The sequence below is a fragment of the Streptomyces sp. NPDC001339 genome, from assembly GCF_042895955.1.
Taxonomy (GTDB): domain Bacteria; phylum Actinomycetota; class Actinomycetes; order Streptomycetales; family Streptomycetaceae; genus Streptomyces.
Genome location: NZ_JBIAWT010000001.1, coordinates 1 through 57,671 on the forward strand (window position 1 = coordinate 1; position 57,671 = coordinate 57,671).

The following is a 57,671-nucleotide window of genomic DNA, read 5'->3' on the forward strand; positions in this document are numbered from 1 at the left end:
TAATCCACCACCGAAGCGGCTTCATCGTTCGACTTGCATGTGTTAAGCACGCCGCCAGCGTTCGTCCTGAGCCAGGATCAAACTCTCCGTGAATGTTTACCCGTAATCGGGTGACACTCGCGTTGAGCGGAACGACCAGGAGGAATAGTCCCGGTCGTTCACAGCGTCCTCGCTGTGTATTGCCTACCGGCACATCGTGTCGGCAGGACTTTCAAAGGAACCTCATCTCCCGGAAGTTTCCGGTCGACGGGGTATCAACATATCTGGCGTTGACTTTTGGCACGCTGTTGAGTTCTCAAGGAACGGACGCTTCCTTCGGCCACCCTCTCGGGCTTCCTCCGGGCGCTTCCCTTCGGTCTTGCGTTTCCGACTCTATCAGACCCTCGCGGCTCCGATTTTCGCCGGTGCGATTCGGCCTTCCGGCCTCTTCGCGATTCCGACTTTAGCAGATCCGGATCCTCTTCGGATCCGGCTCCGATTTCCGTCGGAGGGGGTTTGCCTTTCGGCTGATCCGACTTTATCAGATTTCTCTGGGTCAGAATTCCGCCCGCTGGCGGGAGGGGCTTCGGGCACACAGGCGTCCGGTGCTTCCCGTTCAGGCGGAGCCGTAAACGTACTGGAGCGGGGCGCCCGGATGCAAATCCAGGCGCCCCGCTCCGACTTGAGTACGGTCGTATGACCCTGTGCGTCAGACCTCGACGACCACGGGGAGGATCATCGGCCGACGCCGGTAGTTGTCCGACACCCACCGGCCGACCGAGCGGCGGATCAGCTGCTGGAGCTGATGCGGTTCGGTGATGCCGTCCTGGGCCGACTTGCTCAGGGCTTCTTCGATCTTGGGGACGACGGCGGAGAAGGCTGCGTCGTCGATGCCGGAGCCACGGGCGTGGATGTCCGGGCCACCGACGATCTTGCCGGTGCCGCTGTCCACGACCACGTAGATCGAGATGATGCCCTCCTCGCCGAGGATGCGGCGGTCCTTGAGGTGCGTCTCGGTGACATCGCCGACCGAGAGGCCGTCGACATAGACGTAGCCGGCCTGGATCTTGCCGGTGATCTTGGCGATGCCGTCGACCATGTCGACCACCACGCCGTCCTCGGCGATGACGATCCGGTCCTTGGGCACGCCGGTCAGGGCGCCCAGTTCCGCGTTGGCGCGCAGATGGCGCCATTCGCCGTGCACCGGCATCAGGTTCTTCGGCTTGCAGATGTTGTAGAAGTACAGCAGCTCGCCGGCCGAGGCGTGGCCCGAGACATGGACCCTGGCATTGCCCTTGTGGACGACGTTGGCGCCCCAACGGGTGAGGCCGTTGATCACGCGGTAGACCGCGTTCTCGTTGCCCGGGATGAGGGACGACGCCAGGATCACCGTGTCGCCCTGGACGATGCGGATCTGGTGGTCGCGATTGGCCATCCGGGAGAGGGCGGCCATCGGCTCCCCCTGGGAGCCCGTGCAGACCAGTACGACCTCGTCGTCGGGGAGGTCGTCGAGGGTCTTGACGTCGACGACCAGACCGGGCGGGACGGTCAGATAGCCCAGCTCACGGGCGATGCCCATGTTGCGGACCATCGAGCGGCCGACGAAGGCGACCCGGCGGCCGTACTCGTGGGCCGCATCGAGGATCTGCTGGATCCGGTGCACATGGCTGGCGAAGCTGGCGACGATGATCCGCTTCTGGGCATTCGCGAAGACCTGGCGGAGGACATTGGAGATGTCGCGCTCCGGCGGGACGAAGCCCGGGACCTCGGCGTTCGTGGAGTCGCTGAGGAGGAGGTCGATGCCTTCCTCGCCGAGCTTCGCGAAGGCCGGGAGGTCGGTGAGGCGGCGGTCCAGCGGGAGCTGGTCCATCTTGAAGTCGCCGGTGTGCACGACCATGCCCGCGGGAGTGCGGATGGCGACGGCCAGGGCGTCCGGGATGGAGTGGTTGACCGCGATGAACTCGCAGTCGAAGGGGCCGAGGCGCTCGCGCTCGCCCTCGGCGACCTCCAGCGTGTACGGCCGGATGCGGTGCTCCTGGAGCTTGGCCTCGATCAGGGCGAGGGTCAGCTTGGAGCCGATGAGGGGGATGTCCGGCTTCTCACGCAGGAGGTAGGGGACGCCGCCGATGTGGTCCTCGTGGCCGTGCGTGAGCACGATGCCGTCGATGTCGTCGAGGCGGTCCCTGATGGACGAGAAGTCCGGCAGGATCAGGTCGATTCCGGGCTGCTCCTCTTCGGGGAAGAGCACTCCGCAGTCGACGATCAGCAGCCGGCCGCCGTACTCGAAGACCGTCATGTTGCGGCCGATCTCGCCGAGGCCGCCGAGCGGGGTGACGCGCAGGCCGCCCTTGGGAAGCTTCGGCGGGGCACCGAGCTCAGGATGCGGATGACTCAAAAGACTCTCCTCACCACACGCGCCACGCTGCCGTCGGGGCACGTGGCGCGCATGACATTCGTGCACTTGCTATATGGCGGTTGTTGGTCCGTATTCAGTTGTGAAGTCTGTGTTCAGAGCTGTACCCCGCCGGCGGCGAGATCGCGCTTGAGCTGCTCGGTCTCCTCGGCCGAGAGCTCGACGAGCGGCAGCCGCAGCGGACCGGCGGGCCGGCCCTGGAGGGCGAGGGCGGCCTTGGTGGTGATCACGCCCTGGGTGCGGAACATACCGGTGAAGACGGGCAGCAGCTTCTGGTGGATCTCGGTGGCCTTGGTGACGTCGCCGTTGAGGTGGGCGTCCAGGAGCGCGCGCAGCTCGGGGGCCACGACATGGCCGACGACGGAGACGAAGCCCACCGCGCCGACCGAGAGCAGCGGGAGGTTGAGCATGTCATCGCCGCTGTACCAGGCCAGGCCGGAGCGGGCGATGGCCCAGCTGGCGCGGCCGAGGTCGCCCTTGGCGTCCTTGTTGGCGACGATCCGGGGGTGTTCGGCCAGGCGGACGAGGGTCTCGGTGTTGATCGGGACGCCGCTGCGGCCGGGGATGTCGTAGAGCATGACCGGCAGGTCGGTGGCGTCCGCGATGGCCGTGAAGTGGCGGAACAGGCCCTCCTGCGGGGGCTTGCTGTAGTACGGCGTCACCGCGAGCAGGCCGTGGGCGCCGGCGTCCTGGGCGGCGCGGGCCAGCTCAAGGCTGTGCCGGGTGTCATTGGTGCTGGCTCCGGCCAGGATGAAGGCACGGTCGCCGACCGCATCGACCACGGCGCGGACCAGCTGTGCTTTCTCCGCGTCGGTGGTGGTCGGGGACTCTCCGGTGGTGCCGTTGAGGACGAGGCCGTCGTTGCCGGCGTCAACCAGTTGGGTGGCGAGCCGCTGCGCGCCGTCCAGATCGAGGGCGCCGTCCGCCGTGAAGGGCGTAACCATGGCGGTGAGCACCCGCCCGAAGGGGGTCTGCGGTGTGGAAGTCGGAGCCATGGGTCCCACGCTACTCGTAGCTCACCACGGGATGCGCCTCCGGGGAGCAGGGATGTGGACTCCGGCACTGCCTGCTCGGGGGTTCAAGCAGTGCCGGGTCCGTTTGTTCAGCCTAGATGAACTTCTTAAAGTGCCGCAATCCGGACACTTCTCACGGTCATCCCGCGCGCGGCGCAGCTGGAGGACGGCCCGGTCCTTACGGAGCGATCCGGCCGTTCGCGTTGAATGCGCCGTACGTGAGCGGCATGAGCGTGGCCCAGTGGGCCTCCATCTGCTCGCCGACCATTTCGATCTCGCGCTGCGGGAACGACGGCACCTTCGCCTGCTCGTGCTGCGTCCGCAGGCCGAGGAAGTGCATCAGCGAGCGGGCGTTGCAGGTCGCGTACATGGAGGAGTAGAGACCGACGGGGAGCACCGCGCGGGCGACCTCGCGGGCGACGCCGGCGGTCAGCATCTCCTGGTACGCGTCGTACGCCTGGCGGTAGGAATCCTGCATCGCACGGCCGGTCAGCTCATGCTGCGCCTGGGTGCCCTCGACGAACTCGTACTTGCCGGGGCGGCCCTGCTGGACGAGCTTGCGGGACTCCCCGGGGACGTAGAAGACCGGCTCCAGCTGGCGGTAGCGGCCGGACTCCTCGTTGTACGACCAGCCGACGCGGTGCCGCATGAACTCGCGGAAGACGAAGATCGGCGCGCTGATGAAGAAGGTCATGGAGTTGTGCTCGAACGGGCTGCCGTGCCGGTCCCGCATCAGGTAGTTGATCAGGCCCTTGGAGCGCTCCGGATCCTTCTGGAGCTCCTCCAGGGACTGTTCGCCGGCCGTGGAGACCCGGGCCGCCCACAGCACGTCGCTGTCCGCGGCGCTGTGTTTGACCAGCTCGACCGTCACCTCGCTCCGGAAGCGGACGGTTGTGTCCTCGGCGGACTCAGCGCTCTCGGGGCTGTCGGCGGGGGTAGGGGACACCGGCGGTTCCTTCCGTTCGATCCTCGTGCGCGACCAGCCTACGGCCCGCCACTGACAGTCCAGTAAATGCGGCGTAATGCCACGTTGACCGCATATCGGGCGCTCCACGGCAGGGCTGCGGAGCGGGAGTTGACATTTTTCACAGAGGTCTCGGAAAACGGGCACCAATCGGGCGCCACAGACGTCTATCCCTGTGACAGTGCCCACTTCGAGGTTCCTAGGAGAGCCCCTCATGTTCCGCCGGCGAGAACCCGTCCCGTTCGCCTTCCTTGCCGAGGCAGACCGGTTCCGCAGCAATATCACTCCCCCGCCGCGCCAGCGCATGTCCCGCGTGCAGCTCGTCGGCCAGTCACTGATCACCCTGACCGTCGTGGGCGGCCTCGCCGGCGCCCTGCTGTTCGGCGTTCCCGCGCTGCAGCAGGACAGCTCCACGTCGAATCGGGTGCATCACTCCGAGGCCGCCCGTCGCTGAGCGGCCGGGGCACGCGGGGCGGTGCGAGCGGAGTGGTTCCGTCTCTCCCGTACCGATAACCTCACCGGTCACAGCTTCCGTCAGCACCTCCCCCTGTGTGCTGCGCAGCCCCGAGTGAGGATCAGCCGTGCCCCTGCCCTTTCTGACGGCCGACCGCGAGCTCGCCGACCGTGCCGCGGAATCGGCCGCGCTACCGCACGACGAGCCCGACCACTGGCGCCGTCCCTACCGCCCCGGACCATGGCGTGTAGGGACGGCGGCAATGTTTCTGCTGCTCGCGTCGTTCGTCCTGCTCTCCGCGATGATCATCGCGATGGCCGGTTCGCTGCCCGGAGCGCTGGCCGCCGCCGCGGGGGGAGCCCTGGCGATCGCCTTCGCACTGCGCCTGCTGCGGGTGGGCGTCTGGGTCAGCGCGCAGGGCCTGCGGCAGGTGAACCTGCTGCGGACGACGACCGAGCCCTGGCACGCCCTCGCATCGGTGCGGACGCGCCAGCAGCCGGTGCGCTGGCTGGGGCTGCCGCGGACCGTACAGGGTCAGGCACTGATCGTCGAGCGCCGGCACGGCGCCCCACTGCGGGCCCTGGTGACCGACCACAGCGCCGACTTCCTCGCCCGCCCGGCGGCATTCGAACAGGCGGCGGACGTTCTGGAGGCCTGGGCAGCGGAGTATCGCCCCTAGGGGACGGTCGAACAGATCCCCTAAGGGTTCGGAGCCCCCCTGCGAGGCCACAACCGGGCGGGGGCGGGAGGTATTCCCGGGAAACCCCACGGGAGGTGTTCCGGGTGGACGGGGAGGCCCGGTCGGGCGGGAATCCCCGTGGTCAGGGGGCCCGGTGAGGGGGGAATCCTCGTGGCTCGGATGGCAATCCCGTGACCAGACGAGAATCCCCGTGGTCGGGCCGAAATCTCCGTGGTCGGACGGGAATCCCCGTGGTCAGGGACCCGGTCCCCGTGATCAAGGGCCCGGTGAGGGGGCGGGAATCCCGGTGGCTACCGGGCTCCGGTGTCGTGGAGGGTGATGGCTCGTTGCATGGCCTTGCGGGCGCGGGGGGTGTCGCGGGCGTCGTGGTAGGCGACGGCGAGGCGGAACCAGGTGCGCCAGTCGGCCGGGGACGCTTCGGTTTCGGCCTGGCGCCGGGCGAAGACCTCGTCGGCGGCGTCCCGGTCGATGCGGCCGCCGGGCGTCCGCGTCAGGTCGTCGGCCGGCAGGCCGCCCTCGGCCTCCAGCTCGTGTGCCAGCCGGTGGGCGTCCCGCGCGAAGCGGGTGTTGCGCCACAGGAACCACGCCCCGATGAAGGGCAGGACGAAGGCCACCGCGCCCATGCCCATGGCGGCCGGCTCGCCGGTGAGGAGCAGCAGTACGCCCTCCAGCGCCACCACGCCGAAGACGATCACCAGCACGGTGGCGAGGAAGAAGTACGTGATCTTTCCGCCCATGACTGCCGTCGGCCTCAGTCCAGATCGAGGAAGTTTTCCAGGCCCACGGTCAGGCCCGGAGCGGTCACCACACGGCGCACACCGAGCAGGATGCCCGGCATGAAGCTGCTGTGGTGGAGGGAGTCGTGGCGGAGGGTGAGGGTCTCGCCCTCGCCGCCGAGCAGGACCTCCTGGTGGGCGAGGAGGCCGCGGAGGCGTACGGAGTGGACCGGGACGCCGTCCACGTCCGCGCCGCGCGCGCCGTCCAGGGCCGTCACCGTGGCATCCGGCTGCGGGGCGCAGCCGGCGTCCTGACGGGCCTTGGCGATCAGCTGGGCGGTGCGGGCGGCGGTGCCGGACGGGGCGTCCGCCTTCTTCGGGTGGTGCAGCTCGATGACCTCGACCGACTCGAAGAAGCGCGCCGCCTGCTGGGCGAACCGCATGGTGAGGACCGCGCCGATGGAGAAGTTCGGGGCGATCAGCACGCCGGTCTCCGGTGCGGCGGCGAGCGAGGTGCGCAGCTGCGCGAGGCGTTCGTCGGTCCAGCCGGTGGTGCCGACCACCGCGTGGATGCCGTGGCGCACGCAGAAGTCGAGGTTGCCCATGACCGAGGCGGGGGTGGTCAGCTCGACGGCGACCTGGGCGCCGGCCTCGACCAGCGTCTCCAGCTTGTCGCCGCGGCCGAGGGCTGCCACCAGCTCCATGTCCTCGGCGGCCTCGACGGCCCGTACGGCCTCGGAGCCGATGCGCCCCTGGGCTCCGAGTACGGCCACGCGCAGCTTGCTCATCGTTTCCAGTCCTTCGTTCGGTGGTACGGACGGGGGCGGGGTGGAACGGCCCTGGAGAGCCTCGGCTAGGCGACGATGTCGTCCAGGCGGGCCGTCTGCCGGTCCTTGAGGGGGCCGATGACGGAGAGCGAGGGGCGACGGCCCAGGATGTCGCGGGCCACCTCACGCACCTCGTCGGGGGTGACGGCCGCTATCCGGGTGAGCATCTCGTCGACCGACATCTGCTCGCCCCAGCACAGTTCGCTCTTGCCGATGCGGTGCATCAGCGCGCCGGTGTCCTCCAGGCCGAGAACGGTGGATCCGCGCAGCTGGCCGATCGCCCGGTGGATCTCGTCGTCGCTGAGGCCGTGCGCCGCCACGTGGTCCAGTTCGTCCCGGCAGATCTTGAGGACGTCGGACACCTGGCTGGGGCGGCAGCCCGCGTAGACGCCGAAGAGCCCGCAGTCGGCGAAGCCGGAGGTGTACGAGTACACGCTGTAGGCCAGGCCGCGCTTCTCGCGGACCTCCTGGAAGAGGCGGGAGGACATGCCCCCGCCCAGGGCGGTGTTCAGGACGCCCATGGCCCAGCGGCGGTCGTCGGTACGCGCGATACCGGGCATGCCGAGGATGACGTGGGCCTGCTCGGTCCGGCGGTTGAGCAGCCCGACCCGGCCGGCGGTGCGGAGGGCGCGGGTGCCCGAGCGCGGGGCGATCGGGGTGGCGTCCGTCCGGTGCAGGGCCCCGGCCTGCTCGAAGGCGCGGCGGACCTGGCGGACGACCTTGGCGTGGTCGACGTTGCCGGCGGCCGTGACGACGAGGTGGGTGGGGTCGTAGTGCCTCTTGTAGAAGCGCCGGATGCGTTCGGGCGTGAGGGCGTTGACGGTGTCGACGGTGCCCAGTACGGGGCGGCCGAGCGGGGTGTCGCCGAGCATGGTGTGCGCGAAGAGATCGTGCACGCAGTCGCCCGGGTCGTCCTCGGTCATCGCGATCTCTTCGAGGATGACGCCGCGCTCGGCGTCCACGTCCTCGGCCTCGATCAGCGAGCCGGTGAGCATGTCGCAGACGACGTCGATGGCGAGCGGGAGGTCGGTGTCGAGTACCCGTGCGTAGTAGCAGGTGTACTCCTTGGCCGTGAAGGCGTTCATCTCGCCGCCGACCGCGTCGATGGCGGCGGAGATGTCCAGCGCGCTGCGCCGCTCGGTGCCCTTGAAGAGCAGGTGCTCCAGGTAGTGCGTGGCACCGTTGAGCGACGGGGTCTCGTCGCGGGAGCCGACGTGCGCCCAGATCCCGAAGGTGACCGAGCGGACCGACGGCAGGGTCTCGGTGACGACGCGCAGACCGCCGGGGAGGGTGGTGCGGCGGACCGTGCCGGCACCGGCGGTGCCCTTGAGAAGCGTTTGGGTACGGGCGACGGCCCGCCCCTCCTGGGAGGGGCGGGCCGTCGTCCTGTGCGTACGGGACGTCACTTGTCGGCGTCGTCCTTCTTGTCGTCCTTGCTGTCCGCGGCGTCCTCGCCCTCGATCACGGGGATCAGGGAGAGCTTGCCGCGCTGGTCGATCTCGGCGATCTCGACCTGGACCTTGGCGCCCACCGCGAGCACGTCCTCGACGTTCTCCACGCGCTTGCCGCCGGCCAGCTTGCGGATCTGCGAGATGTGCAGCAGGCCGTCCTTGCCCGGAAGCAGGGAGACGAATGCACCGAAGGTGGTGGTCTTGACGACCGTGCCCAGGTAGCGCTCGCCGACCTCGGGCATGGTCGGGTTGGCGATGCCGTTGATCGTGGCGCGGGCGGCCTCGGCGGCCGGGCCGTCGGCGGCACCGATGTAGATGGTGCCGTCGTCCTCGATCGTGATGTCGGCGCCGGTGTCCTCCTGGATCTGGTTGATCATCTTGCCCTTGGGGCCGATGACCTCGCCGATCTTGTCCACCGGGATCTTGACGGTGATGATCCGCGGCGCGTTCGGGGACATCTCGTCCGGAACGTCGATCGCCTCGTTCATCACGTCCAGGATGTGCAGGCGGGCGTCGCGGGCCTGCTTCAGGGCGGCGGCCAGGACGGAGGCCGGGATGCCGTCCAGCTTGGTGTCGAGCTGCAGCGCGGTGACGAACTGCTTGGTACCGGCGACCTTGAAGTCCATGTCACCGAAGGCGTCCTCCGCACCGAGGATGTCGGTGAGGGTGACGTAGTGGGTCTCGCCGTCGATCTCCTGGGAGATCAGGCCCATGGCGATACCGGCGACGGCGGCCTTGAGCGGCACACCGGCGTTCAGCATCGACATGGTGGAGGCGCAGACCGAGCCCATGGACGTCGAGCCGTTGGACCCGAGGGCCTCGGAGACCTGACGGATCGCGTAGGGGAACTCCTCGCGGGTGGGCAGCACCGGCGTCAGCGCGCGCTCGGCGAGGGCACCGTGGCCGATCTCGCGCCGCTTGGGGGAGCCGACGCGGCCGGTCTCGCCGGTGGAGTAGGGCGGGAAGTTGTAGTTGTGCATGTAGCGCTTGCGGGTCACCGGGGAGAGGGTGTCCAGCTGCTGCTCCATGCGGAGCATGTTGAGGGTGGTGACGCCCAGGATCTGGGTCTCGCCACGCTCGAACAGGGCGGAGCCGTGCACCCGCGGGATCGCCTCGACCTCGGCGGCGAGCGTACGGATGTCCGTCACGCCACGGCCGTCGATGCGCTTCTTCTCCTTGATGACGCGCTCGCGGACCAGGGTCTTGGTCAGGGAGCGGTACGCGGCGGAGATCTCCTTCTCGCGGCCCTCGAACTCCGGCAGCAGCTTCTCGGCGGCCAGGCCCTTGACGCGGTCCAGCTCGGTCTCGCGCTCCTGCTTGCCGGCGATGGTCAGCGCCTGGGCGAGCTCGTCCTTGACGGCCTTGGTGAGGGCCTCCAGGACGTCGTCCTGGTAGTCGAGGAAGATCGGGAACTCGCCGACCGGCTTGGCGGCCTTGGCGGCGAGGTCCGACTGCGCCTTGCAGAGGACCTTGATGAACGGCTTCGCGGCCTCGAGACCGGCGGCGACGACCTCCTCGGTGGGGGCCTCGGCGCCGTCCTTGACGAGCTGGATGGTCTTCTCGGTGGCCTCGGCCTCGACCATCATGATCGCGACGTCGCCGTCCGGCAGGACACGGCCGGCCACGACCATGTCGAAGACGGCGTCCTCCAGCTCGGTGTGGGTCGGGAAGGCGACCCACTGGCCCTTGATCAGGGCGACGCGGGTGCCGCCGATCGGGCCGGAGAAGGGCAGGCCGGCCAGCTGCGTGGAGCAGGAGGCGGCGTTGATGGCGACCACGTCGTAGAGGTGGTCGGGGTTGAGCGCCATGATCGTCTCGACGATCTGGATCTCGTTGCGCAGGCCCTTCTTGAAGGACGGGCGCAGCGGTCGGTCGATCAGGCGGCAGGTGAGGATGGCGTCCTCGGAGGGGCGGCCCTCACGACGGAAGAAGGAGCCGGGGATCTTCCCGGCTGCGTACATCCGCTCCTCGACGTCGACGGTCAGCGGGAAGAAGTCCAGCTGGTCCTTCGGGTTCTTGGAGGCGGTGGTGGCCGACAGCACCATGGTGTCGTCGTCCAGGTACGCGACGGCGGAACCCGCGGCCTGCTTGGCCAGGCGGCCCGTCTCGAAGCGGATGGTGCGGGTGCCGAAAGCGCCGTTGTCGATCACGGCTTCGGCGTAGTGGGTCTCGTTCTCCACCAGGAATATCTCCTCGTCTGCGTCCGCTGCCCGTATGGCGGCGGACCGTCTTCGGTGGAGCGCCGGTGCGGGCCGGTCTTCGATCGAAGCACCCGGAGTGATGACGCCTGGGTCACAGGGATCGTCCGGGGGCCACTACCGAGGACCGGCGGCCAGGAGGCGCTCCTACCGCGTTCACTTTTGCGATATGGCACCAGACTACAAAGCTTCCGTCCACCGTGAGAGGGCGAAGGAGTCCAGTGCGTACGGCAAAGGGAGCGGCCCCCGGTGGGAACCGCTCCCTCTGCGGCGCTTTTTACGGGTTACTTGGCGCCCGCCGCGCCGCGGCGGATGCCCAGGCGCTCGACCAGCGCACGGAAGCGCGTGATGTCCTTCTTCGCCAGGTACTGCAGCAGGCGGCGGCGCTGGCCGACGAGCAGCAGCAGACCACGGCGGGAGTGGTGGTCGTGCTTGTGGGTCTTGAGGTGCTCGGTCAGGTCCGAGATGCGGCGGGAGAGCAGCGCGACCTGCACCTCGGGGGAGCCGGTGTCACCCTCCTTGGTGGCGAACTCGGCCATGATCTGCTTCTTGGTAGCGGCGTCGAGCGACACGCGGTACTCCTCGGGGTTACGGACCGTCGAGCGCCCCTGGTCTGCTTCACAGGGAGTTCTTGGATGACTCGGCCGGGCCGTCACACAGCGTACCAGCTGGAAACGGCCCCCCGACCAGGTGGTCGGAGGGCCGCAGAGCGTAAGGGGCGGAGCTCTAGGCGGTGAGGCCGCGCACCGTGGCGTAGACGTCCAGGACTGCCAGGCAGAGCGGCACCAGGGACAGCAGGACCACACCGTCGAAGAGGTCGAAGATCCGGCCCCAGAAGGGGGTGACGCCCTTGCGCGGGACGATCAGGCCGACGCCGACCAGGAGGGCGGCGCCCAGGGCGATGCTGCTGGAGAACCAGACGGTGCGGATGTTCAGCGGGCCGGCGTCCTGGTACTGGAGCAGCTGGACGAAGATGTCCTGCGGCGGGTGCAGGGTGATGCCCAGGATCAGCAGGACGATGGTGAGGATGCCGGCGATGGTCAGGCAGGCGACCTGCGCGGTGTAGTCGAAGAGCCGGGCGCGCAGCATGATCGTGATGCCGGCGGCCATCGCCAGCAGCTGGGCCCACATGTTGTCGGAGAAGCCGAGGACGACACCGGCGGAGCCCACGACCAGGGCGGAGCAGCCCGCGACGAGGCCGAGGAGCAGCTCGTGGCCGCGCTTGGCCTGGTTGCCGATCTTGATGAAGTCGACGGACTCGGTCTCGCCGCCGCTCTCCAGGGAGCCCTTGGCGATCTGGTCGGGCGACCGGTAGCCGATGGGCAGCCGGGCGAAGCGGGCGGAGAGGCCGGGCAGCCAGGCGACCAGGGCGATGGAGACGACGGCGGTGACGGCGGCGACCTCGCGGGGCTCGGCCTCGGTGAGGATCGCGGCGAAGACCGCGAGGGTGCCGATGGCGGAGAGGAACGCGGCGGCGACGAAGGGGGCGTCCCCGCGCGGCAGCAGGACGACCAGGAGGACCGAGGCGATCAGTACGGTCACACAGCCGACCAGGAGGTGCAGCCGGCCGGGGCCGGAGCCGGCCTCGACGGGGAAGATGCCGGAGCCGGCGATCAGCAGGTGCGGCAGTGCGGACAGGCCGAGTGCGATGGACGAGCCGTGGTCGTCGTAGACCCGGGCGCGGATGCCGGCCAGCGCGACCAGGACGATGCCGACGACGCCGGCGATGATGCCGGGCAGGCGGTGCATATCGCGGTCGACCGGATTCGAGAACCACAGTGCGAACGCCATCATGACGAGCAGCAGCACACCGGCGGTGAGGCCGACGAGGTGCATGAGGTCGTCGCTCCAGCGGCTGCGGTTGCGCTTGACCGCGGAGGCGACGGCGTCGGAGACGTCGTCGAAGACCGGGAGCGGCAGCGACTCGGCGAAGGGCTTCAGCAGCAGCAGGTCTCCGTCGAGGATCTGCTGCTGGGCGAGTGACTGCCCGGCGTCGAGGACCGTGCCGTCGCGGCGTACGAGGTGGTAGCCGGTGGGTGCGCCTTCCGCCTGGGACTGCCCGGAAAGCCGCAGGATCTCCGGATAAATGTCGACGAGTGCGACATCCTCCGGCAGAGCCACGTCGATCCGTGCGTCGGGCGCGGCGACTGTGACCCGGCAAAAGCCGGTGCCCGTGCTCGTGCTCACCTGGCGGTTCCCCCTATCCGTTGGGCGTTTTGTCGCTTCGCGCGCCGTATATATAGAGCCGTCACTTCAGGACTGCGGCACGCTTGCGAGGCGTCAGCGTACCGTCCAATTAGGCGACCGCCCCACCCACCCCGAGACTTGACGGTTGACAGTAGGATCAACGCCTGGTTCGGGCCAAGTACTTGGCCCGGGGGGACCGTCGAATCCAACGGGGGCGGTCCGAGACTGCGAGATGCATGAAGGACTGATGCCTCGGTGAGCGTTGTCATCGTCAAGCGCCCGCCCCGCGCGCTGCCACCCGAAGTCCCCTCGGAGGAGGTGACACTTGAGGCGCCGCCCGAGCTGCCCCGTGAGGGCGAGCCGGACAACCTCTTCATGACCTTTATGCCCATGATGGGTATGGCCGGTTCCGCCGGTTTCCTCTTCATGGGCAACCAGCCGTTCATGAAAATCATGGGCGGCTTTATGGTGGCGTCCACTCTGGCAATGGCGATCTTGCAGATCGTCAAGGCGCGGCAAGGTCCTTCCGGACAAATGCTTCAGGAGCGCCAGGATTACCTCAAGTACCTTGCGCAGAAGCGAAAGGAAGTCCGGCGCACCGCCCGTAAACAGCGGGACGCGCAGCTTTTCACCCATCCCGATCCGAGCCAGCTGTGGTCCGTCGTCGCCGAGCGCAAGCGGGTGTGGGAGCGCCGGGCGAGCGACCCCGACTTCGGGCAGGTACGCCTCGGGCTCGGGCCGCAGCAGCTGGCCACCCCGCTGCGGGCTCCGGAGACCGCCCCGGTCGACGAGCTGGAACCGCTCACCGCGCATGCGATGAAGGAGTTCCTCGACAAGCACGGGCACCTGGACGACCTGCCGCTCGCCATCTCGCTGCGCGCCTTCTACCACCTCACCGTCTCCGGTGACGCGGACACGGTCTACGGCACGTCCCGGGCCGTCATCGCCCAGCTGTGCACGCTGCACTCCCCCGAGGACCTGGTCGTGGCGGTCGTCACGGCGCCCGGCGCGGCGGCGGAGTGGGAGTGGACGAAGTGGCTGCCGCACGTACAGGACAAGACCACGGACGGCGCGGGCAGCCGCCGGCTGGTCGTCGGCGACCTCGGTGAGATCGAGGAGCTGCTGGCGGACGAGCTGGACGGCCGCGGGCGGTTCAACCCGCAGGGCACGCCGGTCAGCGACACCCCGCATGTGGTGATCGTGCTCGACGGCGGCGAGGTGCCGATGGACTCGGTGATCGCCGGGGCCGAGGGCCTGCAGGGCGTCACCATCCTGGAGGTCGTACCGGGCGATCTGGACGAGATCCGCGGCGGTCTCGCGATCCAGGTGTCGCCGGGCAAGCTGGTGCTGGAGTCGGCCGGCGGCGCGGTCTACCACGGTGTCTGCGACACCCTGTCGATCGCCGAGTCGGAGGCGCTGGCGCGTCAGCTGGCCCCGCTGCGGGCGGGTGCGGGCGCGGACGGCGAGGAGCCGCTGCTCTCCGCCCTGGACTTCACCGACCTGCTCAACATCGGCGACGCCGGCGCTCTGGACGTGTCGCGCACCTGGCGTCCCCGGACGCTGGCCGAGCGGCTGCGCGTCCCCATCGGTGTCGACCGCGACGGCCAGCCGGTCATGCTGGACATCAAGGAAGCCTCGCAGCAGGGCATGGGCCCGCACGGCCTGTGTGTCGGTGCGACCGGTTCCGGTAAGTCCGAGGTGCTGCGCACCCTGGTGCTCGCGCTCGCGGTGACGCACTCCTCGGAGACGCTGAACTTCATCCTCGCGGACTTCAAGGGCGGCGCCACCTTCACCGGTATGTCGGAGATGCCGCACGTCGCGGCGGTCATCACCAACCTCGGCGAGGACGTCACGCTGATCGACCGCATGCGCGACTCGATCACCGGTGAGCTCCAGCGCCGTCAGGAGCTGCTGCGCTCCGCGGGCAACTACGCCAACATCACCGACTACGAGAAGGCGCGTGCGGCGGGTGCCCCGCTGGACCCGCTGCCGTCGCTGGTGATGATCATCGACGAGTTCTCCGAGCTGCTCGCCGCCAAGCCCGACTTCATTGAGATGTTCATCCAGATCGGCCGGATCGGCCGTTCGATGGGTGTGCACATGCTGCTCGCCTCGCAGCGCCTGGAGGAGGGCAAGCTGCGCGGTCTGGACACGTTCCTCTCGTACCGGCTGGGGCTGCGGACCTTCTCCGCGGCCGAGTCCCGTACCGCGATCGGTGTCCCGGACGCCTACCACCTGCCGAACGTCCCCGGCTCCGGCATCCTGAAGTACGACACCGAGACGATGGTCCAGTTCAAGGCCGCGTACGTCTCCGGTACCTATCGCGGTCCGGGTGGCGGCAACGGCCGTGGCGGCAACGGCGGCCGGTCGATGCGGATGCCGGTGCCGTTCACCGCGGCCCCGGTCGTCGAGCAGATCATCGAGGAGCCGGTCGTCGAGGCGGCCGAGCCCGAGATCGACGACGCGCTCGCCGACACCGTGCTGGACGTCATGGTCCAGCGGATGCAGGGCCAGGGCCCGCCGGCGCACCAGGTGTGGCTGCCGCCGCTGGACGAGTCGCCGACCGTCAACCAGCTGCTGCCGGCCCTCGCGGTCACGCCCGAGCGGGGTGTGCACGCGCCGGAGTACACCGCGCTCGGCAAGCTCGTGGTGCCGGTCGCGCTGGTGGACAAGCCGTTCGAGCAGCGGCGCGACGTGATGTACCTGGACTTCTCCGCCGGTGCCGGTCACGGCCTGGTCGTGGGTGGTCCGCAGTCCGGCAAGTCGACCCTGATCCGGTCCGCCATCGCGGCGTTCGCGCTCACCCACACCCCGTCCGAAGTGCAGTTCTACTGCCTCGACTTCGGCGGCGGCGGCATGCTGACGATGGAGGACCTGCCGCACGTCGGCGGTGTCGCCTCGCGTCTGGACGCGGAGAAGGTCCGCCGTACGGTCGCCGAGGTCGTCGGCATCCTCAACCAGCGCGAGGAGTTCTTCCGGGCCAACAACATCGATTCGATCTCGACGTACCGCCAGCGGCGGGCCGCGGGCGCCTTCCCCGACGAGAAGTGGGGCGACGTCTTCCTGATCATCGATGGCTGGGCGACGTTCAAGACCGACTACGAGCAGCTGGATCCGGTGATCCTGGACATCGCCGCCCGCGGTCTCGGTTTCGGTGTCCACCTCATCCTCGGTGCCTCCCGCTACACCGAGGTTCGGCCGGCGCTGCGCGACCAGCTCCTCAACCGTGTGGAGCTGCGCCTGGGCGACCCGATGGAGTCGGAGTTCGACCGCAAGCGCGCGGAGAACGTCCCGATGGGCCGGCCCGGCCGCGGTCTGTCCCCGGAGAAGCTCGACTTCCTCTCGGCGCTGCCGCGCCTGGACGGGATGAGCGACCCGGAGACGATCAGCGACGGCATCGCGAACCTGGTGGCGACGGTCAACGAGCACTGGCAGGGCGAGCCCGCCCCCAAGGTGCGGATGCTGCCGACGCTGCTGCACGTCAACGAGCTGCCCAAGGGCAGCGACTACCCGGAGCACGGCATCGCGATCGGTGTCGACGAGACCACGCTGTCGCCGGCGTTCATCGACTTCGAGACCGACCCGCTGCTGGTCATCTACGGCGAGAGCGAGTCCGGGAAGTCGTCCCTGCTGCGTCTGCTGGCCCGGCAGATCGCCGACCGGTACGCGTCCGACAAGGCGCTCATGGTGGTCGGCGACTACCGCCGCGCCATGCTCGGCGAGCTCCCCGACAGCCATGTGTACAAGTACTGCGCCGCGGGCCCGCAGCTCCAGGAGGTCATCAGCGGCCTGGCCGGTTCGCTCGGCCGCCGGATGCCCGGGCCGGACGTCACGCCGGAGCAGCTGCGCAACCGCAGCTGGTACGACCTGCCGGACGCGTTCGTCATCGTCGACGACTACGACCTGGTGGCGACCAGCAGCGGCAACCCGCTCCAGCCGCTGGTCGAGTACCTGCCGTTCGCACGTGACGTGGGTCTGCGCCTGATCATCGCGCGCAGCTCCTCGGGCGCCGGACGGTCCTCGTTCGAGCCGGTGATGCAGCGCACCAAGGAGCTCGGCGCGCAGGGCCTGATCCTCTCCGCCGACCCGGCCGAGGGCCCGCTGATGGGCAACATCAAGGGCCAGTCACTGACGCCGGGACGGGCCACGTTCATCACGCGCAAGCGGGGTGCACAGCTGGTCCAGACGGGGTGGCTGCCGGGGCAGGGGCAGTAGTCGGTAACCGGTACAGCCAGAACCGGTACAGCCAGTGCGGCTGAGGGCCGCATGTACGACGGCGGTGGGGCGCTCCTCTCGGGAGGGGCGCCCCACCGCCGTCTTTTCGCGGTCCGCGCATCGCCGGCCGCGGGACTCCGGTCAGCCGAAGGCGCCGTGACGGGTGGTGTCGGGGGCGGCGGGGGCCGCGGGGGTGTCGGGGGCGGCGGGGTCTGCGTCCTTCTCCGACTTCTCTGGATTCCCAGGCGTCTCGGGAGCCTCGGGAGTAGCCGGCTTCCCGGAGCCCTCCGGCTTGCCGGGCGTCTCCGGTGTGGCCGGCCGGTCCTTCGGGGCCGCCCCGTCGCCCACCGCGGCCGGCTCCGGGCCGGCCGGCTGGGTCCGTACGCCCTTGGCAATACCCTCACCGCCGCGCGTCCGGGCCTCGCCGGCCTGGACCGGTCCGAAGGGGTCGGGCCCCTGCGCGGCCGTCGAGGTGTCCCAGCGGTGCCGTACGAGCGGAGCCTGGCTCTGGCCGCCGCCCTTGCCGCCGCCGTTCCGGCCCAGTGCGGCGCCCAGACCGTTGGCGAGCTGGCCGAGCGCCATGAAGCCGTAGGCGGCGCTGCCGCCGGACGACGAGGCACCGCCGGAGTCCCGCACCGGCGGCGCACCCTGGCCCTGGCCGCTGTCCTGGCCGGCCTGGCCGTCGTGACCGTCCTTGCCGCCGTCCGGCTGTGCGGCGGCGGTCTCCAGGTCCGCCGCGGCCAGCTCGAAGACCGGCAGCGACTCGTCCACGGCCCCCTTGAGGCGGTGCCACTCCGCGGCGAACGCCTCGCCCGCCGGACCGTGCCAGTCGGCCGCCGCGGCGGTGCCGACATGCCGGTCCAGGTCGCGGATCATGCCGTCGAGGTGCTTGCCCATCTCCCGCCAGCCGGCCGCCGCTTCGTGCAGCGCCTCGGGGTTGCGTCGCTCGCTCACTTGACGCTCCGCATGATCTCGACCAGCTCGTCCTCTGCCGCCTGCGCGTTGGCGACCGTCTCCCTGATGTCGCTGCCGACGTCGGCGAGCCGCCGCTGCAGCTGGACGAGGGCCTGCTCGGCCTGCTCGTACAGCTCACGGAACGGCCGGGCCGCCTCCTCGCTGCCGAACCCGTCCCGCAGCGCCTCGGCATCCGCCCGTCGTCTGAATGCGGCCAGCTGCCGGCTCAGTTCTTCCGCACGTACCCCGAAGGTCGCACCGAGTGTGTGCAACTCATCCGTACTGAGCCGGACTTCGTCGGACATCATTTCTCCCCGAATTGAATGACAGCTACCTGCCAACACGCCTCAGGTCTAGCACACCCGCAATAACCCGGAAGCCCACCGCCGATCGGACCGCGGCCGGACCACGAAATACATAAGGAGGAATACCCGGCTATGGCGCAATACCCGGCAATACCGACAACCCCGCCTTGACGACCCGTTCACACCCGTCATTACACTCAGGACGCCGGTACGGCACACGCGGTTGCCGCGCACGACGCCCTAGGGGGACCGAGATGAGTAACGAGCGAGAGATCCGGGACGAGGACCTGATGGACGTCGCCCAGGATCCGGAGCAGGCACACCGGCTGCACAAGGCCCTGAAGGTCCTGGCGGACAACCCCAAGGTGGGCGGCAAGCTGCAGGAGATGGCCCAGGAGGTGCTCGCCGGCCGTATCGGCATGAAGGACGCCATCGAGACACCCGGCTACATGGACGCCATCGGGGACCGGCTCGGCGAGATGCGACGGGCCGCGGAGAACCAGACGATGGCCGAGCGCGAGGAGTCGCGGACGAAGTTCGCCACCTGGCAGCAGGAACAGGAGACGAAGGAGGCCGAGGAGCGCGCCGAGCGCGACGGCCCTTCGCTCAACATCGTCACCGGCGCGCGGCGCGGCGGCCGCAGCCACCGGGGCTGAGCACCGCAACAAAATCACCTGGGCAAAGATCACCTGAGCGCACCCAGGCGGCGAATTCACCTGTTGACGTGGAGAATTCGAGCAGGTTTGCGCCCTTTCCGGGCACACCAATCCCGAATTCTCCACAACCGCCGCAACGGACAACAGGGACAACACACACCGCATTCTCCCCACGCGGCGGATCGGCATTCGCCCCACGCGGCGGATCGATGGGGATCGTTGGGGATCGATGGGGGACGAGGAAGCCGTGAGCACCTCAGGCGAAAGAAGCGTCGCCGCACCGGCCGGGTACGCATCACACCCGTACGGCAGGCCGCACCGCCGCACTCCGCGCGCTCGCGGCCTGGCGTACGCGCCGGCCCGGCGCACCGCGCGTCATCGTCCTCACCGGAAACCCGGGCAGCGGACGTTCACGCCTGCTCAACGGCTTCCTGATGCTGTGCGATCCCGAGTACCGCAAGCAGCTGCCGCTGGACGACCTGGACCCGGCCACCGTGCCCCCGGACCTCCCGGCACCCGCCGTACCGAACCCCGCGGGGCGCACCGCGGCACACGTGCGCCGGCTCCTCGCCGAACACTTCGGCCTGAGCACGGACCGCAGTGCGGGCCACGCTGAAGGCGACAGTGAAGACATCTTCACCGAATTCACCGAACTCGCCACTCGTGCGGAGCCGGTGAGCATCGTGGTCCCTGACGTCGATCAGGCCGGTCCGGTACGCGCCGCGAACGAACCGGCCCGCCTGGTACGGGACGTGCTCACGCCACTCGCCGCCACCGAAACGGTTCAGCTGCTCGCCGATGTACCCCGCGAACTCGCCGCGGAGCTGGCCGGGGCGCTGCCGCACGGGCAAGTGCAGCTCATCGATCTGGACGCGCCCGAGTGGGCCGACCCCGAGGGCCTGGTACTGCACGCCGAGACCGCACTCGACCGCGCAAGCGGCGCGCCGGAACGCTCCCGCGCACTCCCCCACGCCACCACCGACCCGGTGGCCCGCCGGGCGCTCGCCGAGGCGCTGGCCGAGCGAGCGGCCGGCAATCGGCTGACCCTCCAGCTGGCCGTGCGGTCACTCCTCATGCCGCCCCATGGCTTCGGTCCGCCGGAACCGACGGACGCCGCCGCCCTGCTGCCGGGCAGCATCGGCGAGGCACTCGACCTGCACGCCCGCCGCCTCGGCGCCGATCCGCAGACCCTGCGGCTGGTGCTCGCGCCGCTCGCCTTCGCGGAGGGCGAAGGGCTGCCGGTCCAGCTGCTGGCGCCGCTCGCGACCGCCGTCGCGGGCCGCGACATGAGCCAGGACGTCGCCGACGGCATGCCGCTGGCGGCGCCGTTCATCCAGACGGTCGAGGCGCCCCAGGACGCGGACGGGACGCCGGATGAGGCACCGAGCGTGGGCGGTCGTCGCCCCCTGCTGCGCCTGATGCACCCCGGCATCGCCGAGGAGATCCGCTCCGGCCTGCCGGACGTCCGGGACGCCCAGACCAAGATCGCGACGGCGTTGCTGGAGGCGGTACCCCAGCAGGACTGGTCCCGCGCCGACCCGTACATCCGCGACCACCTCGCGGCACACACCCTCGAAGCCGGCCTGCTCCCCCAACTCCTCACCGATCCGGGCCTGTTCGCCCATGCCAACCCCGTGACGCTGCGGGCGGCCATCGAGGCCGTACCCCTGGAACAGCTGGGCGCTCCGGCCCGTACGTATCTGCGCACTGCTCCGCTGCTCACTCGTACGCAGGCCCCGGCCGGTATGCGGGCCGCGTTCCTGGAATCCGCCTTCGTCGAGGACGGGCTGGCGCCCTACGCGGAGGCGCTGCACAAGCTGGGCTTCGACCTGCCGTGGCGCACACTGTGGAGCGCGCCCCTGACCGGCGTACGCGCGGTGACGATCGGCGTCCTGCGTCAGGACTCACCACCCCAGGCAGCGGAGGCCGGCGCCGAGGCGCCCGCACCGGCCTCGACAGGCTCCGTACACCACCCCGTCGCCGCCTTCCTCGTCCCCGAGGGCACCCCGGGCGCCCGTACGCTGCCCAGCGGCACGGACGGCACCCCGGAGAGCCGCAGCGACCGCGCGAATAGCACCGACCTCACCGCATCCGGGGAAGTCGGCCTGGCACTCCTCCACCACAACCTGCTCACCCCGGAGTACCTCGACGCCGACCCGTCACAGGTCGTACAGCCCTCGGAGAAAGCCCGGGCCGCGGCACCCTACGGCCTCAGTCGTGATGCCGACTCTCTGCGGGTCCGGGTCCGGTCCCGCGCAACCGAGCAGGTGGTGACCACCCTGGTCTCCGACACTCCGATCACCGGCGCCGCCCTCTCGCCGGACGGTGTACTCGTCATCGCCACCGAACGCGGCGTGACCGCCCGCCAGATCCTCACGCCCGTCATCACGCCTGCCCCCGCAGCCGCTACCTGAGCCGTACCGTCGCCCGTCGCCCGTCGCCCGTCGCCTGAGGGACCATGCCCATCGCCCTGAGGGACGATCACATCTCCTCAAGGCGAGACGCTGATCGCCACTTCAGGGCAACAGGAGCCAGTCCGCAGCCAGGGCGGCCACCAGCCCGATGCCCAACAGCCACGTGCCCAGCCGGGTACGTCCGTGCCGACTGAGCTCGATCACCACACCACAGAGCACCAGCGCGGCCCCGTACACCCCCACGACCAGTACCGACGTACGCGACGCCAGGCGCAGCACGAGCACCACCGCCATCGCGGCCATCAGCACCGAGGCCAGGACGATACGTATGCGGCGCGCCTGACGGGGCGTCAGCCCCACCCGTTGCCCAGAGACGGGCCCTTCAAGGCTCTCTTCGACCTCTTGGTCCCCTTGGGACTCTCGGGCCCCTTGGAACTCTTGGGACTCTCGGGTCGATTGGGACCCTCGGATCTCCCGGAGCTCTCGCGTCTCTTGATGCCCTTGCGACTCTTGACGCCCTTGCGGCTCTTGAGGCTCTTCGCCACCGGGTTCACCCATGACACGTCATTCCCCTCGGTTCCAGGCGGCGACGAATGCCTCCATGTGCCGACGTACCGCGCTGCCCAGGGCGATCCAAGAACCGTCGACGAAGGCGACATCGAACCGCCCCCGGCCGGTCAGGGCCTTGGGATGTGGGTCAATCCGCGCGATGTTCGGTCGAGGCGCCGCCGCCCCCACCTCGAACCCCTGATTGAGGCCCCGCCGGCTAGTGCCGTGGTCCACGAGCACGATCAACCGCCGGTCGGTCAGTGCCTGACGTCGCGGAGTGCCACCGGCGTTCGTGAGATTGACGAGGAAACGCCCGGCCATGCTGTGCCAGCCGCCGTCCATCACATTACCCCAGAGCACCTTCTCGACGGCACGGTCGGCGGCATGGTCCAAGGCATCCGTGGTGCGCTCGATCCGGTCGCCGACGCGCCCCGCGGCCCGGGTGAACGGGTTGTTGACCAAGCGGCTGCCGGTCACCGCCTCCACCGGACGCGCCACCGCGCCGAGCGCGCTGCCCAGCACGCCGCGCACCCGCTCCTCGAGCTGCGACGGAGGAGCCGGGGTACGCGGAGTGCGCAGCTCGGCCGGGACAGCCGGCAGCGCCGAATTACCCCAGTAGTCACAGGCGATGACCAGCCTTTCCCCTGGATGGAGAAACGGCAGGAAACAGTCTCGGTACTCCGGCTTCATGCGGCGCGACTCCCCTCCCTCATTTTGTTGTGAGCATGCAGGTAAAAGTCGATCTTAGCCAACAGCTCGGACACCGGATACGGGACGCAGCACACCGAGCACCAGCAGGAACCCCGAACACAATCGCGAGAGCACACCACCCCTGCACCACTTAATGATCATTACGAATCAGCTCGCGCGTCCCCACCCCCCCACCCAATGCCCCAATTATTCAACAAAGTCCACAATGCCCCGCCGGATCAACTCCACGTTTTCCCCATACCACTACACGCCCTCTGCACCTTCTCCAGCCCCACACCCTCGCCTTGACACTGCCGCGCGCAGAGCGCCTAAACTAAGGGGGGTAGACGTGACAAATGCGCTACATGACAGGCAGAAATATCGGGGGTCTTGATGCCAGGCAAGGCATTTGATGTCGATCCAGATGTGCTGCGGACGCAAGGCAATGCGTTCGTCCACATCGGCAACGATTTCTCCAAGGCCTCGAAGAAACTGCAGGACGACCTCAAGTCCCTCGGGGACCCCTGGAACGACTGCGACTTCGGCACGATCTTCGACACGATCTACACGCCCATCCGGGACGGTATGTTCACGTCGATGGACTCCCTGGGGGAGCGCATCGAAGAGATCGGCGACAAGCTCCAGCACATGAGCCGGAAGTACGCCGACTCCGACGAACAGGGCATCCACACCATCAGCGCCGTAGGCCGCCCAGCCATCTGAGGCACCGCCTCCCCCACGAGCCGAGCCCCACTCCGCTCCACTCACTCACTCACCACCATCCCGCCACAACCGCACGGGGGACGACCACTGTGTCACTGATGCTGCCAGGCGAGCTCGTCTGGGTGCTGGATCTCCTCGGATACAACTGGCCGAACGCCGACGAGGAAAAGCTCCACGAATGCGCCCAGGCCTGGCGCAACTTCGCCGAGTCCGTCAACCAGGCGGCATCGTCCGGCACTTCGGCGTCCAATGAAGTCGTCGCCGTCAACACCGGCGAAGCGATCGAGGGTTTCAGCAAGGAGTGGGGCACCTTCACCGGCGGCGGTGACGGCGGCGACAACTACCTCCGTGACGCGGCCATGGCCGCCGAGGCCATCGCCCTCGCCTTCGACGCGGCCGCCATCGCCGTACTGGCCGGCAAGGTCGCGGTCATCACCCAACTCGTCATCCTGGCAGCCGAGCTCATCGCGGCCCAGGCCGCCGCGCCCTTCACCCTGGGCCTGTCGGAACTCGGCGCGGCCGGCGCCACCCAGGCAACCCGCGTGCTGATCCGCGAGATCCTCGAAAAGATCAAGCGCGAGGTCATGGAGGCGGCCACAAAGGCGATGGAGCACGCCACCAAGGACGCCATCAAGAACCTCGCCAAGAAAGCGGTGTCCAAGGAAGCCCGGAAGGTCGTCGCGGACTACGCCAAGAAGACGGTCAAGGACACGGTCAAGGAGACCGCCAAGAGCGCGATCGTCGACGGAGCCAAGGAGAAGGCCACCGAAGCCGCCACGGAAATGAGCCAGAACGTCGCGCAGCAAGGCATCGAAAGCCACTTCGGCGCACGCGACGGCATCGACTGGGGCGAAACCGCTGACATCGGCAAGAAGAAGGCCGGCGAATACGTCGACGGCGTCAAGGAAGGCGCCCAAAGTCTCACCGACCCCAAAACCTACGTCGATCACGCCAGGGACGACCTCACCAAGCGCGGCCTGGACCACGCCCAGAAACAGGTCGACCAGCGCACCGGCGGCGCCGCCTCCCGCCACCAGAACGTCACAGACAGCGCCCGCTCCGCCGCCGAAGAACAGGTCCGCTCGGTCTTCGGCTGAGCCAACAGGGCAACGGCGGGGTCGGTGGCAGCGCCAGGAGGTGTCCGGGCGGGCGTAATCAACTGCGCCGCCATCATCCAGCCACCCCTGACCAGCGACATGGCCGGATATCGCCCCACACCAACTCGCTCACGGTTCACTTACTAAAATACGGTCCCCGAAGGAACGTTCGTCGATCACTGAACGGGGACGCGCTGTGGGCGGAAAGTTACAAGTAGAGACACACGAACTAGACCAGCTCCTCCGCAAGTTGAGTGATGGCCGGGAGTCCATGGAGAAGGCGTTGAACGCTCTCCACGACGTCGGCCCGAAAAGCACGGGCAGCGTGGCCCTCGACCACGCCTGCGACGAGTTTCACGACAGCTGGGACGATGCGATCAAGAAGATCGCCAAGGGCACGGAGCAAATAGAGAAGAAGCTCAAGGCCACCAAGAACAACTACGAGGAAACCGAAAAAGCCATCCGCGACGCCATGTCCAAGGGTGGCGCCCGCCCCGGCACCAACCCCATGGGTCCGTACGCTCCCCCGCAGGCTACGAGGGCGGGTTCCCGGTGAGTAACGACTACCCCAGCCTGGGCTTCGACCCCGCCCCGGGAAAGCTGACGAGCGTCGACGACCTCACCCGCAAGATTGGCCACGCGGCCGGCGGCCTGGAAAGCGCGCACCGCACGCTCATGGACATCACCAAGGGCGGCAAGACCTGGCAAGGCGAGGCCGCAAACGCCTTTACCCAAAACGTCGGAGATCTCCCCCGCTCTCTCTCCGACAGCGTCGACGCCCTCAAACAGGCGTCCACCCAGCTCGGCGGCTGGCGCTCCAAACTCGCCGACTATCAGCACAAGGCCCGCCAGTACGAAGCCGACGCCAAGGCCGCCAAGACCCATATCCAGCAACAGGAAGCCGCTCAGGACCGCGCGACCCACGCCTATAACCAGGCGGCAGCCGACCCGGCCTTCCGCCTCGCCGGCCAGACCTTCACCGACCAGACGGCGCTGAACAACGCTCAGAGCAAGCTCGACGCGGCCCAGTCCCGCCTGAAGACTGCTGGCCACGAACTTGACGCCGTCGGCAAGCGCCTCGATCACGCCAAGGATGAGCTCGACGGGATCATCAAAAGGGCCAAGGAACTCCTGGAACACCACCAGTCCGATGCCCGCACCATCGCCGACAAACTCCGCAAGGCCAACAAAAACGCCCCGGACACCAGCCTGCTCGAAATGCTCGGCGATGCCTTGCAGCGCGTCGGCCATAGCATCAAGGAGTGGTGTGTCAAGCATGCCGACCTGCTGAAGCAGATAGGCGACATTCTCAGCACAGTGTCAGCAGCACTCGGCGTTCTCTCACTGTTGACCATGTGGTGCCCACCGCTCTCTGGCGCGCTGGCTCTCGCTGGCGGCGTCACTTCCCTCGGCGCCATGGCAACACATGGCATGGCGAAACTCGGCGGAGCAGACGTCAGCGCCGCCACCTTGATCGGCGACGGACTCGGAGTACTGCCATTCGGCAAGTTCGCCACAGGCGCGTTCAAGGGCGCCAAGGTCGGGCTCAAACTCGGTGAGCACGGCGATCTGATGCTCAAAGGCGCGAACACCTTCAACAAGGTGAGCGAAGCTGCGGGTGGGCTCAAGCCGACTTTGCAAGCAGGGAAGCTCAGCAAACTCGGCCTCTCAGACGACATCGCCCACTTCAACCCCGAGGGGCTCGGCAACAAGGCAAAGTTGGCATGGACCAAGCACGTGGCCGAGACGGGCGAGACCAGCCTCAAGGGAAGCCTGTACGGAATGACCATAACGAAAACGCCGCTGCGTAACCTGCCTGGCGCTCAGGCCGCAATGAGGGTCGACGGCACACTCGATCCCCTCTCCTGGTGGTCCCGAGGACCACAACTCATCGGCGATTCCGTCGGGTTGGGGATGAAGGCCAACCGCGCAGCGAACCAGCCAGCCCCTGCAGCGGGAACCATGTGACCGCCAGCCTGTTGGACACCCCCTCTACCCGAGAGGTACGGCCAGTGGCCCCCACATACTTTCGCCTCGCTCTCCTCAACAACGACGAGTCCACCAAAGAGCTGCCGTACAGCGTCTGGCAAGGTGTGTTTCATGGGCAGGGAGGTAAATCCGACGAACTCGCCGCATGGGTAACCCACGGCGATCCGCTCACGGCCGCACAGATCGAGCAGCTCTCCCAGCGCAGAACCTCTACCGGCGCAGACGCAGAGAACCCCCCTCACTCGCTCCTCGCCCAGGTAGCAAGGGCCCATCGCGACCGCATTGACGGCAAACGGCCGACCTTCACCGTCTACGCCGTCGATAATCCTCTGCATCCTTTGCTGGTCATCCGCCCCGGCAATCAGAACAAGCAGGCACCGGAGGAATACTCGGTACGGGACGCTGAAGGCGAAGTCCTGTGCAGTATCTCCAAAGGCAGGTCACCACTGGTCCTGCGCCGGGCTTGGAAAATCACCCTGCCAGTTACACAGGAACGCTTCGTAGGCTATCGAGGCACCATCCCCGGCTGGCTCATCTTCGCTGTCTTCCTTCCCCTGTGGATTCCACTGACCCTGGTGAGCCTGGTCGTCGGAATCTTTGAATCAGGCACCTGGGACGAACTGACCTGGGACTTTCCTCAGCGCACTATGTGGCGCGGGCCAGGCACTCCCTTCGCCTCCCCTGCACTGGACTGCCGACGCGGAAAATACTGCGCAGACACCGCACTCATCGACCATCGGATCGCCTACGCGCAGGCCATCCTGAACGCAACTCGCTGATCGCAAGAATGGACCAGACCGTGCCCGAAGAGCACACGGCACACGCCAAAGGAAACTCCCCCGGCGTCTCGGACGGTGAAATGCTGGCGTCGCTCTCCGACTGGATCACGCCAGATGCGCCCGAGATCCACTGGGAAGTACCAGAAGAGTTCCACTCGCTCGGCCTTGAGTACGTCGACGAACAGCACGAGAAGTATCTCGAATTGCTCGCCGCTCGAGTATGGCCTGGAGGATCCGATCAACAACGCGACCTCATCACCATGTGGTACAGCGAAGTGGCCGCAACGGCCACACAGGCCGGCGCTGCCTATGCAGGGTTCTGCATTCTCGCAACCGACGACGACAGGGTCAGTACCGCATCGCTGACCATACGCTGCGAACCACTCGACTCCACTGCCGCGAGCCAAACAGCAGATGCCCTCCTCGAAGCCCTGTCCAGCGATGCATCACTGGAAGTACACCGAGTCGAGACAAACTGTGGCCCGGCAGTCATCTCCATCTCCGGCACACAAGTCATCTTCAGAGCATCAGGATCAGCAAATCTCCCCGCGGAACAGGAGCCGTCCGCACCAGCCCCTCCGATATCTCTCGCCCAGATAGACGCCTACTGTCCGCTCCCCGAGGTCGAACGCCTACTGGTCTTCAGCCTCAGCACCCCCTCTTTCGCCGAACTCCCCTGGTATATCGCCAAACTCTCGGAGCTCGTAGATACGGTGGAACTCAGCTCTCCTGAGAGGCACCAGGAACCCGTCACAGGTCTGCAACATGGCAAGACTCCGGCCGACCACCATCAGACACTCCCCGTCCAAGATGTCTTCGGTTGAGCCCAGCTGTCCGATGCCAACCTCCCGTTCCGCGGCCGACCGTTCGACTGGCCCAGACGCTGTATCGGGTCCCCTGGCGAGTAGGTACCGAGCGGCAGGGGCGATTGCTGAGCATAGGGCGCGAATTCCTGGGGACCGCTGCCCCCGAAGCCGCCTGGAGGCGGAGGCGGCGGCAGCCCATTGCAGCCCCTCGTTCGTATTACAGCGACGACGATGACCACGATTGCGAGGTCCGAGAACAGCCCCTCGCTGCCCACGCCTATACAGTTCCTCGACGCTGAGCGTGTAACCCAGCTCGACCTCCGCTTCCGCAACGGGTTGCGCCTGTCGAAACTGCCGCACCACAAGACACTGGACGAGTACGACTTCTCCTTCCACCCCGACCTCGATCCGCGCAAGGTCGAGGACCTGGCCACCTGCCGTGCGTGGAGGCCAAAGCCAACGCGGCTCTGCTCGGGCCGCCCGGGGTGGGCAAGACGCATATCGCCGTCGCTCTGGCGGTCGCGGCCTGCCGGGCCGGCTACTCGATCTACTTCACCAGCCTCGACGACATGGTCCGCAACCTCAAAGCCGCCGAGACCGCAGGCCGCCTGACGACCAAGCTCACCACCTACCTGTGGCCCAGCGTCCTCGTCGTTGATGAGGTCGGATACCAGCCCCTGGAACGAGCCGAGGCGAACCTGGCCCTCCAGGTGATCTCGAAGCGTTACGAGAAGGGCTCAATCATCCTGACCTCGAACAAAGCTTTCAGCGAGTGGGGACAGGTGTTCGGTGACGAGGTTCTCGCCACCGCCATCCTCGACCGCCTCCTGCATCACTGCGAGGTGATCGCCATCAACGACCCCAGCTACCGGCCGAAGAACCGCCTCAAGGCCATCGAGCGAGAGACCGAAGTCGCCTAGCTCGTACTTGAGATATGGCTGTGAGGGACATGGTTGACCACCACTGAAGCGAAGTACCGTGATCGCATGGAACAACGCATCACTCTGGTCACTCTAGGGGTCTCCGATCTCGCTCGCGCCAAGGGTTTCTACGAGGCCCTGGGCTGGCATGGGCAAGAAGTCGAGGAGACCGTCTTCTTCCAGGCCGGCGGCCTGGGACTCGTCCTATGGGATCGCGACAAACTTGCCAAGGACTGCGGCCTGGAGCCTGGGCCAGCGGTCGGTTTCGGCGGGATCGCCCTGGCACACAACGTCCGGTCTGCGGCGGAGGTTGATGCTCTGCTCGCGGCAGTGGAGCGGGCCGGCGGAACCATCACCAAGCCCGCGGCCATCAACGCCATTGGGTTCTACTACAGTGCCTTCGTCGATCCGGACGGCCACGCCTGGGAGATCGCGCACAACCCCGGAATCCCCCTCGCCGAGGACGGCTCGATTACCCTTCCCGATTTCGGCACCCTCTAGGACTGCACGTTCAAACGTACGCAGCTCTGCACTTCAGCTCGTACGCCGACACCGGGATAGCTACAGGGCCTCCGGAGGTAAGCCGTAGGCCCCTGATGGCTGCACTCTTGGTGCCCTTGGTGGCTGTTCTCGCAAGCCGAAGTCCACGGAGCTACGACCACACGATGGGATCCAGCGCGCCACCAGCACATACGGGACACGCAACGCGGCACATCCCCTGGCAGGTGTAGCACCCCCCTCGAAGCCGCAGCAGACCGGGCACCAGATCTGGCGGTGACCGACGCAGCAGCCGCGGTAGGTCACGCCAGGGATGCTTCTCGTGCCCCCCCGGCGCTTCTGCCGGCGTTGCGCTGCGGTCGTCACCCGAAGGGCCACGCTGGTAGCCGCGGGCCCTCACCCTCGTCCGCCACCGACATCTCATCGTCGGCGGACGAAGCGTGTGCACCCCGGCTCCGGGCGATCCGCAGAGCGTCGTCCAGGGACTCCGTCGCCCGCTGCAAGGCGAAACGGATCAGCCGGGCTTCCGCGTCCGGGGCGGCCAGTTTTGCGACGACGGACAGCCGGCCGAGACTGCGGATATCGTGCTCCCCGCCGCCTTCTGCGAAATCGTCTACGAAGTACCGGTCAACCAGAGGTAGCGTCTGCCACCCGACCTGCGGTAGGCCAATCGCTCACAACATCAAGCAATTTGACGTCGGGGAGCAAGCTGCCAGGTCCTGCCATCGCACGAGCTCCATACGGTCATCACGCTCGCCGGTCTCGGCCCGGACGCCTGGGCGAGTCACTTGCGGTAGGCAAACTGATCTGCGAGGAAAACCAACCAGGCCCCTTGGCGTTCAGCGCCAGCAGTAGTCTCATGTCCTCCGAAAACAGCATAGGCCGTCCACCCGTCGAGGGCAGGGCCTGACGACTTGGGGCCCACAGCAAAACGCAACGGACCCCAAGTCGTCTTTCTGAGCTCTTGCCTCATGGCCACGTCGGACGCGAGCCGCGCCGCACTCTCACTGCCCCGACGGCTGGGCGGCCAGATGAGCACCAACCTTGCATACGCCCCAGGGCGCGACGCGAAAGCTCCCGGTACCTGGACGAACAGTGCCGGGAAATCAAAACAGACCGCGAGGCGGCTGGTCACGCCAGTGCGGCATGGACGCAGCGGCGACCGACGCGGTCTCCCACTGCTGCCACAACCAGGTGCACGGTCCTGGTCACAGCACCATCTACACCGCCTGGAGTTGGCGGAACTCGTGGGTGGCGAGAGGGAAGCGGGAGGAGAGGATGGTGGAACGCAGGTCCCCTGTGAGGATGGCGGCGAGGAACTGCGTGCACGTGTGCGGGAAATGCTCCCAGCGGTCGCCGCGTGCCTCGTTGACCATGACGGTCCACCCACCTGGTTGCTGGCCGGGGCGGATGAGCCAGTAGAGGCACTCTCCGTTGTCGGTGGTGGCCCAAGGGATGACCCTGGCTCCCTCTTCTTCGAGTTCGGTCGGCTTCTTCTCGAACTCCCAAAGTCCGTCCAGTGCCTCTGTCTGCTGGTCTTCCCATTCGATGAGGTCGTAGTTGTCATTGGGGCAGCCAGGTTCCAGAACGTAGAGGTAGTCGTCCCAGTTACTACCTCCGTAGACGTGGATAAGTTCCTTGTAGTCGACAGGAAGCTGAACGCCGAGCACTTGCTCTGCGCTACTCCAGTCCCTTTCTCGAGGTTCCGAGGGTGGCGGGATGATGTGCATAAGCTGATCAAGAGCAGTCATTAGATTTCCTCACGTGCGCTAGGTTCTTTGCGAAACTCTATCGGGAGCTGCTGCGCATCACTCAACCCCCTCTCTTCTTGTTAGGTATGAATGCGACGTTATGTTGGCCGCTGATTCCGGCGCTCTTATGCTGCGTGAATGAGAAGCCGTTTGAGCCATGCGCCTCGATGGTTACACCCTTGGGTATTTTCTCACTTCCCTCGTATACAGGTGTGACGCTGTATTGGATTGTTTCGCCTGCCTCAACCGCTTTTCTGACTTGATTCTCGATGTGCCGCATGACGGGCGAGTTGGCGTATGCGTGCATTGTCACGAAATTTCGCGAGTCTCTGTTGGAGCCACCTAGCTGCGCTCCGAGCAGGTGGGCGCGATTGTATCCCTTGTCCTTTTCCCAGCCAGGAGGGTCACCGTGCGGGTCGGTGGGGTTGGCTCCCATCATGTCGCGGCCCAGCGTTGCGTGCATGGCTGTGGGGCGGCCGTGCTCGTCAGGCTCTCCGTAGCGGACTCGTCCACCCCAGGTGGGATCTGCGGGTTCGTTACAGGGGGCAAGACCGAGGGGGTCGAACCAGGTGAGGGGGTTGGGTACGTAGGTGGCGGGATTGGGAGCTGGAGCGAGGCCGAGGGGATCGAGGGTGAGATAGCGGCCGGATTCCGGGTCGTAGGTGCGGAAGTAGTTGAAGTGAAGTTGTGTCTCGGGGTCGAAGTATTGGCCTGGGAAGCGCAGTGGGGTGTATGCGGTTGCCGAGTGGTTCCAGCTTGTGGTGCCCCACAGGGTGGATCTGGCCTGCCAGGCGACGTTTCCGCTTTCATCGACGAGTTCGGTGGGGGTTCCGATGAGGTCGGTGACGACGGCGAAGAAGCGTTCGTCGATGAGGTGCTGCGGTGTGTTGAGGCGGGTTTTGCGTTCGGTCTGGGCGATGGGGGTGATGCCGTCGTGGTCCCAGGTGAGGGTGAGTTCCTCGGAGTTCCGGGTACGAGTGCTCTGTTCGGTGAGGGTGCTGCCGTCCCAGGCGAATCGGGTTTCTTCGAGGACCGTTTCCTGGTCCGTGGCGAGGCGTTGCTTGGCTATGCGTCGGCCGAGCGGGTCGTAGAGGTAACGCCACTGTGTTCCGTCGGGTGTAATGACAGTGGTGAGGTGATCCTCCGCATCCCAGGTGTAACGCCAGGTGTCCGGCTTACGGGAGAGGCGGATCTTTTGGCGCAGGATGACGCGGCCTTGCGCGTCGTATTCGTAGCGGATGTTGCCCGCTCGGGTGATGCGGGTGCCGGTATAGGTGCGTTCGCCGCGCGCTTCGGCGTTGGGGTGCCGGTCGGGCCAGGTGGCGTGGGTCTGGTTTCCGGATTCGTCGTAGGCGTAGGCCTCTGTCCAGTTCTCGGCGCGGACTGCTGTGACGTGCCCCTCGGTGTCGAGGTCGAAGTGACGGTTTCCGAGGTGCAGGTCGTTGATGCCAGTGAGGTGGCCGTCCGGGCGGTAGCTGTAGGTGCGCTGGAGGAGGGAGTCGCCGCCGATGTGAGGCGTGGCGAGGGTCTGTTGGGTCCGGCGGCCCATCGCGTCCACGGTGTGGTGGAGGGCAAAGGCGTTGTTCAGGCGGCGTGTGGTTTCGCTGCCGAGGAGGTCGTAGTCGGAAGTGAGGGTGCGGCCGGAGGCGGTGAGGGTGGTGCGGTTGCCGGCGGCGTCATAGGTGTAGGTGGTGGTGGCGCCGACGGGTGTGGTGCGGTGGGTGCGCCGTCCGAGTGCGTCGCAGGCGGTGGCGACAGTCTGGCCGTTGACGGTCTCTGCGATGACGCGGCCGAGCGGGTCGTAGGTGTAGCTGAGGACTGCGTCAGAGTTGGTGGCACACTGCAGCCTGCCGACAGGGTCGTATGCGTAGACGGTGGTGCGGTCGTCGGCGGTCTTTTCGGTGAGATTGCCGAGGGCGTCGTGGGTGTAGGTGGTGGTCTGCCCGAGGGCGTTGATGCGGGTGGCCAGTTGGCCGGCGGCGTCGTAGGTGTAGGTGAGGGTGTGGCCGTCGAAGTCAGTTTCGGAGACCAGTTGTCCGGCGGCATCGTAGCTATAGTTCCAGGTCAGCCCTTGTGGGTTGGTCACCTGGGTGAGGCGTAGTTCGGTGTCGTGGGTGAAGGTGTGGCGTGTGCCGTCGGCTGTGATGCGTTGTGCGAACTGGTCGAAGTGTGTGTACGTGTAGCGGGTGGTTTTGCCGAGCGCGTCGGTGTGAGTGGTGCAGTTTCCTTCGCCGTCGTAGGCCCAGCGTTCGGTTGTCCCGTCCGGGTTGCTACGGGCTGCGAGTCGGCCTTCGAGGGTCCAGGTGAGTTGGGTGGTGTCACCGAGGGGATTGGTGATGGCGGTCAGGCGGCCGAGGGCGTCGTAGCGGTATTGGGTGACTGCGCCGAGGGGGTTGGTGAAGGTGAGGGGGAGCCCGGCGTCGTTGGTGGTGATGGTGGTGGTGTTGCCGAGTGCGTCGGTGGTGGAGGTGAGGTGGCCTCGTTGGTCGTAGGTGTAGGTGGTAGTAGCGCCGACCGGGTCGGTGAGGGCGGTGCGGTTCCCCTGGCTGTCGTAGGTGTGCTGCCAGCGGCCGCCGTCAGGGCCGGTGAGGTCGGTGAGCTGGTCGCGGTCGTTGTAGCTGAGGGTGGACTGGGAGTTGTCCGGTCGGGTGATGCTGGTCAGGCGGCCTGAGGCGTCGTAAGTGAAGCGTGTGGTGCGGCCGAGCGCGTCTGTAGTGGCGACGAGTCGGTCGTCTGCGTCGTAGTCGCTGCGGGTCGTACGACCCAGGGGGTCGGTCTGGGAGGTGACCTTAAGCCGGCCATTGACCACGTAGCAGGTGGTGTGGCCGAGGGAGTTCGTAACAGCGGTGACACGGTGGCCGGGCAGCGGGGCCGGCTGATCGTAGTCGTACCGGTAGTGCAGGTGCCCGTCAGCGCCACCTTGGGATATGCAGCGGCTGGCCTGGTCATAGATGTACTCGTAGCGGGAGCCGTTGGAGTCGACCCACGCTGTCATGCGGTGCTGGGCGTCGTATTCGAAGCATGTCGACCGGCCGGATGCGTCGGTGACGGTGGTGAGGTTCCCGTCCTGGTCGTGTCCGTACCCCACGAGCTGGATGTCGCCAGTCGTCTCGTCCGTGGGAGCCAGGGACAGTGCGGTGAGCCGGCCGTGTTCGTCACTGTGAGCGTTGAGGCGGTAGCCCGCAGAGTGACGGACGGAGACCAGAGCGCCGGTCCGGTCGTCGTAGTCGAAGGTGAGGTAGTGGCCTTTACCATCTGATATCTCATCCAGCAGGGCCATGCCGGAGGTGTGGGCGGCGTCGGAGAAGTGCCGTGTATGCCCGCTGTCTGGGTCGTGGATGGCCCAGTCACCTTCAAGGGTCCGGGTCAGGGGCCAGCGGGGGCCTCGAGCGGGCAGGGAGCGCTGACCCGGTTCGGGTATGTCGTAGGAGAGGAGCATGCCGCCCTCGGTGACGAACACGACCCCGTGCTCGTCGATCTCCAGGCGCTGGTCCGCGGTCGAGGACCACGACGGTCCGATCTGCTGGCCGACCCGGTAGGACGATTCGTACTTGCGCACGAAGAGCAGGGGCAGCGCGCCGGGCAAAGCGATGTCGGTGGCCTTCAAAAAGACCCTGCCGGTTGCTACATCGACGGGGTCTCCACAGCCGTCAATGTCCTTGTCGTGCCGTGAGTTGTTGTCGGGGTGTTCCTTGTCGAGCTGGTCACGTCCTTTCCCCTTGCGGCTCTTGCCGCCACGGCCACCAGCACCTCCGCTGCCGTTGGGGGCCTTGGGGTCTTTCTTGCCGCCCTTGCCGAGGCCCTTGAAGTGCTCGGCGAGCTTGTCGTCGTTGTCACGGTGATTCTTGGCCATCTGCTTGACACCGCGGGTCATGCTGTCGTCGAGATGTTTGGCAGCCTTCTTCAGACCGCCCTCGATTCCCTCGATGACCTTGTCGAGCATGGCGTTGGCGGCATTGGCAATGGCGTCCTTGCCGCGGGTGCGGCCGTGGTGACTCTTGGCCCGGCCGATCTTCCCCCCGGCCTTGTTACGAAAGGTGCCACCCGCGCTCTGCAGGCCCGTGATTACCCGATCGTGCTCGCCCTCGTCGAAGGTGAACCCACCACTGCCACCGCTTCCGCCGCTCCCCGATCCGCCCAGCCCGCTCCCGCTACGCCCGCCGGCGCTGAGGAGCTCCATCGGACTGCTGGCGGCCGATTTGGCAGAGTCCTTGGCATCCTGCACCCCCTGACCGAATCCATCCTTGCCTGCCTGGGCGGTGCGCCCCAAGTCGACGCCGTTCTGAACCCCAAGCGCGTTCGCCCCGAGCTGGACGACCAAATCCCCCACCATCGCCCCGAGGGCTTCCTCGACAGGGGTCAGAGCAATACTGATGACCTGTTCGGCGACCTGCTCGCAGACCTCCTTGAAGAGCCGCTTGACGATCATTCGCGTCGCCTGCGTCGCTGCCAACGCCCCGACCTCGGACAAGCCGAGAGTAAAGGGAGCTGCGACCTGTGCAGCAATCACCTCGGCGGCGAGGACGCCTAGTTGAACGATCGCTCCCAACTTGGCGCCCTCGATGAGTAGGGCAACGCCGTCCAAAGCCGTGCCTGCCATACGTCCGCACTCAGCGAGATTTCGCAGGTGCGTGCCATTGATCTTGCTCCAGTGAGCGTTCAGCGCTTCCACGGCCAGCGAACCACCCGCTGAACCGACCAATCCCTGGATGGCCTCGTGAGCTTCGCCGGCGCCGTCATCGATGTCGTCGGCAAACTCCCTCATCGCATCGGCCATCTGCCGGTAGTCGTCCTCGTCCACGTTCGGCCACGACACACCGATGATGTCGAGAATCTCGTCCGCCCATCCAGGCAGCACAACACCCACGTGACCCCACCCCGTTGATTGTTGGTCAAGAAGTTGATAATTCCATTCGAGGAAACGATTCCTCAAGTCTCCTATGAGACGCAACCTTCGAAGCTGAGGTCAGACTGGCGTGTGAGCCCGGCCTGAAGTCGACCAGGGTGACGACCAACGCGGAATGGTGACGCGGCCGAGAACTGCTGCGAACACGGGCGGGCGCAGGGTGCGTTCAGGCGCAGCTCCCGGACTGCTGCAGACGAAGGATTACGCCCGCGCAGTGTTCATCATGTGGCGTCCCCTGCTGGACGAAGAGACAGTCACGCAGCGAACCGCGGCACGGCTGGATCGCCAGAACATCTTCGCCCGAAGGCCGCTCCCCACGATCAGCTTCGTCATCGAAGAGTCGGTGCTCCGCCGCCCCCTGGGCGGATGGGCAGTCATGCGGGGCCAGTTGGAACAGATTCTGCTGCACGGCCAGCGCCGCAACGTCGAGATTCAGGTGATGCCGACCGAGCAAGAGGAGCACGCAGGGCTGGACGGTCCCTTCACCTTGATCGAAACACACGACGGGCGGAGGATCGCCTACGTTGAGGCTTACAAGGACAGCCGCCTGCACACGGAGCGGGAATCCGTCCGTGAGATCGTGGAACAGTACGGGATTCGCAGAGCGCAAGCGCTTACACCGCGCGAATCGCTGGCCTTTGTCGAAAAGTTGCTGGGAGAAGCATGAACATGGAGGAGACCGTGCAGGCAATGCCCAAGTTGGCCTGAGTCAAGAGCAGCTATAGCACTGGTTCGGGCGGCGAATGCGTCGAAGTCTCAACAGGTGCCGCCGCCGTGCACATCCGCGACTCAAAGTACATCACACGGTCCGAACTGACCGTGTCCCCCACTACCTGGGCCGCATTCGTCAGCTTCGTCATAGCGTGACCGTCCTGACGGACACGGTGGTGCTCTGCCTCTCTGACGCACGAGAGCCAGAGCACCGAACGGGCAGTGTGCCAGCCCCTGGGCGCCTCACCCGACGGACACCCAACGTCGGTCGTCTGCTACGGGCAGCGCAGCTGCAACCAACCCGGCAGTTTCTCCTTCACCCTGTCGACCGGCACCCAGCCGAACTCGTTATGAGCGATCTCCAAGGCGCGTCCCTCCCCCAGGAGACGGTAGTAGCTGTCATCGATGCCGAGACGATGCTTGCCTCCCGAGCACGGCAGGGGCACAACCGCCCCCGGGCGCGCGGGGACACAGTTGAGGCGGTGGTCCGCGAGCAGCTGCCGAAGCTCCCGCTCCTGCTGCTGTGGATCAGTGATCCGGTCCAGCCGGAACCGCTCCCGGTCGACCCAGATCCGTCGCCGCCAGCGTGGTTTCCTCAGCCTCCCCCTGCCGGACTGCTGCACCTCCACCTCGAGCAGAGTCAGCAGCAACAACGGGATACAGGCGAGCACCCAGAGCGCCGGCCCCCACACCCACTGGAGGCAATAGCGCGTCCAGATGAGCAGCGGGGACTTCGGCGGTCTGGGGGCCCAGGCTCGCACGGAACCGGTGGCCATGGTGCTCATCCGAACGCTCCATGGATCAGAGGCTTGTACGTCTCGTACTTGCCGATGTACCTCATCCGAGATCGCCCTCTCCGCCGACTCCACAAACTTGTATCCGCGGTACGCGGCTTCGGTGGCGCCTCGCGAGACCCATGCGGTGGGATCGATGAACGTCCTGCCGTTCTCTCCGAGCTTCACCGCGTCCGCGTGGCCAGGGTTCAGCGTGTCGGCCGTGGCTCAGTACATGGCCGACACGCTGAACATGTCCAGGAACTTCTTGGACTCCAGGAAGACTTCCCCGAGAATCGGGCTGAAGCGCGAGTCAGGCCAGCCCGGAGCGATCAGCCGAAGGGGTTGTCGGGGAAGCGGCTCGTAAATGCACTCGGCTCACTGGCGAAAGCGGGAGCCGTCGGGGTGGTGTTCGGTGAAGGAGCCGATACCTGTTGCTGCTTCACTCCGGGCGGCAGGAAGCAGGGGGTGCTCACCGAGAAGACGAGTGCGTTGCCTCGCCCGTAAGAGTCCACAGAGATAAAGAAGTTGTCGCTTCCGCCCTTCGCATCCATGAGTGCCTGCGAGGGCTCCTCACGGTAACCGAGGATCTTGTAGCCCTCGGCTTCGAGCTTTTCGCGCATGGGGCGCAGAGCCTTTCCGTGCTCGGCCCCGGAAAGCTGAGCACGCACGGAATAGGTCAGGTCGAAGCGTCCATCGTTGGCACGTTCGTGGTTCGCGCCGAAGCAGTCGCGAAACCGCTTGTTCACGGATTTGCCGTCGACCTGCAGCCGATACTGACCGGCCAGTGAGTCGATCAGTTCGCGGGCGGAGCGTTCGGCTCCGTCCTTGCTCTTGACGGGCAGCGGATCGTTCTTTCCGGAGTCGGTCATGCATCCTCCAGATGCGAGCAGGGCGACGAGTGTGAGAACGCTGATACGGCTGGGGCGCCAGCTCCGGCCGGTCACCACTTCGGCCCCGTGGTCCCGGGCGGGTTGGGCTGCGGAGGCACGCGGTACTCCCCCGGTCGAGGAGGTATTCCCGCGATGATGCGCCCCTGATTGGCCAGGCTGTCACTGCCCTGGTCCCAATAGCCGCCGTGCCCCGAGGTGTCCACGTCGAAGACCTTGCCCCCGAACTCCCTTTCCGCCGGATTCTCGCCCAGGGTCTTGCCCGACGCGATGGTGGAGACCATGTCGTCCGGTGCCCAGCCGGCCCAGACATGGTCCGGGGCCATCTGCAGATCCTTGGCGTGGTCCACGGTCATTCCGGGGCTGCCGACCACGACGACATCGTCGGCGTCGATGCCATTGCTGTGAGCTGCCGCGTCGCCCACCACCGTCGAGCCGTAGCTGTGCCCGAGCACTGTCATGTGGGCACGCTCGCCGGTGTGCGACTCGCGCAAGCCGTGTGTGAAGCTCCTCAGATCGCCGGCGGCGGCGTCGGCGCGCCCGGTCGTGGTCATGCTGCCATCGACCTCGGGGGCGTCGTATCCGAGCCACGACACCACCGCAGTGCTCTCGCCTCCCGTGTCGTGGGCAGCCTGTTGGAGCCGGTCCACACGGTCGATCTGCTCATCGACGTTCGTCAAGTCGTTGTCGGTGCCTGGAACCTGTACGGCAACATTGCGGGCGGTGTCCGGATTTCCCTGGGATACCACGGCCCGCCCGTCGCGGGCCTTCGTGTCGATTCCCAGCACGTACAGCTGCCTACTCTCGTCCCTACTGCCATCGGCTTTGTCGAGCGCGTTCTGCAGTTTCTGCAGGCCCTCGTAGTGCCGCTGGTCGCGGATGCCCAACTCGCCATTCTGCTTCTTCATGTCGTACTCCGCAAGCTGGACATCCACCACCTTGCGGTTCGCCTCGTCACGGTCAGCGCTGGGGATGCCGTCGAGCCATCCGATCTTCTCGGGGTAGGCGTCCAGGTATGACTGCCGCTCCTGCTCGGTGAGGCCCGACCACCACTTGGCGTTCTCCTTTGGGTCCTTCTTCGAGGGAATGGAATCCTCATCGAGGTGGGCGAACTCGGCGACTTTGCGGGCGCCTTCTTCGGCCTTCTGCGCGCCGTAGTCCTTGTCGAGGTTGAAGGCGTCGATCTGCTGAAGGAGCTGCGTCCCTTCCCAGGAAGCCTTACTGGCCTCCTCAATGGAGTACCCAATGTCGTTCTTGTAGCCCTCCAGCTTGGTGACACGCAGCTGATGCTCTTCCTGTGCGTCAGCGTCGGCGTTGCCGGTGGGGCCAGGGGACCTGCTGTCCGTCACGTTGCCATGGTCGTCGACGGCGTACCCGTCGAGTTCCGCTGTGCGCACACACCGGCGCAAGTCGTCCTGGGCGCTCTTCATCTTGGTGTAAACGGTATCCAGGATGGTGGCGATGGAGGTGACATCGGACTGTGCGGTCCCGAGCTGGGTCTCGCTCGTCTCCATCTGCATGAAGGCGTAGTGAGAGTCCGTCCCCTGCCATTCGCTGGCGTGCAGCGGTCCGGTCACCTTGTGCCGGTGCCGGACCTGGGTCTCCTCCAGTGCCTTGGCCAGCTTCTGCCAGGACCTGACGGCGGCTTCCAGATCGGAGAAATCCTGCTTGAGGAGCTCTTTGAAGTTCTCGGGCACGGGTCACCGCACCTGGAACGACTGGGCGGTGACGTCTTCGTTGTACTCGTGGCCGTCGGCGGTGCGCCGCAGCCGGGACGCCGCGCTCTTGGGGTCACCGCCGCCGATCCGCTTGCTCAGCTCGTCCAGCGCCATGCCCCAGTCGTGGGCCACCCGCTCCATGTCCGAACCGATGTTCCACGTCTTCAGTGCCGTACCGGCCGCTTCGATATCGCGCTTGGCCGTCGCTATGGGCTGCTGTAGATCCTGGCTGATGGCGTCGGCGGCGCCTGCCGCCGCTCGCAGTTCCTCGGGTGTGACCGAGATGCTGCCGTTGGACATGGTCCCGCATCCCCCCTGTTGATCGAACATGTTGACGACTTAGTCGTACGATCATGACAGCAAGGTCGACGTGTTGGTTACAGGTGGCGAATCCCGGCTGGAATCCGCCGATGGTTTCCCTGACCAAGACCGCTGTAGCACGGGCGCAAGAGCGGTAGTCTGCCATGTCGTCGCGTATCAGACCGACCGTACCTCCTGGCCCCATCCGCCTGGAGCTCGGCGCCGGTGTCGCAGCCGTCGCCCCCATCGAGATCCACATGGTCTTCAGAACCAACATCCGCAGAGCAGTGGGACGCGACTTGTGGCCGCTCAGCGCAAGCAGCGGAGCTGCGCCCTAGACGGTTGGTGGGCCGCGACTCGGCCAGCAGCGTGCGCAGCTGGCCGACGTGCGCCTGTGGTTTTGCGAGAACGTCAGGGCCACGGCACGGGAGGTGCTCTCTGCGCCGGGCGAGGTGCACTGGCACTCCAGCAGCTGCCGATGCTCCTAGCACAGGCGATCTCCATGGCCAGCGCAGCCACGGAGTCGTAAGCCTGTACGCCCGAGAACTGGGCACGGCTCCCGTGGTAGTGGCGAACACATTCGGGGTCCGCAGCTCGTACGTTGCGGACCCCGAATCGTGTGTCTCTGCACAGTAATTGCGCCCGTGGGTGCCTGTGTCTGTCCCTAGCCCCGCCTACTGGCCGGGTGGCTGGGTGGGCGGCGCTGGCGGGTAAGCGCCCGGGCCTCCCGGCTGCTGATAGGAGCCGTACTGATTCTGAGGCGGAAATCCGGTACCGCCGCTCGGACCACCGAAGCCACCCGGGGGCGGGCCATTACGCCGGCTCTTGCGCCGTACGAGCATCACGATACCGACGATGACACCAACGACGACAACCACAGCTCCGACGAGCATCGCGATGAAGAGCGGGCTCCAGCCGGGCTTCTTCACCGGTTGCGACGCACTGTCGTTTCCGTTGCTGCCCGCAGAGGCTGCCTGGTCGCCCGAGGACGGCGACGTCTGCTCCTGCGGCATCTTCAGCGGCCCGTTCTTCGGGCCATCGGGGATGTCACGCTTGAGCGCCGCGAGCGGCTGGATGAATCCGTAGCCGTACTTCTGGTCGGGGAGGGAGGTGCCCTTGGCGGAGGTGGGAAGGCCTGCGGTTTTGGTCAGGCGGTTGACGATCTGGCCAGCGGTCAGGTCGGGGAACTTTGCTCGGAGAAGGACTGCGGCAGCCGACGTGTAGGCGGTTGCGTCCGATGTCCCTGTGCCCTTGCGGTAAAGGGAGGGTCCCTTGTCTCCAGCGGAGACGATGCCAACAGCTGGCGCCGTCAGCATCACTTGCGGGCCGTAGTTGGATCCAGGCCAAGTCTCGCCGGTTTTTTGGACTCCGCCAACTGCCACTACACCGGGGTAGCGGGCAGGGTACTGAATAGCATCAGGACCTCCTTTACCCTCATTTCCAGCTCCCGCAAAAATCAACACGTCGCGCTTCAAAGCATAGGCAATGGCATCAGCCTCTCCCTCATCCGATGTTCCGGTCTGGGAGATGTTGATGACTGAGGCGCCTCTATCCACTGCATAGCGGATGGAGTTAGAAAACCCGCCCGCTTTCATTCCTAGATCGCGAATTGGCAAGATCTTGGCATCCGGAGCCAGGCCCATGACGCCGTCCGAACCTCCCGGCCCATGCCCGTGCCCAGCAATCTCCGCAGCCATCTGGGTGCCGTGGGTGTCGCCCCCCTCCGGCTCAGTTGAACCTCCGTTGATGAAGTCCTTTCCCTGGAGAACGTTGCCCTTCAGATCAGGGTGCTGGGAGTTGACCCCGTCGTCGATGACAGCAACCGTCACTCCTTTCCCGGTAGAGATCTTCCAGATCTCCTCGGCATCAAATGCCTTCAGAGGCCATTGTGCATCTCGGATTTGGTCGGCCGAAGCAATCGGCGCGGTGCCGAAGAGCAACGCTCCCGCCACAACCGCGCCGCCGACCGCACGCAGCGTCCGCGTGAAGCTCATGCTGTACACCTCTCCTAACAGGACGGGGCCCTCAGTGCTCAACGTCGGGCCCCGCCTTGTTACTGCCGAATTGCCGACGACAGGTTCCTACTCGATGACCTTCGGGGCAACGTTACGCTCCGACGCCCAAGTCTCCTCGTCCTCCACCAGGTAGTCAGGGCGCTCGCCCTTCTGCCCCTTGCTGTCCTTGCCCTTGGCGCCGTGCATGCCGTGCGCTCCTGGCATACCAGCAGGACGACGGCCTTCGCCACCGGCACCGGCTTGTGCTCCACCACGGCTACGGTGCAGGCCTGAGCCACCCTGCCCGGCCGCGCCGGACTTGCCGCTGCCTGCGCCAATTACCCCACCCTTTTGACGGGCCATGACTCCACCGCGCCCAGCACCGCCGACGCCCTTGCCGCCAGCGCCCTTGCCTCCTCCTGCGGCACCGGCCATGCCGGGCATGCCAGAACGCCCGCCGCGGGCACCCGCACCACTTGCGCCGGCGGCTCCGCCGCGGGCACCCGCACCCGCGCCACCTGCGCCGGCGGCTCCGCCGCCGATCAAACCAGCACCGCCACCGCCGATACCGCTGGTACCGGGGCCGCCGCCCAGAGATCCTCCACCGGTGCCACCAGCGTTCAGACCGCCACCGATACCGCCAGCGCCGGTACCACCAGCGCCTCCACTCGGAGGTGTGAAGCCATCAAGCCCCGTGTTCACGTGGGGAGTGAACGCCCCCTTGCCAGGCTGAGGCGATCCGATGCCGCCGCTGATGCCGGGCGTGTGAGGTGCTGGCATCTTAGGTGCCTTGATTCCCCCGGGGGAGCAACCAGGCCCCTTGCCCATCCCTGAAATCGACGGGCTACCTACCTTGTGGGTTCCCGATGAACCGGTCGGCATCGGCATCGGGATGGCAGGCGCAGGGTCACCACTTGGCGGACCGGGGTAGTTTTCGCTGTCGTCGACGCGGGTCTTGCCCTTCCACGTCCCCATAGCCTTAGCCTGCGACACATAAGCCGCCCCCAGCTGCTCCATCTTCACAGCCATGCGCAGCTGCTGCTCTTTACCCGCGGACAAACTGTCCGTGTTGTTGTCCAGAGCTTGCTGCGTAGTCTTGTTGGGGTTGGCCAGGTCGCGCTTCAGGCCGGCGTCGTCGCGGCTGCCGCCGTCCTGGACCCAGTTGACGAAGCTGTTGCCGCCGCTCGGCTTCTCCATCGACTCGATGTCAGGCTTGAGCTGTTCGAGGACGTTCGCGGCATTCTTCATCGCCCTGGAGGTGTAGTCCGCATACGAGGCACCGTCGGCGATCTTCTTGCTGATCTTCTGTGCCTGGGCCTTGAACTTCTCCGCAGAGGCACCGTGCCAGCTCTGCAGCACCTCTTTCACCGCGGCGTCGAAAGCACCCTTGACGCCTCCGCCGCTCCCGCCGACCAGCTGATTGTGCACATCTGACCAACCGCGCGACACATTGTGGACCTCGGTCGGGTTGGACGCCTTCACCATGGCCTTCATGGTGTCCATGTCCATCTCGGCGAAGTTCGTCTCGTGCTCCGCGGCGTAGCACATCGTCGCCGGAATGTACTCGTACTCGACGCTACCGCTCATGATTTGCTTCCCCCTCTACTGCTCTCCATGCTGACCTCAAGCTTTCCGGTACCAGACTCCATGTCAGCTACCGGACATGTTCGCGGCGGTCTCGGCTTCCTGGTTCTGGTAGTTGCCGTGTACCTTTCGCGTCTTGGTGCCGAACTCATTCATGACGTCATGGAGATGCTGAACGATCTCCTCGATGTGCTGCTTCATCTTCTCGTGGGCATCGGTCAGCTTTCGCGCCTCGAGAAACGTGGCGCCCGGAGCGTCGGCTCCGAGAGCGTTCCGCGACAGTGAGGTCTTGTACCGGGTGTCGGCGTTGGCGTTTCCGAGGTCCTTCAGGATGCCGTTGAGCTTCCTGATGGTGTCTTCGAGAGCGCTCAGATCTACCCGATATTGATCAGCCATGGTTTGACTCCCCGTGTGTGGTGAAACCGGTCTTGCGGCGCCAGTCGCGGATGGCGACCGAGGAGCCGGCGACCGCGGCGACGGCCAGGAGTCCGGCGCCGACGATGTAGATGGAGATGCGGGCGCGCCGGTCCTCGGGGCTTTCGCCCAGGGTGACGGCGGCCGGCTGGATGTTGGAGCCGTCGGCCGTGCTGGAGGGCTGGTCCGGCTTGGGCGCGGCGGTGGGGGCGGTGTCGTCCTTGAGGGCGGCCACCGGGTCGACGACGCCCCAGCCGATGAAGTCGTCCCGGTCCCGCTTCACGCGCTCGGCGGTCTGCTCGAGATGCCAGATGAGCTGTGTCGGGGTCCAGTCCTTGTGCTGTGCCTTGAGCAGGGCAGCGGCGCCCGTGACGTACGGGGCGGCGAAACTGGTGCCCTGGTCCACGCAGTTGCCGCCGTCGGGGACGGTGGAGACCATGTCGACGCCCGGGGCGGCGATGTTGACGAATTTGCCCGCCTGGGAGAAGGGGGCTCGTTCGTTGTTGCGGTCCGAGGCCGCCACCGCCAGCACGTTGGAGTGGTCATTCGAATAGGCGGCGGGGTACATGCTCTTTTCGCCGCCGTCGGCGCCGCCATTGCCCGCAGAAGCGACGATCAGGATCTTCTTCTGCTCGGCGTAGGCGACGGCTTGTTCGAGTGCGGGCAGGAGACGTCGGTCGGCGCCGGTTCCCTGCGAGATGTTGATGATGTCGACGCCTGCGTCGACGGCCTGCCGGATGGCCTTGGCGAGGCTGTCGGCGGTGCCGGCCTTCTCCTGCGAAGTCTGCTGGAACGGAATGACCGTTGCCTCGGGGGCGATGCCGAAGAATCCGGAGCCGGGGATGGGCCGGGCCGCGATGATTCCGGCCACCTTGGTGCCATGGCCGACCTTGTCGTCGGTCGGCTTCCCCTTGACCAGCGTTGCTCCGCCTGCGCCGATCGCGCCGTCGAGCTGCTTGTTCTGCGCGTCGATACCCGTGTCGATGACGGCGACCCGGATGCCCTTGCCCTGGCCGTGCGCCCACATCTGCGCCGTCAGGAGGCGCTGAAGTGACCAGGGGGTTTCTTTGATGTAGTCCGTGCCGAACTTGCATTCACCGCTGTTGAGCGGCACGTTCTCGTCCGCGACCGCCGGCGCGGCAGTGACGGCCGACAGGCCGACTATGCACACCGCTGTGGCCAGTACGCCCGCCGCTCGTCGACGGTGCCCGGCTCGGTGACCAATGGCGCGAGATCCCACGGGTTGTCTGCTCTCCATGTGTGGTGTAAAGGGCGGGAACGGAACGAGGGGAGGGGAGGGGAAGTTCAGCCGTGCTGGGTGGGGTGGCTGGGTAGGGGGTGGTTCGGGTGGCAGGCGTGGGGCGGGATGGTGTGGACGGCAGAAGGGCGAGCGCACTGGTGCAGCGCGCTCGCCCTCATTGACCACTGTGCGAGCCGCGGGGGCTGCTCAGCCGATCGCCCTCCGTAGCTTGCCGACGCGAGGTCAGCCGCCCCAGATACCGGCGTTCTTGGACTCGGTGGCCTGGTAGTTCTGGGCAGCGGTGTCCAGAGCCTTGGCGATGGCCTCCAGCGTGGCGTGCAGGTGGTCGGCGCGCTGGTCCCACTCGCGCTGGCGGGCCTGGTAGCCCTCCTGCGCCGCACCTTCCCAGCTGGCGGCGATCTTCTTGACGCCCGCCTCGAGGTCGTCGAGCTGCTGGCGGATGTTGTTGGCCGTCTGACGCACGTCGGAGCTGGCCTGCGAGATCGTCTCGAAGTTAACGAGGATCTGGCCTGACATGGTGTCTCCTCAGGAGTTGAAAAGCTGGTCGATTCACATGCCTCGGCGGGCTGCCCGGCGGAGGTCCGCCGGCCGGCCCGCACTGCGGCTGCCGGGCACGCGCCGCCGTCAGCGACACGGCCTCATCATCCGAACGGCGAGGGAGCCGAGGCGGAGATGTGCGAGATCGACTGCGCCTGCTCTTCTTCGGAGGCGGAGTAGTTCTTCGTGGTCTCGTCGATGGCTTCCTTGATCTCAGCCAGCAGCTGGTTGATCCGGTTGCCGTCCTCGTTCACCTGCGACTGCAGCTGGTTGTACTGGTTGGCCGCAGCACCCTTCCAGCCGGACGTGATGGTGTCGACAACCGTCTGCAGGCGCTTGATCTCGCCCTGGATCGACTGGTTGACCGAGGAGATCTTGCCGCTGAACGCGACCATCTCCTCCTCGGTGGTTGTGTACTGCTGACCAGCCATAGTCAACGTCCCCCATGAGGCTCGTACGTCGTACCGCGCCAACACCGGCGAGCCGGCTTGCGTGGTGGGCATCTCCTGCTGACGCCTTCACCCACTTTAACCACTCCACACCGCCGTTCCCAACAGCGGGGCACCTCTTGTGACGGGATCACGACACAGCAACTGCCCCTCGGGGGAAAGCCGTTCATGGAATTCGGGCAGATGCGGCGCTATCGGTCAGAGCCAGAGAGGGAAAGTCGCATACCAGTGAGTCGCATACCAGTAAAAGGCCCGTCGGCGGATCTGAACTCGGGCACCGCGGAAGCCGTACCGATATCCGCGAACCCGCGAACGGATTTCGGTACAACCGGTACGGCCTCCCGCGGTCGTCGTGACGAGCGCGGCCTCCCGCGGCCGCCCGTTACGAGCTCTGCGGCTTCCGCGCGCTCTGGACGTCCAGCGACGGGCCCGCAGGGAGCAGCTGGGACCACGTCTTGAGGATCAGCGGCGGATGGGCCGACTTGTAGCCGAGGTGGAGCTGCGACTTGCCCTGCTCCTGGTCGGCCTTGCCCGCCTTGTCGCCACCGTCGTTGTTCGCCGGGATGGAATAGCGCAGTCCGGTGTCCGTGACGAGGAACATGCTGCCGGATGTCGCGGAGGCCGTGGCGGCCTCCCGGTACAGCAGGCCGTTGCCGGGGGTCACGTACGAGCTGGCGCCCGGGGCGATCTTGGCCGGGTAGTCCTTGCCCACCCAGGTCTGCATGTCCGGCACCCCGTTCGGGAAGCCGAGCTTCTTGTTCGCCTCGCCGGGCAGCTGGGTGTTGGTGCCCTTGTAGACGCTGCAGGACACGCCCTTGTCCGTCGGGCCGGCCAGGCCGCCGGCCTGCGAGCCCGCCTTGAAGTTGTTCGCGGCGGACACGACCTCGGTGGGCCACGGCATGTCGATATCGGACCCCGGGATCTTCCCCATGAAGGTCACGCCACGGCCCGCGTCGTCCTTCTTCAGCGGGACGCTGGTGGTGGAGACGTCCATCGGCTTCAGCGCCGTGCCGTCCTGGTGCAGGTCGTAGGCGTTCTGCCCTTCGAGCAGAAGCTTGGCGACGAAGTTCGACACCTTCTCGACGCCGTCCCCGACCACGACGTACTTCTGCTGCGAGTCATTGGCCTGCAGCACCGTGCCGATCGTGCGGTACTTGTCGGGAACGCCCAGGACGGGGGTCTTCTGACCGGCGTGCTGGATGCGCGGCATGGCGATCGGGACGGGGCTCGGGACAAGGGTGTCCATGAAGTCCGTGCTGACCTTCTGCGGCTCCGCGGAGTCCCCGAAGATGATGCGCTGCAGGTCGCTGTCGGTCTTCTCCACCCCCTGCGGCGGCCTGACCGTCCCGCCCACGGAGGAGTCGAACCTGAAGGCCATACCGTCCTTGTCGACCAGCCAGCGCTGCCCCTTGGGGTCCTCGACGTAGAGCGCCTGATGCAGGTCGAGCTTGCCCTTCTTGGGGTCGTCGATGGCTTGCCGGTCCTTGCCCCCGAGGACGAAGACGGCCTGCTGCGGCTTGCTGTTCTCGCCGCTGCCGGGGCGGGTGCAGATCGCCCAGACCTTCGGCTTGTCCACTTCCTGCTGGGTCGGGAGCCGGTCGGGCGCGTACGGGATGCCGACCGCCGGGCCGTGCGGCAGCTTGCCGTCCAGCTCGGACTCCTTGACCTTGACGACCTGGAACTTGTCGGGGTCGAGAAGGAGCTTCGCGGACGCCAGGTTCAGGATGGGGTGCAGGAGTTTCTGCTTATTGCCATTGGCGTCCGTGTTGTTGAGGACAACATATCGCGTGGTGGATTCGTCCCCGACAATCACATTCGCCCCGACCGTGTCCCACCCCTTGGGCGCAACCGGCTTGATAATGCCACAGGCGCCGAATCCCGCGAGGATGAGGACACCCATCACGATGCTCGGTACCACCGCTTTGAGCGGCCGGGGGGCGCTCTCGATCGATCCGTTCGGCAGCGGCTTCAAAAATGCCGCATTCGTGCGCTTTCGAGCGAACGAATACGCATTCAGCTCGTCCCGACGTGATGCCATTGTCGCTTTCTCTCCCCGCCTGTTGGATCCACATCGAACCGCCCCCGGCACTCACGCCGTAGCGCCCTCTACTATGCCGTGTGTCGATCGACCCGTACGGTACGGGTGCCACCTTCCCACGCACCAGTCCAAGCATCGGTGCATCAGTCTCGGCGGCGTCCGATACGCCCAGAGGCCCGCATCACCAGTAGACCCACATCACCAGTAGAGGAGCAGGCCGGGGGATGTCCAGCGCCACCAGGGCTCGACGCCGCAATGGGCGGCATCAGCAGCAACAACCGTCCGCCGCACCGCAGAATGCAGGAAATGACGGCCAAAACGGTACAGCTCCGGGCAACAGAGGAAATGGGGGCGGAGATTCCGCGGCCCGCCCGGCCGGTCCGGTGGCACCGCGGCTGCGCCAGCAGGCCGGAACGATCGGCGGTGTCCGCGTACAGCAGCTGGCCATCATCGAATTCGCCGCCGCACTGGTGCTGGTGGGCCTGGCGATGCACAACGCGGTCGCGCTGACCGTGGCCGTCGTCGTGGCCGCACTGCTGGTCGTCTTCGCGCTGGGCCGGCGGCGCAGGGTGCCGCTGCCGGAGTGGATCACGACCGTCCAGGCGATGAAGCGCCGCGGCAAGGAGAGCGGCTCCGCGCTCACCGCCACGCAGGGCGTCGACCCGGCGCTGGCACCCGTCGTGGAGTGCGAACCGGCGCTGCGCACCTTCGAGTACACGACGGAATCGGACCAGCGTGCCATCGGATTCGTCGGCGACGGGACGTTCCTGACGGCCATCGTGCAGGTGGACGCCCGGGACGAGCCGCTGCGGCCGCAGCGCGGCAGCCACATGCTGCCGCTGGAGGTGCTGCACACCGCCCTGGACATCGAGGACATCCACCTCGAGTCGGTGCAGTTCGTGCAGTACACCCAGCCCGCCCCGGCGCCGCACCTGCCCGAACAGGCCGTCGCGGCCCGCTCGTACGCCCCGCTGCAGGCGCAGTCCCAGACCCCGGCCCTCCAGCTGACCTGGATCGCGCTGAAGCTCGACCCGGAGCTGTGCTCGGAGGCGATCGAGGCCCGCGGCGGCGGGATGGAAGGCGCCAAGCGCTCTCTGCTGCGCGCCGCCGACCAGCTCGTCAGCCGGCTGACCGCGCACGGTGTACGCGCCAGGGTGCTCGACGAGCGTGAGGTCGTGGCCGCCATCGGCACCGCGGTGTGCGTCAGCCCGCGCGCCGCGAGCGGCGCCATGGGGCGGGACGGCCGGGCGGCCCGGCGCACCCAGGAGACGGCCCGGGCGATGCGCTGCGACGACCGCTGGCACTCCACGTACTGGATCGGGCGCTGGCCCCAGCTGGGCCCGGGCGGCGCGCCGCTGGCGGCCGTCACCCAGCTGCTCACCAGCACCCGGGCGATGGCCAGCACCTTCGCGCTGACGGCCACGCACGGCAGCGGGCGCGCCCCGGCCATCTCGGGCTACGTCCGCCTGTCCACCCGCAGCGAGAACGAACTCTCCGCCGCACAGGGCGAGTTGGAGCACCGTTCCGGTTCCGTGAAGGTCGGCCTCGTACGTCTCGACCGCGAACAGCTGCCCGGCCTACTGGCCACGCTCCCCCTCGGAGGTACCCGCTGATGGCCTCTCCCACCTATCAGCCCCGCGTCAACACGAGCGGCGAGGGGTGGCGCAATCCCCCCTTGGCCCGTCCCGGCAGCGACCAGCGGCCCTCGCACCAGCCGCGCCCGGACGAGGAGCTGTCCGGGCCGACCGGGCCGAAGCCCCGGCCCGGCTTCGGCCTGCGCGGCCCGCGGCGCAGCCCGCATGTGCTGACGGCCGAGTCGCTCGCCGCGCTGACCCTGCCGGTCGGCGACGACGGCGTGATCATCGGGATCGACCCGGAGAACCAGCCCGCCGTGCTGAGCCTGCTGCGCCCCACGCCGTTGGAGGTCGTGCTGGTCGGCAGCGTGTGGATGGCACAGGTGCTGGCGCTGCGTACGGTCGCCACCGGCGCCCGGGTCGCGGTCGAGACCGCTCGTCCGCCGGCCTGGGGCCAGATGGCGCAGAGCGCGGGCGGCGGCCAGCAGTGTGTGACGGTGCACGATGTGCGCCAGATCGCGCCCCAGGGACCGTCGGTTTCCAGCCCCGTGCTGGTCGTACGGGACATGGGAGCGCGGCCGCCGCGCAATCAGCTCGCTCCGAGCCCCTGGCAGTCGGTGCTGACCGTGCTGCCGTTCCTCGGGCCGCGCTCGCCGCAGATGCTCGGCCGGGCCGATCTGGTCGGCCTGCAGCGGCTCTCGCCCGAGGAGGCGGAGGTGGTGACGCGCATCATGCGGCTGCCGGAGCAGGTCGGCGCGGTACTGCCGACTCTCAGCGACAACGCGATGCTGTGGTGCCGGCGGGACGGCGGGCACCAGTTCGTCATGACCCAGCCGACGGAGGCGGAGACCAACCTCCTCGGCGGGCCGCGCCGGATGGACTGACGGCCGTCCCACCCCCGCATGCATACGGGCGCATCCTCGGGTGCGCCCGTCAGCGTGCCGAAGGAGCCCGACGAAGGCCGATGGGGGCCGACGGCGGGCCGAAGGGCTTGAAGACAAGATGACACGACTGCCGATACGGGGCGACTCTTGATTAGGCTGTGTGACAGAGCCGCAGGAGCACGGCACGACGGCAGCCGATACGGGGATGGAGAGAGTCAAGTGTTGGCGCAACCCCGGGTGGTGTGTTCCGACTTCCGCTATATCCGAACGATCCGCCTGTATCCGGTCCTGCCGTTCAGGTGCGTTGCAGTACACCAGGAGGCACAGTGAAGGACCAGGAGGCTTTCCGTCCGGACGGAAACGATCCTGACGACGACCAGTCCGAGTTCGACCTGACCGGCGAGTTCAAAGTCGACTTCGCGGCGCCGGCCTGGTATGCGAGCAACGACACCAGTGGCGGCGGCGCGAGCGCTGCCGCCTCCCCCGCGGCTTCTCCTGCGCCTTCGTCCACCGCACCGCCGACCGTGCCGCAGCCGCCTGGGCCGCCCACGGGCCAGCCGCTGACCGGTCCCGCACCGGGCGCGCCTGTGCCGGGCGCACCGGTGCCGGGAGTTCCGGTGTCGGGAGTTCCGGTGTCGGGAGTTCCGGTGTCGGGAGTTCCGGAGCAGGGTGCGCCGACGGGCCCGGCGCCCGTGGACGCCGCGCCGCCCGGGTTCCCGACGCTGCGCCCGGGGGAGACGGGTGACGCCGCACCGTCCGCTACGGCTCCGTCGGCCACGCCGGAGGCACAGCCCTCGTCGGGAGCGTCGGGAGCGGAGGCGCAGGCCGCGCCGACCGCACCGGCCGTGAACGAGGCTTCCGGTAGCGACGTTTCGGGCGACGACACGTCCGAGGACGGCAACAAGCGTTCCGGTACGGGCGTCGATCCGTCGGCGTCGCTCTGGGACGACGATGACGAGGACGCCACGGAGCCGGAGCCGGAGGCGCAGGCCGCCGAGCCGGAGGCCGCACCTGTCGCACCGGCCCCGCAGCCGGAGGCTGCTCCCCCGGTCCAGCAGCCCGCGCCCGAGGCCGCTGCACAAGGCGCACCGCCCGTACAGCCGCCTCTGAGCCAGCCGCAGCCGCAGCCGGGCATGCCCCAGCAGGCCGTCCCGCAGCAGGGGGTGCCGCAGCAGCAGGCCGCTTCCCAGGGTGTGCCACCGCAGCAGGCGGCTCCTCAGCAGGGCGTGCCCCCGCAGGGTGTGCCCCAACAGGGCGCTCCTTGGGGTGCCGCGGCGGAAGGCCAGCCGCAGGGCGTGCCCGGGCAGGGCGTGCCGGGACAGGGCGCGCTGCCGCCGCTGCCACCCGGGTTCCAGCCCGCGGACCCGCGGATGGCCCAGGCGCAGCCGCCGGCAGAACAGCAGCACCAGGCGGGCCAGCAGGGGCAGCAGGGGCAGCAGGGGCAGCAGCCGACCGTCCCGCAGCAGCCGCAGGCCGGATATCCGCACGGCCAGCCGCAGCAGCAGGCCGGCTACCCGCAACAGCAGCAGCACGGCGTGCCCGGGCAGCAGTCCGCGTACGGCTACGGCTATCCGCAGCCCGGGTACGGCTACCCGCCGCAGCAGGCCCAGCAGCCGCCGCAGAACCCCAACGCGCCCGCGCAGCAGCCCGCTTACGGCTACCCGCAGACCGCGCCGCAGGGCTACCCGCAGCAGGGTCAGCAGGCCCAGCCCGGCCACGACCAGCAGCAGGCAGCACAGGCCCAACAAGCCCAGCAGGCTCAGCAGGCGCAGCAGGCGCAGCAGGCGCAGCAGGCGGCACAGGCTCACCAAGCCCAGCAGGCACAGCAGCCGCAGCAAGCACAGCCGTACCAGCCGCTCCCCGGCCAGCAGTTCGGCGATCCCAACGCGGCGGCGAACTACGCGTCGTACTCCCAGCCCGGTCAGCAGCAGCCGCAGCAGCGGGCCGCTCCGGGCGCGCCGCTCGGTTACAGCGCCGCCGTCGAGCTGAGCTCCGACCGGCTGCTGCGCAACCAGCCCAAGAAGCGCAAGCCGGGTGCCAACGCCCAGCCGTCCAAGTTCAAGCTGGGCGCGAAGAAGGAGATGGAGGAGCGGCAGCGCAAGCTGGAGCTGATCCGTACGCCGGTGATGTCCTGCTACCGCATCGCCGTCATCAGCCTCAAGGGCGGCGTCGGCAAGACCACGACCACGACCGCGCTGGGCGCCACCCTGGCCTCCGAACGGCAGGACAAGATCCTGGCGATCGACGCCAACCCGGACGCCGGCACGCTCGGCCGCCGGGTGCGCCGCGAGACCGGTGCGACCATCCGTGACCTGGTGCAGGCGATCCCGCAGCTGCACAGCTACATGGACATCCGCCGGTTCACCTCGCAGGCCCCCTCGGGTCTGGAGATCCTCGCCAACGACGTCGACCCGGCCGTCTCGACGACCTTCAACGACGACGACTACCGGCGGGCGATCGACGTCCTCGGCAGGCAGTACCCGATCATCCTCACCGACTCGGGCACCGGTCTGCTCTACAGCGCGATGCGCGGAGTGCTGGACCTCGCCGACCAGTTGATCATCATCTCCACCCCGTCCGTGGACGGTGCGAGCAGCGCCAGCACCACCCTGGACTGGCTGTCCGCACACGGCTACGCCGACCTGGTGCAGCGGGGGATCACGGTCATCTCCGGTGTCCGCGAGACCGGCAAGATGATCAAGATCGAGGACATCGTGTCGCACTTCGAGACCCGCTGCCGCGGAGTGGTCGTCGTGCCGTTCGACGAGCACCTCGCCGCCGGCGCCGAGGTCGACCTCGACATGATGCGGCCGAAGACCCGCGAGGCGTACTTCCACCTCTCCGCCCTGGTGGCCGAGGACTTCGCACGGCAGCAGCAGGCACAGGGGATGTACGCGCAGCAGCAGATGGGCGGCGATCCCTACGCCCAGCAGCAGATGGCCGGGGACCCGTACGCCCAGCAGCAGTACCCGCAGCAGGGACAGCAGCAGGGCCAGCAGGCGCCGCAGGGTTATCCGCAGCAGCAGGGGCAGCAGCCCGCCCAGCCGCCGGCCGGCTACCCGCAACAGCAGGGGGGCTGGCAGCAGCAACCGCCCGCTCAGCCGCCGACGCACTGGCAGCAGCAACAGCCGGCCCCGGACGCCCCGCAGCCGGAACAGCAGCCCGGCCTGGCTCCGGGCTGGCAGCAGCAGCCGCCTCCGCAGTGAGACCGGCGTGGCCGTGGCCATAGCGCCACAGCCACACGGGGCCAGTCAGACGGGGCGGGGCCCGGCACTCGTACAGTGCCGGGCCCCGCCCCGTCTCATGCCCTCGTCGTGAGGGGCCCTAGGACACTGAGGGACCCTGGGCCACCGGCCCCCGGCCCGCCTCCGTGATCAGCTCGCGTGCCAGCTTCACATCGACCGCCATCCGCTCCAGCAGCGCGTCCAGGGTGGCGAACCTCTCCTGGCCGCGGAGGTAGGCGACGAAGTCCACCCCGGCGTGCAGGCCGTAGAGGTCCAGGCCGACGCGGTCGATCGCATACGCCTCGACCGTGCGCACCTTGCCGTCGAACTGCGGGTTCGTACCGACCGAGATCGCGGCCGGCATCGCCTCGCCCTCGATCTGGAGGTAGCCCGCGTAGACGCCGTCGGCGGGGATCGCGGTGTGCGGCAGGGTCTCCACGTTGGCCGTCGGGAAGCCGAGTTCACGGCCGCGCTGGGCGCCGCGGACGACGACGCCCTCGACGCGGTGCGGCCGCCCCAGTACCTCCATCGCACCGGCCACATCGCCCTCGGCGACCAGCCGACGGGCGAGTGTGGAGGAGAACGGCTCGCCGCCGCCGGCGGTGCCGCGCTCGTAGAGGTCGATGACCTCCACGGTGTAGTCGTAGGTGGTGCCGAGCTCGGCGAGGGTGGCGACCGTGCCGGCCGCCTTGTGCCCGAAGCGGAAGTTGGGGCCTTCGACGACGAGCTGCGCGTGCAGCTTGTCGACCAGCACCTTGACCACGAAGTCGGCCGGCGCCAGCTTCGAGAACTCCTTGGTGAACGGGAGGACCAGCACCGCGTCCACGCCCAGCTCGGTCATCAGCTCGGCCCGCCGGTGGTGCGGCGCCAGCAGCGGCGGGTGGGTGCCGGGCCGTACGACCTCGCTCGGGTGCGGGTCGAAGGTGACGACCACCGCCGGGATGCCCAGCTCCCGGGCGCGCTCGACGGCCTTCCCGATGATCAATTGGTGACCGCGGTGCACTCCGTCGTACGAGCCGATGGTGACGACGCTGCGTCCCCAGCCCTCGGGGATGTCCTCCAAGCCACGCCAGCGCTGCACTGTGCCCGCTCCTCGCCCGAACTTCGGTCAGTTCCTCCGCGCCATGTCGGCATGGCGCAGCTCTAAGACTGCCATGCCGTGCGAGGTGCCTCGCGGGAGGGTCGCCCCAGGGGCCCGCGCAGTGGATCTTCGCAGGCCGCGCCCGGGCACCGCCACCAGACCAGGAGCCCGGGACCTCGCCGCCGACGCGGTCTCAGACGCGCGGGCAGCCGGCGAGCGTGGCCCGGGCGTGGGGCCCCACCACTGCCGTCCACTCCCCCGGCTCGGCCACCAGCCAGTCCTGTACCCGGCGTGCGAAACCCGGCACTCTGCGTCCCAGCTCCACCACCTCCCGGTCGAAGCAGGCCGCGCCCTCCGGGGTACGGATCAGCAGCATGCCGGTGCGGTGCACCAGCTCCCGGGTGCGGTCCTCCGGCCGCCGGTCCGCGCCCTCGGCGGCCGCCCTCAGCAGCGCCTCCAGTACGCGGGTGTCCTGGATGCCGTCCCCGTAGGCGCTGTGCGAGACCGCGTCCGCGTACGACGCCTCGTAGGCCAGCAGCACCTCCAGCAGCTCCCGGCGGAGCGGGGCCGAGTCACCGGATCCGGTCTCGGCCAGTACGGCGGCGAGCGCGCACCGGACCGGTGCGGGGTAGGCGGTGAGGAGCTCCACGGCGAGCGGGCGGAGCGTGGCGCGGGCGGCCGGTCCGCGTTCCAGGCGGTGCGCGAGGAACTCCGCGACCGGGCGCGCGGCGCGGTCCGGGCACTGCCCGGCGTAGCAGCGGACCAGGGCGGCGGCACGGGCGGCGAGGTCCGGTGTGTCCAGGCGGGCCAGCAACCGCAGCACCGCGGCCGCCACCGGCGGTCCCTCGCCGCTGGTCAGCCGGGTCCGGAAGGCGGTGAGCACGGCGTCGGGGCAGTCCGTGAGGGCGTCCGTGAAGGCCGTCGGCGGCAGCTGGGGGTCCCCGGCCACGAAGCGGGCCAGCGCCCGTTCCAGGAAGCGGGGCCGGCTGGCCGGGTCGCCGACCAGGAGGGCGAGCGCGGAGCCATGGTGCGCCTCGCCGTCGGGCCGGGAGAGCAGGCGGAGGGCGGCCCGGCGCAGCAGTGCGCGGTCGGTGTCGCCGGTGGCGTACGGGGCGGCCCGCAGGCCGTAGGTCACGGCGGCGAGGCGGCGCCGGGGGTGCTCGTCGTGCGCCCAGCGGTGGACGGCCCGGCACATCGCGGAGGGTTCGTCCTCGGCGAGGGCGTCGAGAAGTTCGTCGCCCTTGGGATGCGCGGCCGCCACCAGTGCCTCCGTGAGGGCGTCCAGGGCCGGCCGGCGGTGGGTGTGCAGCAGGGCCTGGGCGGCACCCGCGACGGTGATCTCGCACGGGGCGCCGGGCGCGGGGCGGGTCCGGTCGGCGGTGCCCCGGCGCTGTTGCAGGGGGCGGGGGTCGTCGAACCAGGCGCAGAGCAGCGGCTGGATCCGGCCGGGGTCGGCGCTCAGCAGTGCGGCGGCCGCGTCGAGGAAGCGCGTCGGGCGGGCGGTGGGCGGCTCGCCGGGGGCCGCCGGGGCGGACTCCCCGGGGGCGGACCGCTGGGGGGCGGGGTGGACGCGGACGCGGGGCGGCCGGGCGAAGGGGAGGCGGTCGGCGCGGCGGCGTTCCGGGCCGGCCGGCGGCCCGTCGGCGGGCAGCAGGCGGCGCAGCAGGTCCATCCGGTCCCCGTCGGGCAGGGCCAGCCGCTCCCAGAACCACGGCCCGAACGCCGCCAGACCGGTCCGTGCGAAGCCTCCGGCCCGTAGCGAGCGTTCGGTGATCCGGTCGGCGAGCAGCCGCAGTACGCCCGCGTACGGCCGGGCGTCGGGGACCCGGAGCAGCACCCCGGCCAGCACCTGGGCGGACCACCGGCGGCCCTCCGCGTCCTGGCCGCCCGCGTCCCCTCCCCCGTCCCCGTCCCCGTCCCCGTCCTCATCGTCGGCAGCGGTCGCGATCCGCACCAACTCCGCGAGCCGGAAGGTCAGTTGTACCGTCCCCTGGCGCCGGGCGAGCAGCAGCAGTCCGTGGACGGCGGGCCCGAAGCGGCGCCCGCCGGGGACGGGGAGCAGATCGGGGTCCGCGTGGGCGCCCT

General features: G+C 67.8%; 43 protein-coding genes, 1 rRNA gene and 3 pseudogenes (1 of these 47 running past the window's edge). 18 read left to right on the plus strand and 29 right to left on the minus strand.

What is annotated here, in order from left to right; translation table 11 throughout:
• The 4 genes from ACFY12_RS00005 to thyX all read right to left on the minus strand — a co-directional run.
• Positions 1-93 (minus strand): 16S ribosomal RNA (locus ACFY12_RS00005); the annotation flags it as partial.
• Between the two features lie 595 nt (positions 94-688).
• Positions 689-2,374 carry a ribonuclease J gene (locus ACFY12_RS00010; protein WP_390713403.1) on the minus strand — a complete coding sequence of 562 codons (1,686 nt, stop codon included), beginning with the start codon at positions 2,372-2,374 and terminating at the stop codon, positions 689-691.
• Between the two features lie 113 nt (positions 2,375-2,487).
• Entirely contained in the window at positions 2,488-3,387 is a 900-nt protein-coding gene (dapA, locus tag ACFY12_RS00015) for a 4-hydroxy-tetrahydrodipicolinate synthase (RefSeq protein WP_390713404.1), read from the minus strand.
• A 196-nt stretch (positions 3,388-3,583) separates the two neighbouring features.
• A complete protein-coding gene (gene thyX, locus ACFY12_RS00020; RefSeq protein ID WP_390713405.1) occupies positions 3,584-4,351 on the minus strand; it encodes an FAD-dependent thymidylate synthase in 768 nt (255 codons plus the stop codon).
• Between the two features lie 232 nt (positions 4,352-4,583).
• On the opposite strand from thyX, the gene ACFY12_RS00025 reads away from it, so the two are divergent.
• On the plus strand, positions 4,584-4,823 hold the full coding sequence (locus ACFY12_RS00025) for a hypothetical protein (RefSeq protein WP_390713406.1): 240 nt from the start codon (positions 4,584-4,586) through the stop codon (positions 4,821-4,823).
• Between the two features lie 127 nt (positions 4,824-4,950).
• Positions 4,951-5,502: a hypothetical protein gene (locus tag ACFY12_RS00030; protein ID WP_390713407.1), complete on the plus strand. Its 552-nt coding sequence runs from the start codon at positions 4,951-4,953 to the stop codon at positions 5,500-5,502.
• Between the two features lie 311 nt (positions 5,503-5,813).
• On the opposite strand, the gene ACFY12_RS00035 is transcribed toward ACFY12_RS00030, so the two are convergent.
• The 6 genes from ACFY12_RS00035 to eccD all read right to left on the minus strand — a co-directional run bounded on the left by ACFY12_RS00035 (position 5,814) and on the right by eccD (position 12,902).
• On the minus strand, positions 5,814-6,260 hold the full coding sequence (locus tag ACFY12_RS00035; protein ID WP_390713408.1) for a hypothetical protein: 447 nt from the start codon (positions 6,258-6,260) through the stop codon (positions 5,814-5,816).
• Between the two features lie 14 nt (positions 6,261-6,274).
• The gene (gene dapB / locus ACFY12_RS00040; RefSeq protein ID WP_390713409.1) at positions 6,275-7,027 is read right to left on the minus strand and encodes a 4-hydroxy-tetrahydrodipicolinate reductase; all 753 of its coding nucleotides are present in this window, start codon (positions 7,025-7,027) and stop codon (positions 6,275-6,277) included.
• 65 nt (positions 7,028-7,092) lie between these two features.
• Positions 7,093-8,472 (minus strand): M16 family metallopeptidase, encoded by a 1,380-nt coding sequence (locus ACFY12_RS00045; protein ID WP_390713410.1) that lies wholly within the window; start codon positions 8,470-8,472, stop codon positions 7,093-7,095.
• Complete coding sequence (locus ACFY12_RS00050) at positions 8,469-10,697, minus strand: polyribonucleotide nucleotidyltransferase (RefSeq protein WP_390713411.1); 2,229 nt, start codon at positions 10,695-10,697, stop codon at positions 8,469-8,471. The genes ACFY12_RS00045 and ACFY12_RS00050 overlap by 4 nt, the downstream gene beginning before the upstream one ends.
• Before the next feature lie 302 nt (positions 10,698-10,999).
• Positions 11,000-11,287, minus strand: coding sequence for a 30S ribosomal protein S15 (rpsO, locus tag ACFY12_RS00055; protein ID WP_030414166.1), 288 nt, complete (start codon positions 11,285-11,287; stop codon positions 11,000-11,002).
• Between the two features lie 154 nt (positions 11,288-11,441).
• Positions 11,442-12,902, minus strand: coding sequence for a type VII secretion integral membrane protein EccD (gene eccD / locus ACFY12_RS00060; RefSeq protein ID WP_390713412.1), 1,461 nt, complete (start codon positions 12,900-12,902; stop codon positions 11,442-11,444).
• A gap of 255 nt (positions 12,903-13,157) precedes the next feature.
• Here eccD and eccCa point away from each other — a divergent pair, with 255 nt between their 5' ends.
• Positions 13,158-17,117 (plus strand): type VII secretion protein EccCa, encoded by a 3,960-nt coding sequence (gene eccCa / locus ACFY12_RS00065; RefSeq protein WP_390713413.1) that lies wholly within the window; start codon positions 13,158-13,160, stop codon positions 17,115-17,117.
• Positions 17,118-17,258: 141 nt separating this feature from the next.
• Here eccCa and ACFY12_RS00070 read toward each other — a convergent pair whose 3' ends face one another.
• Both ACFY12_RS00070 and ACFY12_RS00075 read right to left on the minus strand, forming a co-directional pair.
• Positions 17,259-18,071 (minus strand): WXG100 family type VII secretion target, encoded by an 813-nt coding sequence (locus tag ACFY12_RS00070; protein ID WP_390713414.1) that lies wholly within the window; start codon positions 18,069-18,071, stop codon positions 17,259-17,261.
• Entirely contained in the window at positions 18,068-18,376 is a 309-nt protein-coding gene (locus ACFY12_RS00075; protein ID WP_390713415.1) for a hypothetical protein, read from the minus strand. Before ACFY12_RS00075 ends, ACFY12_RS00070 begins: the two co-directional genes overlap by 4 nt.
• A gap of 254 nt (positions 18,377-18,630) precedes the next feature.
• On the opposite strand from ACFY12_RS00075, the gene ACFY12_RS00080 reads away from it, so the two are divergent.
• Complete coding sequence (locus tag ACFY12_RS00080; RefSeq protein ID WP_390713416.1) at positions 18,631-19,032, plus strand: hypothetical protein; 402 nt, start codon at positions 18,631-18,633, stop codon at positions 19,030-19,032.
• Positions 19,033-19,466: 434 nt separating this feature from the next.
• Positions 19,467-21,446 carry an ATP-binding protein gene (locus tag ACFY12_RS00085; RefSeq protein WP_390713417.1) on the plus strand — a complete coding sequence of 660 codons (1,980 nt, stop codon included), beginning with the start codon at positions 19,467-19,469 and terminating at the stop codon, positions 21,444-21,446.
• A gap of 102 nt (positions 21,447-21,548) precedes the next feature.
• Here ACFY12_RS00085 and ACFY12_RS00090 read toward each other — a convergent pair whose 3' ends face one another.
• Positions 21,549-21,917, minus strand: coding sequence for a hypothetical protein (locus tag ACFY12_RS00090; protein WP_390714319.1), 369 nt, complete (start codon positions 21,915-21,917; stop codon positions 21,549-21,551).
• A gap of 93 nt (positions 21,918-22,010) precedes the next feature.
• Positions 22,011-22,685: a hypothetical protein gene (locus ACFY12_RS00095; RefSeq protein ID WP_390713418.1), complete on the minus strand. Its 675-nt coding sequence runs from the start codon at positions 22,683-22,685 to the stop codon at positions 22,011-22,013.
• A 393-nt stretch (positions 22,686-23,078) separates the two neighbouring features.
• Between ACFY12_RS00095 and ACFY12_RS00100 the strand changes: the two genes are divergently transcribed.
• From ACFY12_RS00100 to ACFY12_RS00135, 8 genes and pseudogenes are all read left to right on the plus strand, one after another.
• Entirely contained in the window at positions 23,079-23,408 is a 330-nt protein-coding gene (locus ACFY12_RS00100) for a WXG100 family type VII secretion target (protein ID WP_390713419.1), read from the plus strand.
• Positions 23,409-23,506: 98 nt separating this feature from the next.
• Complete coding sequence (locus tag ACFY12_RS00105) at positions 23,507-24,505, plus strand: PE-PGRS family protein (protein ID WP_390713420.1); 999 nt, start codon at positions 23,507-23,509, stop codon at positions 24,503-24,505.
• A gap of 283 nt (positions 24,506-24,788) precedes the next feature.
• On the plus strand, positions 24,789-25,061 hold the full coding sequence (locus ACFY12_RS00110; RefSeq protein WP_390713421.1) for a WXG100 family type VII secretion target: 273 nt from the start codon (positions 24,789-24,791) through the stop codon (positions 25,059-25,061).
• Entirely contained in the window at positions 25,058-26,473 is a 1,416-nt protein-coding gene (locus ACFY12_RS00115) for a putative T7SS-secreted protein (protein WP_390713422.1), read from the plus strand. Before ACFY12_RS00110 ends, ACFY12_RS00115 begins: the two co-directional genes overlap by 4 nt.
• Positions 26,474-26,517: 44 nt before the next feature.
• Positions 26,518-27,273 carry a hypothetical protein gene (locus ACFY12_RS00120; RefSeq protein WP_390713423.1) on the plus strand — a complete coding sequence of 252 codons (756 nt, stop codon included), beginning with the start codon at positions 26,518-26,520 and terminating at the stop codon, positions 27,271-27,273.
• A gap of 8 nt (positions 27,274-27,281) precedes the next feature.
• Positions 27,282-28,097, plus strand: coding sequence for a hypothetical protein (locus ACFY12_RS00125; protein ID WP_390713424.1), 816 nt, complete (start codon positions 27,282-27,284; stop codon positions 28,095-28,097).
• A gap of 213 nt (positions 28,098-28,310) precedes the next feature.
• A pseudogene (gene istB, locus ACFY12_RS00130) lies at positions 28,311-28,999 on the plus strand (IS21-like element helper ATPase IstB).
• Positions 29,000-29,065: 66 nt separating this feature from the next.
• Positions 29,066-29,500 (plus strand): VOC family protein, encoded by a 435-nt coding sequence (locus ACFY12_RS00135; RefSeq protein ID WP_390713425.1) that lies wholly within the window; start codon positions 29,066-29,068, stop codon positions 29,498-29,500.
• A gap of 1,217 nt (positions 29,501-30,717) precedes the next feature.
• Here the strand turns inward: ACFY12_RS00135 and ACFY12_RS00140 are convergent.
• Positions 30,718-31,248: an SMI1/KNR4 family protein gene (locus tag ACFY12_RS00140; protein ID WP_390713426.1), complete on the minus strand. Its 531-nt coding sequence runs from the start codon at positions 31,246-31,248 to the stop codon at positions 30,718-30,720.
• A gap of 61 nt (positions 31,249-31,309) precedes the next feature.
• Positions 31,310-36,115, minus strand: a complete 4,806-nt coding sequence (locus tag ACFY12_RS00145) for a DNA/RNA non-specific endonuclease (RefSeq protein WP_390713427.1) — start codon at positions 36,113-36,115, stop codon at positions 31,310-31,312.
• Between the two features lie 211 nt (positions 36,116-36,326).
• Here ACFY12_RS00145 and ACFY12_RS00150 point away from each other — a divergent pair.
• Positions 36,327-36,821: pseudogene (locus ACFY12_RS00150) on the plus strand (DUF5753 domain-containing protein); the annotation flags it as partial.
• A 56-nt stretch (positions 36,822-36,877) separates the two neighbouring features.
• A pseudogene (locus ACFY12_RS00155) lies at positions 36,878-37,021 on the plus strand (DUF397 domain-containing protein); the annotation flags it as partial.
• A gap of 119 nt (positions 37,022-37,140) precedes the next feature.
• Here the strand turns inward: ACFY12_RS00155 and ACFY12_RS00160 are convergent.
• The 11 genes from ACFY12_RS00160 to ACFY12_RS00210 all read right to left on the minus strand — a co-directional run bounded on the left by ACFY12_RS00160 (position 37,141) and on the right by ACFY12_RS00210 (position 48,823).
• Entirely contained in the window at positions 37,141-37,650 is a 510-nt protein-coding gene (locus tag ACFY12_RS00160) for a hypothetical protein (RefSeq protein WP_390713428.1), read from the minus strand.
• 320 nt (positions 37,651-37,970) lie between these two features.
• Positions 37,971-38,510, minus strand: a complete 540-nt coding sequence (locus ACFY12_RS00165) for a hypothetical protein (protein ID WP_390713429.1) — start codon at positions 38,508-38,510, stop codon at positions 37,971-37,973.
• Positions 38,511-38,581: 71 nt separating this feature from the next.
• Positions 38,582-40,225, minus strand: coding sequence for an alpha/beta hydrolase (locus ACFY12_RS00170; RefSeq protein ID WP_390713430.1), 1,644 nt, complete (start codon positions 40,223-40,225; stop codon positions 38,582-38,584).
• Positions 40,226-40,228: 3 nt separating this feature from the next.
• Positions 40,229-40,546, minus strand: coding sequence for a hypothetical protein (locus ACFY12_RS00175; protein WP_390713431.1), 318 nt, complete (start codon positions 40,544-40,546; stop codon positions 40,229-40,231).
• Positions 40,547-41,220: 674 nt separating this feature from the next.
• Positions 41,221-42,540, minus strand: coding sequence for a type VII secretion-associated serine protease mycosin (gene mycP, locus ACFY12_RS00180; protein ID WP_390713432.1), 1,320 nt, complete (start codon positions 42,538-42,540; stop codon positions 41,221-41,223).
• 87 nt (positions 42,541-42,627) lie between these two features.
• Positions 42,628-44,127 carry a hypothetical protein gene (locus tag ACFY12_RS00185; protein WP_390713433.1) on the minus strand — a complete coding sequence of 500 codons (1,500 nt, stop codon included), beginning with the start codon at positions 44,125-44,127 and terminating at the stop codon, positions 42,628-42,630.
• Positions 44,128-44,190: 63 nt separating this feature from the next.
• Entirely contained in the window at positions 44,191-44,520 is a 330-nt protein-coding gene (locus ACFY12_RS00190) for a hypothetical protein (RefSeq protein WP_390713434.1), read from the minus strand.
• Positions 44,513-45,778: a type VII secretion-associated serine protease mycosin gene (mycP, locus tag ACFY12_RS00195; RefSeq protein ID WP_390713435.1), complete on the minus strand. Its 1,266-nt coding sequence runs from the start codon at positions 45,776-45,778 to the stop codon at positions 44,513-44,515. The genes ACFY12_RS00190 and mycP (ACFY12_RS00195) overlap by 8 nt, the downstream gene beginning before the upstream one ends.
• 243 nt (positions 45,779-46,021) lie before the next feature.
• Positions 46,022-46,315 (minus strand): WXG100 family type VII secretion target, encoded by a 294-nt coding sequence (locus ACFY12_RS00200; RefSeq protein ID WP_390713436.1) that lies wholly within the window; start codon positions 46,313-46,315, stop codon positions 46,022-46,024.
• Positions 46,316-46,440: 125 nt separating this feature from the next.
• A complete protein-coding gene (locus ACFY12_RS00205; protein ID WP_390713437.1) occupies positions 46,441-46,767 on the minus strand; it encodes a WXG100 family type VII secretion target in 327 nt (108 codons plus the stop codon).
• Between the two features lie 400 nt (positions 46,768-47,167).
• Entirely contained in the window at positions 47,168-48,823 is a 1,656-nt protein-coding gene (locus ACFY12_RS00210; RefSeq protein WP_390713438.1) for a type VII secretion protein EccB, read from the minus strand.
• Between the two features lie 383 nt (positions 48,824-49,206).
• On the opposite strand from ACFY12_RS00210, the gene eccE reads away from it, so the two are divergent.
• The 3 genes from eccE (at position 49,207) to ACFY12_RS00225 (ending at position 54,487) form a co-directional block, all read left to right on the plus strand.
• A complete protein-coding gene (gene eccE / locus ACFY12_RS00215; protein WP_390713439.1) occupies positions 49,207-50,436 on the plus strand; it encodes a type VII secretion protein EccE in 1,230 nt (409 codons plus the stop codon).
• Positions 50,436-51,281, plus strand: a complete 846-nt coding sequence (locus ACFY12_RS00220) for a hypothetical protein (RefSeq protein ID WP_390713440.1) — start codon at positions 50,436-50,438, stop codon at positions 51,279-51,281. Before eccE ends, ACFY12_RS00220 begins: the two co-directional genes overlap by 1 nt.
• A gap of 326 nt (positions 51,282-51,607) precedes the next feature.
• Positions 51,608-54,487, plus strand: coding sequence for an SCO5717 family growth-regulating ATPase (locus tag ACFY12_RS00225; protein ID WP_390713441.1), 2,880 nt, complete (start codon positions 51,608-51,610; stop codon positions 54,485-54,487).
• Between the two features lie 118 nt (positions 54,488-54,605).
• Here the strand turns inward: ACFY12_RS00225 and ACFY12_RS00230 are convergent, their stop codons facing one another.
• Complete coding sequence (locus ACFY12_RS00230) at positions 54,606-55,586, minus strand: bifunctional riboflavin kinase/FAD synthetase (protein ID WP_390713442.1); 981 nt, start codon at positions 55,584-55,586, stop codon at positions 54,606-54,608.
• A gap of 193 nt (positions 55,587-55,779) precedes the next feature.
• Positions 55,780-57,671, minus strand: partial view of a trypsin-like peptidase domain-containing protein gene (locus tag ACFY12_RS00235; RefSeq protein WP_390713443.1) — the 3' portion only. Its footprint extends 1,870 nt past the window's final position; 1,892 of the gene's 3,762 nt are visible here — the last part of the coding sequence; its start codon lies off the right edge, out of view; the stop codon is at positions 55,780-55,782.

Coding starts and splice junctions, on each gene's coding strand:
- dapA (WP_390713404.1), bottom strand. CDS start 3,387: ATGGCTCCGACTTCCACACCGCAGACCCCCTTCGGGCGGGTGCTCACC.
- ACFY12_RS00025 (WP_390713406.1), top strand. CDS start 4,584: ATGTTCCGCCGGCGAGAACCCGTCCCGTTCGCCTTCCTTGCCGAGGCA.
- ACFY12_RS00035 (WP_390713408.1), bottom strand. CDS start 6,260: ATGGGCGGAAAGATCACGTACTTCTTCCTCGCCACCGTGCTGGTGATC.
- dapB (WP_390713409.1), bottom strand. CDS start 7,027: ATGAGCAAGCTGCGCGTGGCCGTACTCGGAGCCCAGGGGCGCATCGGC.
- ACFY12_RS00075 (WP_390713415.1), bottom strand. CDS start 18,376: ATGTCCGACGAAGTCCGGCTCAGTACGGATGAGTTGCACACACTCGGT.
- ACFY12_RS00080 (WP_390713416.1), top strand. CDS start 18,631: ATGAGTAACGAGCGAGAGATCCGGGACGAGGACCTGATGGACGTCGCC.
- ACFY12_RS00085 (WP_390713417.1), top strand. CDS start 19,467: ATGCTGTGCGATCCCGAGTACCGCAAGCAGCTGCCGCTGGACGACCTG.
- ACFY12_RS00095 (WP_390713418.1), bottom strand. CDS start 22,685: ATGAAGCCGGAGTACCGAGACTGTTTCCTGCCGTTTCTCCATCCAGGG.
- ACFY12_RS00100 (WP_390713419.1), top strand. CDS start 23,079: ATGCCAGGCAAGGCATTTGATGTCGATCCAGATGTGCTGCGGACGCAA.
- ACFY12_RS00105 (WP_390713420.1), top strand. CDS start 23,507: ATGCTGCCAGGCGAGCTCGTCTGGGTGCTGGATCTCCTCGGATACAAC.
- ACFY12_RS00125 (WP_390713424.1), top strand. CDS start 27,282: ATGGACCAGACCGTGCCCGAAGAGCACACGGCACACGCCAAAGGAAAC.
- ACFY12_RS00135 (WP_390713425.1), top strand. CDS start 29,066: ATGGAACAACGCATCACTCTGGTCACTCTAGGGGTCTCCGATCTCGCT.
- ACFY12_RS00140 (WP_390713426.1), bottom strand. CDS start 31,248: ATGACTGCTCTTGATCAGCTTATGCACATCATCCCGCCACCCTCGGAA.
- ACFY12_RS00160 (WP_390713428.1), bottom strand. CDS start 37,650: ATGAGCACCATGGCCACCGGTTCCGTGCGAGCCTGGGCCCCCAGACCG.
- ACFY12_RS00165 (WP_390713429.1), bottom strand. CDS start 38,510: ATGACCGACTCCGGAAAGAACGATCCGCTGCCCGTCAAGAGCAAGGAC.
- ACFY12_RS00175 (WP_390713431.1), bottom strand. CDS start 40,546: ATGTCCAACGGCAGCATCTCGGTCACACCCGAGGAACTGCGAGCGGCG.
- mycP (WP_390713432.1), bottom strand. CDS start 42,540: ATGAGCTTCACGCGGACGCTGCGTGCGGTCGGCGGCGCGGTTGTGGCG.
- ACFY12_RS00185 (WP_390713433.1), bottom strand. CDS start 44,127: ATGAGCGGTAGCGTCGAGTACGAGTACATTCCGGCGACGATGTGCTAC.
- ACFY12_RS00190 (WP_390713434.1), bottom strand. CDS start 44,520: ATGGCTGATCAATATCGGGTAGATCTGAGCGCTCTCGAAGACACCATC.
- ACFY12_RS00200 (WP_390713436.1), bottom strand. CDS start 46,315: ATGTCAGGCCAGATCCTCGTTAACTTCGAGACGATCTCGCAGGCCAGC.
- ACFY12_RS00205 (WP_390713437.1), bottom strand. CDS start 46,767: ATGGCTGGTCAGCAGTACACAACCACCGAGGAGGAGATGGTCGCGTTC.
- ACFY12_RS00210 (WP_390713438.1), bottom strand. CDS start 48,823: ATGGCATCACGTCGGGACGAGCTGAATGCGTATTCGTTCGCTCGAAAG.
- ACFY12_RS00220 (WP_390713440.1), top strand. CDS start 50,436: ATGGCCTCTCCCACCTATCAGCCCCGCGTCAACACGAGCGGCGAGGGG.